This window comes from Arthrobacter sp. TJ-240 (assembly GCF_058269195.1).
Genome location: NZ_JBZCNG010000006.1, coordinates 1 through 57,671 on the forward strand (window position 1 = coordinate 1; position 57,671 = coordinate 57,671).

Here is a 57,671-nt window from a genome sequence, read left to right on the forward strand (position 1 = left end):
GGAACCATCACCTGGACCCCCGCCACCGGCACCCGAATCCGGTACCTCTGACAGCCGAGCATGACCCCGACTGATGCAGCGCCGAGCAGCGTCAGTCGGCATCACGGAATTGAACATACACAGTCGAGCAGGAGGCCGAGGGGCTAGCGCAGCCCTTCGGCCTCCTGCGTCTCCACCTCCGGCTTCACACACACGCCTCAGCTGCTCCACCCACACCGCGCCTCGCTGTGCAGTGATAGAGGAGCGGCACAGGCGGGTCCCTCGGAACCGGGCTCTCATAGGTCACGGAAGTTTGTCGCGGCAGAGCTGTCGATACAGTGCGCGGAGCAGCGCGGACGGAAACCCCATCGCCCCGAATCGACCGAAGTGACCGGTTGCATGATGCAGGGGACGTCTCTTCAATCCGACAGAACGGACGAGCGGACCGTGCTTGGTGTGACCCTGCTTGCCGGCATGCAAGGAATATGTCCTTGCGATTCCTGCTCACGCGTCCGGAGACAGTCCCGGTCCGCTGTCGGGATCCTACTGATCTCCACCGATCACGACGAGAGAGCGCTGATTCCGCGGATCAGCTGCTACTTCCGGCTAGGCTCCTTCGACGGACTGGTCTCGGGAATCATCGGCAAGTGCGGTCCGCGAGAGTTGCCCTGCAGCTCTACCTTCCCAAGGACGCTCTGCCTCGTCCAACGCGATCCGCCTCGAGAGCTTCGTCAGGACGCCTTCCATCTGACGGAAGCGTTGGTGGGTGGTGGAGATGTAGACCAGGAACGAGACGATGAAGGCGTAGAGCATGAGATCCGTTCCGCGACCGACGCCGACGAAACCGGCCAATCGCGTCAGGATTGCAGGGAAGAATATGGAGAGGACCGCGACCACCGCGAACAATAGGACCATGATCCGACGAACGGCCATATGCTTCGCATTCAACCCTCCGCGTATGAGCACCACCGAGAAGGAGATGACGGCGAGGACGAGCACTATTTGCAGAAGAATTATCATCAAGTTACCTAAAAAGCAGATCCGCGAGAATATTCACAGAGTTGAGGAGGGACTGCCCTTTTGCTTTCGAGTAGTCCGTGTAAATTATCTCGACCGGGTGCTCGGTCCATCGTGGCTTGAGAGCGACGATCACCTGGATCAGTTCAGAAGCGTGGGCCATGCGATTCTGCGTGAGATGCAGATGCCCTACGACGTTCCGGTTGAAGGCGCGCAGCCCGTTGTGGGCGTCCGTCAGAGCGAGACCCGTACTCATCCGGGTCTGTAGAGCCGCTGTTCGGAGTACCAGGCGCTTGACCGATCCGATCTTCGTGCGGCCATCGAGGAACCGCGAACCCAGCACGACGTCGGCTTCCCCGGACTCGAGCCTCCGAACCATGGCTATGGCATCCGCCACCCGATGTTGACCGTCCGCGTCGAACGTCACGACGGAGGACATCTCGGGGTCTTCCAGGGCGTATTCGAAGCCCGTCTGGAGCGCCGCTCCTTGCCCGAGGTTCACTGGATGCTGGACGACCACCGCCCCTGCGGCTCGTGCCGCCGCAGCCGAGCTGTCGGTACTGCCGTCGTCCACGCAGACGATATACGGGAAGGCCTTGCGGAGGTCACTGATTACCGAGCCGATGACGGGAGCCTCGTTGAACAGGGGAATTACAATCCAAGTGCGACTCACCTCTCCAGTATCGCACGGTGCGCCGTCCACCCCCGTCCGGACCCGTGCGACGGCACCGCTCCCACGGCCGACCGGGAGAAGCTCCGAGTCAGACCAATCCCCTGCGGATTCGCATCGTCCGAGTTCGATCGTCGACCTCTACCGGTTCCTCAAGACGTGGACCAGAGCCACCGCACCCCCGACGAGGTCCGCCCGGGTGCGGGATTTCAGTTGCCAGACGGCTCGCGTCGCACCGAAATCTCCTGCCATCACGACATCGGCCGCGAGCACCTCCGACATGAACACGTCGTCCCCTAGGACGGACCGGGCGAACCTTCGTGAACGCAGGTTGTCGTAGAGTAGCCGCCCCACCACCCCCGGGATGCTCGGCGCGGCGGCAAGCCGCCGGCTCAACCGCTCGGCTAATCCCGCCTGCGCGGCGGAGAGAGTCCGGATTTCAGTGCCGATTTGGCCCTCGTTCGCGACGAAGGCGACCAGGGACACGGTGATCCCATCGATCGACCCGATCCGGGAGCGGAGATCCTGAAGTACTTCCGTGCCCCCCTCCTGCATCACCACGAGGACTCTCGCCTGTGTCCCGCCGGCCAGGCTGTCGGCGCCGATGGTGGCGGAACCAATGCCGCGACCTCCTGATGTTGCAGGGGTGGACGCTGCGGTGAGTTCGAAGCGCACCCGGTGGTCCGCTCTGCTTTCCACCGTTCTGTGTCGGGAGCCCCCGATGGATCGAGTCAGCTCCTCGATCACCGGAGCCATCATCGTCGAGCGGAGGAAAGTCTGGCCGTAGTCCCAGGCGGCGGCCCACCGTGCCTCGTCCGGCTTGCTGAGCTCCTGAGCGCATTCGCGCAGAGCTACGCTGATCGCGGACGCCGTCATCTCGTGTGCAGGGAACCACAAAGGGTAGTTCCGCAGCATGTCGGTGGTCGCATTGCTCAACTCGTGCACGGAGACGATCGGAAGACCTGTCGCGAGGTACTCGGCCGTTTTCCCTCCGGTGACGTAACGACCCGAGGGAAGCAACAGGATCAGGGCATCCAGGGTTCCGTAGAACCGGGAGACCTGGCGTTTGGGCACAGGCCCGCCGTACTCGAATCCGTGCTGCCGGACCCCGTCCAGTCTGCGGAGCAGCTGCGGAGACACGCTGCCCGAAGAACTGAGCTTTCCGCGGATCTGTGCTGTGGCCGCGGGCACGTCTCTGGTGGGGGTCAGACCGAACGCGTCGACCCACCCGTCGAGGAGCTCCTCGAACGGATTGTTCTCATGCTGGAGCGTTCCCAGGTACCCGAACGAGGGCTTCTGGACTGACGTGACCTCAGGCCTCGAGTGGCCGGGCTGGGGGTCGAATCCGTTGGGAACCACGCGCATCTTCGAGCCAGCAACGGGGTAGCGGCGGGCGTACTCGTCGCGAATCTGATCATTGACGAACCAGATCTGCGTGGCGTCCTGAAGGAACGCCGACTCCAGCCTCCCCTTACGGGAATCCGGCGAGAAGTTCTGTCGCCCGGTGAAGGTATGGAAAGCCCATGCATCCCTGTAGTCCATGACATAGGGAACCCCTGGCAGGGAACGCGCGACCGCGAACGACACGTAGGGGCTCGCCGTACCGATGACCAGATCGACGGTGTGTTCCCGGTGGATCTCACGAGCAGCTGCTGATGCCGGCTTGAGCCACAGCCCGTGGAACGCTTCCGGGAAGGAGCGCGTGCTGCGCAGGGACAGGAGTCGCTCCCACACGTATGGCGCTTCGACCCGCAGCCTCGGGAACGCACGCAGATTCCCCTTCGCACGCTCCTCGGAACCTCCGTCGGAGATCCGGACAACCCTGACCGCCGGGTCGACCGAGTCCAGGAGCTCGGTGTCGAGGCCGGATATCTCCGACCAGGTCTCGCCGTCGATCGTGAGAACGGTGACGTCCCATCCGGCCTGCGCGAACGCATTCGGTACAGCCAGGGACCGATACACGGACGATGCCGTGCTGGGAGGGTAGGCGAAGGCAACATACAGAAGGTGCGGCTTGACCCGATCGTCAGACGTCATGCCGTCCTCTTCCCCGCCGGGTTCCCCGCAGCCAGGGCATACACAGCCCTCAATCGTTCGGTCATGCCGGCGGGATCGTGGTGTCGGCGAATGTAGACCCGACCGCCCACCTTTTCCGACGTCGCCCGTGGATCAGCGAGGGCTTCGAGAACTGCCGTGCCGGCGTCCCGCCGTTCCACGACGATCGCTCCCATTTCGCCGCCGCGCGGATACCCGTCCACGGGATCCGGAAAGACCAGCGGAACGCCGATCGCCATCGCCTGCAGTTCACTCACCCCCAATGCGCCTCCCGTCTGCGCGACGGCGACGTGTCCCTGGGCCAGCGTCGCGAGGAACTCCTTTTGGCTCATCTTCGGCAGCAACCGGATGCCGAGACCCGCCGCTTCCGCGGCCCGGTCACCCCAGTCGATACCGACCAGCTCGGCTCGATCGCCGACTGCGTGCGCGACGCTGGCAGCCATCGCCAGCAGGTCGTCTCCGCCCTTCGATCTGTCCCAGCGCGACGGAAAGACCACCTGCGGACGCGAAGCAGGGGCCCAGTCGGGAATCACTCCCAGATCGAGGGCGACGGGCAGGTATTCTGCGTCCGGGCGCGCTTTCTCGGCCTTCTCCTTCAGATCCGGCGTGGTGTAGAAGACGTGCTGCGCGAGGTCGATGTCCTCGGCGATCTGCTCGTGGTGCTCTGCCTGCCAGTAGTTCTCCCTGATATCCGTACCGTGCAGGGTCAGGACATACGGCCGCGCGAAGCGCCCGCGGGCCCACCGCGCGCGCCCGCCCATATGGACGTGCCACAACTCCGTGCGTGGGTACCTCGCCGCGAGCTCCGCGAGGAAGCGATAGTACGCTCCCCTCGTCCCTCCCCGCGCCCAGGGGCCCTGGATCTGATGCCACGGCTGGTTCTGCCGGCGCCCCTCGGAGACGAGCGCCGAACCGACGTCTGCGCAGTCGAAAAGGTGCGTCACGCGAGTGGTATCCGGCATGCTGGTCATCCTCTCACGCACCCGCGGCCGGCATAGACAGACCCGGGAGTCGTACGGAGGCGACACACGTAGAATGTGGCGTGTGCCCGATGCGGGCACGACCTCCTCCCCCGCCGCTTCGGAGAACCGATGAAAGAACTTTTTCGCGTCCTGCGCGAACTCATGCCCCTTCTTCCTGCCAACGCGCGCCGGTTCATCATCGTGTTCGGTGTCGCGCTCTCCGTCCTGTCCCTGGTCGAGGCAGCGGCGCTGGGTGTTTTCGCGGTGGTCATGACTCAAATTCTTGGCGGTGGCGCTGTGAGCCTCCCCGTTTTCGGGACCGTCTCGCAGGAGTTCAGCCTGGGGCTACTGGTCTCGTCCGCGGCCCTCATGATTGTGAAGTCTTTCGTCAGTATCTGGATGCAGTGGGTCTCGACCCGCAAGTTCGCACAGTTCGAACTGGAAATCGGGACGCACCTGTTCAACAGCTATATCCGCTCGCCCTGGACCGAACGCATGAAGCGATCGACGGCGGAACTTGTACGTCTCATCGACGTGGGCATCGCCAACACGATCTCCGGGGTCCTAATTCCCGCCGTCACCATCCCGTCGCAGATCCTGTCCTTCCTGGCCGTTCTGGGGATTCTCGTAGCGACGCAGCCGCTGACCGCCCTGGTCACCCTGATCTACCTGAGCTTGATTGCTGCAGTGCTCTACCTGTGGTTGACCAAGAAATCATTCGAGGCAGGCCGCGTCAACAGGGACGCGGCCATGCGCATGTCCACCCTCGTGTCCGAGATGATCTCCGCGCTCAAGGAGATCACCCTTCGCGACAAGGCTGAAGAGGTGGGTGATGTCGTCTACGCGAGCCGCTCGCGCGCCGCCCACTCCCGCTCGAATATCCGCTTCCTGGCAGCCGTTCCGAAGTTCGTCGTCGACATGGCGCTGATCGGCGGCTTCCTCCTCATTGGCACAGTGTCGTTCTTCTTCGGTGGGCTCGAGAATGCACTTGCAGCAGTCGCCATCTTCGGTATCGCCGGCTTCAAGATGGTGCCGTCCCTCACCGCGGTGCAATCACAGTTGACCCTGACCCAGTCGACTCTTCCCTACACCACCGTCGTGATGGAGGACATCAAGCGCACCGGTTCCTACAGTGACCGGGATGAGAACATCGGTCACCGATCGATTGGCGCCGCGCCGCGAAACCTGACTCTCGAAGGCGTCGGATTCACCTACCCTGGCGCATCATCTGCAGCCGTGCGTGGCATAGACCTCGAGATCCCCCTTGGATCGTCCCTCGGTATCGTCGGCCAGTCCGGTGCCGGGAAGTCGACCCTCATCGACATTCTGCTGGGACTACTGACACCCTCAGCCGGAACGATGCAGCTTGATGGCGTTCCGCTGAAAGCAGTTCTGGCGGATTGGAGGTCGCGGGTGGGCTACGTCCCCCAGGACGTCGCGATCTTCGACGGCTCGATCGCGCAGAACGTAGCTTTGACGTGGAGCGGGGAATTCGATGAGCAGAAGGTACGCGAAGCGCTTCGCAAAGCCCAGCTTCTCGAGACAGTCGAAGCCAGGGCCGGCGGTATAAATGGAAGGGTCGGGGAACGGGGCCTTGCGCTGTCCGGAGGTCAGCGCCAGCGCCTGGGTATCGCGCGCGCTCTCTACGTCGATCCGCTCATCCTGGTGCTCGACGAGGCGACCAGTGCCCTCGACACGGCCACGGAGGCGGCCGTTGCAGCCGCAATTCGAGAACTGCACGGCGAGATCACGGTCATTTCGGTTGCCCACCGTCTCTCCACCATCCGGCACAGCGACCAGGTGTGTTTCATGAAGGATGGCTCAATCGTGAGCCGAGGTACATTCGACGAGGTCGTAGCGAGCAACACCGACTTCGCCGAGCAGGCCTCGCTAGCCGGACTCAGCTCGAGCGAGCAACCGATTTCGAAGGGATAACCGGAGTCTCCGGGAAGTCTCGATTCAGTTCGCCGAAGCAGCCGACTGCGCGACCTCACGGTAGCGCGACTCGAGTATCGAAACGTACGAGCCCGCGTCGTACCGCGGTAGCGCCCAGGCTGAACTGCCCAGTCGACTCGAAGTTCGCTGCGGGTCGTCCAAGGCCTCCAGCACCTGGGCGACGACATCGTTCACCGAACCCTCCATGACTGGAGGCACAGTGCCGTCGTCCGGCCTGCCGATGCGCGCGCCAAGAGCAGCCATCGGCAGTCCCATGGAGAGGGCTTCGAACTCGCTCGTCGCGAAGTTGTCCGTAGCCTGACCGATGGCGACATGGGTGCGTGCCATCAACCCGTGAAACTCCGCCTGCCGCATGCGCGACAGCAGTTCGACCCCGGCCCGTCGCGCCTGTTCAGCTCCGGGCCCCCAATCGAGCCCGACTAGACGTGCCCGGGTACCGACTGCACGCGACAGTGCGGCAGCCAGCTCCAGTTGACGATGGACTCCCTTGTCCGCATCCCATCGCGATACGAAGAGAATGGTTGGCTCCGTCTCAGTAGGAGACCATGGGGGCAGCTTGGATGCATCAATGAGAGCAGGAAGGAACTCAGCATCAGCCCGAGCGGCCCGCGCATTTTCCTGGGTGTCGTTATTCGCATAGAAGACGTGGGCAGCATTATCTATGGCGCGTTGTATCTCGTCGTGATACCTCGGGTCTTTCCACTGCCGGCGGATGTCGGATCCGTGAAGAGTGAGCACGTAGGGTCGCTGCGGCACGCCCGGGTCGGTCAGCAATCGAGCCGACGTGCCATAGTGCACGTGCACCACCTCCGCCCGGAACACGGATACGATGCGACGTGCCCAGTACGGGCCATAGGTTGCTTTCTGACGAAGCGGTCCCCCTACTACGGGCTTCATTGGTCGTACTTGCGCTGGCGACAGGTAGTCCCAGCGCAATCCCACCCTTGCTGCAGCCGACACCATTGATCGCGCGACGAACGCGCAATCGTTGAATTGAAGAACCTTCGTCCCGGTCATTCGGCACCTCGAGTTCCCGCGAGCACGTCAACAGCGTGAGTCCATCCCTGGACCTGTTCCTCGGCCGACAGCTCCCTGGCGGCACGAGCAGCAGCATTCTTGTAGCCCGCGACGGCCTCGGCCGTCAGGCCGTCGATCGCTGACGCAAGGGCGCCTGCCGTGAAGTCTTCCGTCACGACTCCCAGATCCTTCGCCCTGAGCACGGCTGCCATCTCGGGCGAAGGCCCGATCAGCACGCCCAGCCGAGCCTGAACAAAATCGAAGAACTTATTGGGAAGCGTCCAGGCGTAATTGAAGTTGACGGGCGGAAGCAGGAAAACTCCTACGTCATATCCGTTCAGTGTCTCTGTCAGATCCGAATACGGCACAGGACGGTGAAGGACGACGTTCCGCATCCCGGCTATACGGGTCCGCAGTGATTCGAAGTAGGGACCGGTGTTCTGCGTCAGGTAGAGGTCCAGGGTCGCGTTGCCCTTGATCGCGTCCATGGCATCCAAAGTCACTTCGAGGAAACGGTTCGGCTGGGCTGCGCCAGAGTGGACAAGTCGAATAGCGGCCCCGACGGGGCTCGGCACACAATCGGAATAGGGAGCAGCATTTGTCACCACCGAGGCCGACAGCCCGAACTCTTTCCGGTACTCGTCAGCGATGTGTCCCGCAACAGTCGACGCGGAATCAGCCTCAAGCGCGAAATTCCGCACCATCCAGCGCATGAACGGAGCCACGAAGACCCTCCACTGCAGGAGATCGTCCTTCATCCGCGGGCAGTATTCGTGCAGGTCGACGTGGACGCCACGTCGGGGCTTAAGTGATAGCGCCAGACCGACAGTATCGATGTCGTTGGCGAGAATAACGTCGAATTCGCCGACTTGCAGGCGAGCTTTCAGGAGCGAGACCACTGGATTGCTCCAGTACGCGCGCTGGTACGCCCGGACGACGACGGCGGCTCGGTTGTACCGCCATGCCTCGAGGTCGGAGGGGATCTCGATATGGCTCTGCACGCCCTCCGGTGCCTCGCCGTACCCGCAGGTCACGACCTCATAGCGCCCGCCAAAAAGTGCGATCTGCTTCAGTATCCTTGCATCTGAACGAAGAGGGGAAAAGGACATGATGAGCAGACGCGGGGCGGGCATATTCCCATTATGTCAGCCGTCACGGGTGGCAGGGGTCACCCACAGCACCGGCGCCTGCCCGGCGATGGGGGTCGTACCGAACCGATACTGTTGTGACTCTGCCCATTTTTTCAAGGAGCGCGTCGCCTGATGAGTGTTGCCTCTCACCAGACAGGATCCAGCAACGGGTCAATCGAAGCGATCGTGCCCGTCCACGATCCGGCTCGTCCTATCGGGCGGACGGTCGGGTCACTGTTGATCCAACGCCAGAAGTTGCAGGAGTTGAACATTTCGCTGCGCGTCACTGTCGCGTGCCACAACATCCCGGCTGCGGCAGTTCGAGGGGTGCTTGGGTCGACCCGGACGACGGCCGACGTGTCGCTCCGCGAGTACCACGACGGGCTGCGTTCGCCCGCTGGTCCAAAGAATTTCGCCCTCGCTGGGACTCAAGCGGAATTCGTGACCTTCGTCGACTCTGACGACTTCCTCGAGGATGGTGCGCTCGCGGACTGGGTCACTCGCGCCCGGGACACGGGAGCTGCCGCAGTCCTGGCCCCGATACGCAGCCCGGGCGGGAACATTCTCGCAACTCCCTCGCTCCGACCGAGCAGACCGGACATCCTCGATCCGGTGAAGGACGGCCTGGCCACCCGAAGTCTTCCGCATGGGTTGTTGCGTACAACATCATTGGAACAGATCGGGTTCCGCTTCACGGAGGGCCTGCGGGTCGGGGAAGACCTCGAACCGACCCTGAAGCTTTTCTTCAGCGGACACATAATCACCTATCCGTACGGCAGTGCTGCCTACCGTCAGACCGATGATGCCGCTGAAGGGCGGGTGACCTCGGCTCTCCTACCCCTCGATGAAGAGTTCCGCTGGCTGAATCTGCTGTGCGCGCAGGCCTGGTTGACTGCTCTTCCCTTGACCCACCGGCGTTCAATAGCGCTGAAACTGATGCGCATCCACGGTATCGGTGCGCTGCTCCGGCGCGGTGAGGTTGATCTGCGCGGAACTCAACATATCTCTCCCGCTTCCGCTGAGCCGGGGAGCCTGTGGAACGCCACGGAGTCGCACGCGTGGCGGAGGTTGCAGCAGCAGATCGAAACGCTCGCAGAGGGTCCGCTCGGAGCGCTCAGCCGGCGCGATGCCCAGCTTGCCGAGGCTGCCAGCGCTACCGATGATCTCGCTGATCTTGCCGATGCCTGTACGCGCTACAGAGAATCGGGGCGCCGCGCTGAACTTCTGACCAATCGGTTGGGCAGCATTGTGGCGCGCGATTCGATCATTCGGCACTACATCCGAGAGAACCGGCGACGCGCCGCCGGAGTGTTCGAGTCATTGGTTGAAGCTGACAGCTGAAGCACACGTCACCATCAGCGCAGCAGCGCGGCTGCGGGCATGAACCGGAGCGGAGATTCAGCGTTCAGCCCTGCCTTCAGCGAATGAGGGAGCAACGTGTCCAGGCGACCGAACCGGCGCCGCGCTATCGCACGCCGCTGAAGTTCCTCGGAGTGAATCGAAGGATCCCGGATGGCGCGTACGAGTCGGTGATCGGCGACGCTCAGTGGTTCGAGGGCGTCGGGGGCGTGCGTGAGGAGTATCGAGAGGATGCGTGCCAGGTCCGCCCTGTCGCCCGCGGACCAGCCTCCCGAATCGAACCGGGTTTGCACCAGGCCGAAGACGTGCACCCGCACCAATTTCACGAGGATCGCCCGTTTCTCGGCGTCACTCCGGCCCTTGAACCAGTCGCCCTGAACCAACGCTGTGGCGAACTCCAGCTCCGTTGCGACGGGGCGGCGGGCGAAGGTGACCCGATCGGCTGCCGCAGCTCCCACCACGTAGTGTCCAGACCCTCGCGCGTAGTCGATACGGCCTCCGCCGAACCACAGCCTGGACGTGAACTCCTGGTCATCGCCCGTTGGAAAGCCCGGTGTGAAGCGCAGGGCGAGTCTCGTGATCTCGCTCCGGCGGATCAACCCCAGCGGAGCCGTGCGGTACGACAACCGGTCCTTGATCGGGTGCAGGTCGCGGCGACGGGCCGGCCGGAGCACCGGTGTGCGAATGATACGGCCGTCGGCATGCCGTTCCGGGGCAATGACCGCATCCGACCGATATTTCTCAGCGACGGACAGCCACTCTGAAATCGATCCAGGTTCGACCGTGTCGTCGCTTCCCATGACGCCGACGTACCGGCCGGTCGCGTGGGCGATTCCGTAGTTGAGCGGCCCGGCGGGGCTCGCGATCCCGTCGCTGAGTTCAAGGAACCGTACGAGGGCTCGGTTGCGCACTGGAACCTGGGAAGCGATCGTCGCCGTCGGGATGTTGTGGCAAACCACCGTGATCCTCAGTCCACCGGCCCGCCCTGCCGCGAGCCCGCCGTCGACGAGCGATTGAACTGCTTTCCCGATAGGGCGCGATGCGCTGTGTACCGCGATCACCATGTCGACCAACGGCCCCTGCGCCTGCTTATCGACGGACCCGGGATCCATGTCCATCAGAGGCCTCCCGAACGATCATCGCGACCCGAGCTTGCGGTGGCGGCTGCGTAGGCCTCCGCGAACAAGTTGCCGACCACGCGGGCATTGAAGCGCTCCCGAATGGGAACCGCGATGTCTGCCGGTGTGCGCCCATCCAGCAGGGCAGCTGCTTCCTTGATCGCCACACCGAGGTTCTCCGCCGACGGTTGCTCCACGAGAACGCTGTTCGTCATGTCGCAGTAGTCGTCATACCCACCAGCGACGGCAGCCACCACTGGGCGTCCCGACGAGAGCGCCTCCGCGGCCGACGTGAAGAAGTTCTCCTGTTCCGACGGTAGGAAGAAAAGGTCTGCTTCTTCGATGCAGGCGAAGACTTCGTCCGGCAGCACTGCACCCCGCAGCTGAACGCGGTCCGACAATCCTGCCTCTGCAGCGCAATTCCGTACTTCGGATTCAAGCGGTCCTGAGCCGATCCAGTCCAGCCTCACATTCACTCCTCGATCAGTAAGCCACTTGACCGTTTCCACAGCGAGCAAAGGTCGTTTTCGCGGCAAAAGCCCGCCCACTGCCACCAGCCGCAGGGCCTCCCCCCGTGGCCACGCTTGTAGGGCGCGGTTGTTCTCGACGACGCACGGCACAACCATCGACGAACGCGGCCGGGAGAACTCCTGCAGCCGTTCTGCCAGTTCTGTGGTGACTCCTGTCACGATGTGCGGGAACCGCAGGAGGTACCTCAGCCATGCGAGCCGCTGCCACAGTGGACCGACGCTTGCCGGATTGGTGACCCCGTTCCAGTGTTCGGTGTGGACCCAAGGTACCCGTGCGGTCAGCCACACTGGGAGCACCATCAGGATCGTCGAGAAGGCCATGGAATGGAGGACGTCGGCCTCCTTCATCTCACGTCGGATGCACCTGAACACCCCGAAGACACTTAGGGGACGCCTCAGGTCGAGCGACACTCTGGATACACTCACGCCGTCGTATATCTCAGTAACGGCATCGGCCGAGGATCGAAGGCGAACGTGAACGACCCGAACGGAGTGCCCAGCCTGAATCGCTCTGACATGCTCATGGTTGAACGGGGCCTCAGTAGGTGCCTGAGGTGAGGGGTACCAGGTGGACACGGCGATCACTTTCACCGGGAACCCACTCTTTTGGCGTCGTACATGTCCATCAACCTGCGCGTCGTTCGGGGCGAGACTTGCCCGCATATTCGCCGACCGCGCCAGCCGCTGATCGACCGACCGCTGCCAGTGGGTAGTTGGCGGATGTCCAGGCGGAGATTTCTGCCCGGCGGGCATCGTCGAAGCCGACTTCAAGGATCAGCCTCATGACGGCGGCTACGGCGTCCGGATCCCAGTCGACGGCCCAGCCGAGGTTGTTCTCGCTCACCACGTCGCGCAAAGGTCCGACCCCAGCATAGAGCACCGGCGCTCCGCAGCTCAGGCTCACCAAGGCCTTTGTAGCGAAAGCAAAGTCGTAGCCCCGGGAGGGGCGAACGGAGGCAAGCCCTGCGAGAGCCGAGCGCAGAGAAGCCGCCACAGTCTCGCCAGTCACATTCCCGCGGAACTGAACCTGGTCCCCGGCTTCCGCAGCTATCGTTCTCAGGTGCTCTTCTTCCACGCCGTGACCGTACATCAGCAGCGCGGCCTCGGGGTGTTCGTGATGGATCTTCATAAACGCCTCCACGAAGACGCCGGCTCCCTGGATCTCCGACATCGTTCCCGCATAGACGAACGTCTTCGGACCTATCTCCGCGCGTGGTCCGTCCAGCGTGAAAAGTTCCGTGTCGATTCCGGTTCCGACCTCGTGGATGGGAGTGTCCCGACCTGCCAGCTCCCGAATCTGCGACGAAACGCCACTGGAGACCGATAGGACTCCGCGCGCGCCGCGCAGCACCCACCGCTCGGCTACTCGGAGAAGACGAACTACCGCAGCGTTGACTCCGATGCCCTCCGCCGCCACGGAGCTAACGTCAGCGGCAAAGTAGACGTATGGGGATCGCTTCAGCCAGCTGACGACGCGCACGACCGCGCCCGTCGTGGGCGGCGGCTCGACGATCAATATGTCGTAACGGGGTGCAAGAAGGAGGCGGAAAAACAACGGCAGGTCGAAGCTCGCGTATTGCAGGTAGCCCCTGACTGCGCCGCTCTTGTCGCGCAGGACGGGCCACCGCCGGACCTGCTTGCCGGATGATCGGTCGCCCGGGGCATGGGTTGTGAAAACGGTGACAGCATGCCCGCAGGCCCTCAGCTCTCGAACCATTGCACTCAGCCGGTAAGCAGCTGCTCCGGACTCGGGCTCGAAGATCCGGCTCGCAAGGGCAATCTTCAGATGGGTCATGAAACGTCGACTGTGGTTCGGGAACGCGCGGAATCGAGCATCGCCTCTGCGACACGGAGCGTATCCAGGCCCTCCCTCATCGTCACGGTATTGTCGGCGACACCGAGTGCAGCATCACGGAAGGCCTCCAGCTCGGAGCGCAACGGCTCCCGCTTCGTGAGTGCCAGGCGCGTGATATTACCCTCCGAGACGCCCCTGAAGTTGGAGACCGCCTCCCACTCCGTGGTGAAGGTCCCGTTCTCGTAGAACGTCAGGTCAGCAGTGAGGGTGTCGGCCACGAAGGCACCCTTCTCTCCTGTCACCACCGTGAGCCGTTCCTTCATGGGCGATAGCCAGTTCACGAGATGGCTGGTGATCACGCCGTTCTCCAGCACGCAGGAGGCACTGACCATGTCCTCGTGTGGTCGGCCGGAGCGGGTGCTGGTTCGCGCAGAAACAGAAGCGAAACGCGATTGTGCGAGCCATGCGGTCAGGTCGATGTCGTGGGTGCCAAGGTCCTTGACCACTCCGACGTCGGCGATGCGGGCAGGGAATGGTCCCTGTCTGCGAGTGGCGATCTGGTACACCTCACCGAGGTCACCGGCCTCGAGACGTGCCCGGAGCGACTGCAGAGCAGGATTGAAGCGTTCGATGTGTCCCACCGCGCCGATCAGGCCGGCACCCTCGAACGCGTCGACGAGTCGCTGACCGGCCTCCACCGTGTCTGCGATCGGCTTCTCCACCAATGTGTGGACGCCGGCCGCGGCGAGTGCGAGCCCGACCGACTCGTGAAAACCGGTGGGAACAGCGCACACCGCTAAATCGAGGTCGTGAGCGATCAGTTCATCGACCGACGCACAGAGCGGGAGATCGCCCGCCGCGCCGTGGGGGTCACCATAGGCGTCGGCCAAGGCGACCAGTTCAAGACCCTCGACCTCGCGGATCGCCCGGGCGTGGTGCCGACCCATCATCCCCAGACCAATGAGCCCGACCCTGAGGTTCGCCATGCTCTATGCACCTGCTTTCGCCAGTGCATTAACCGCTGTGACGATTCTGTCCAGGTCCTCCGCGTCCAGGGAGGGGTGGACCGGCAGGGAAAGGACCTCTCTGGCTGCGGTCTCCGTGTTGGGAAGGTCCTCCGTGCGGGCGAAGGAGGGCAACCGGTGGTTCGGGATCGGGTAGTACACGCCTGATCCGATGTTGTACTCGTTCTTCAGCGCAGCGGCGAAGGCGTCACGGTCGCCATCCACCCGCACGGTGTACTGGTGATACACGTGGACCGCGTCGTCCGCGACCTTCGGCGTCTCGACGCCCTCGATGTTCGCCGTGAGGAAAGCCGCGTTGGACTGTCGCTGTGCCGTCCAGCCGTCGATCTTGGTCAGTTGGACCCTTCCGATGGCCGCGTGCAGGTTGGTCATACGGGCGTTGAAACCCACGATCTCGTTCTCGTACTGGCGCTCCATGCCCTGGTTGCGCAGCAGCCGAAGTCGCCGTTCGATCTCTGGCTTGCCGGTGGACACCATTCCACCCTCCCCCGAGGTCATGTTCTTGGTGGGGTAGAGGGAGAACATGGCGAAATCGCCGAACGTGCCGACTCGGCGCCCGGCGAGCGACGCCCCATGAGCCTGGGCGGCGTCTTCGAAGAGCGCAATACCGTTTTGGTCGGCGAGGGCGCCGAGCGCCACGACATCTGCGGGATGACCGTACAGGTGGACCGGCATGATGCCCTTGGTCTTCTCGGTGATCAGGCCGGCCACGTGCTCGACGTCGAGCGCGTAGTGATCGAGTTCGATGTCGGCGAAGACCGGCGTGGCTCCCGTGAGAGCCACCGAGTTGGCTGTCGCAGCGAAGGTGAAGGAGGGGACGATGACCTCGTCGCCGGGACCGATGCCCGCGGCCAGGAGCCCCAGGTGGAGGCCTGCCGTGCCCGAATTCACCGCGACGGCGCTACGGCCGTCTAGGAGAACCTGGGAGAACTCCTCCTCGAACGCGGCGACTTCGGCGCCCTGGGCGAGCATGCCCGACAGGAGGACCGCGTCGACGGCCTTCCGCTCGTCATCGCCGACGATCGGCTTTGCTGCTGGAATGAATCCCTTGCTCATGCTTCTACCTCTACTGGTGTCAGTGATCCGTTTGATTCCTCGTACCGGTCTCCGGTCTGCGGGCAGACCCACACGCCATCTTCTGCGCGCAATGGCTGGCCGGAACGGCCGACCCAGCCGATCCGCTTCGCCGGTACACCCGCAACGAGGGCGTACGGCGGGACGTCCTTGGTGACGACGGCCCCCGCAGCGACCGTGGCCCAGGCGCCGATGGTCACGGGAGCCACACATACCGCTCGTGCGCCGATCGCCGCGCCTCGCTCGACGGTGACTCCCACCGGCACCCAGTCGTGAGCACTCTTGAGGTCTCCCTCGGGTGTGATGGAGCGGGGATAGGTGTCATTCGTCAGGACCACGGCCGGGCCGATGAAGACGCCCTCCCCCAGCACGGCGGGCTCGTACACCAGGGCGTAGTTCTGGATCTTCGAGTTCGCCCCGACCTCAACGCCGGTACCCACATAGGCACCACGGCCCACGATGCAGTTCTCGCCGAGTCGTACGTTCTCGCGCACCTGGGCAAGGTGCCAGACCTTCGACCCCTCCCCCACGGTTGCATCGGGCGAGACATCGGCAGTGTCAGCTATATAGCTCACGATGTTTCCCTTCCTGGTAGTTGATGCTCGGAAGCACCGGTCCGCAGCTCCTCGGGCCTGCTACGGGCGCTCCTGCTCTAGGCCTTGCCGATCACGCGGTAGGTGACACTGTCCCACCTGTCGGCGCTGCTCACGCGGCGTCCATCGATGAACGCCTTGATGCCGGGTAGGTCTGCCGGCGACAGCTCCGCGTACTCGGCATGGTTCGCCTGCACGACGGCGGCATCAGCAGGTTCTCCGAGGTGGTAGGGCGTGAATCCCAGCTTTGCGAGTTCCTCGTCCGAGTACAGCGGGTCATGCACCAGCGGAAGCGCGCCGCGGGACTCGAGGGATTCGACGGCCGCGAAGACACCGGAGAAAGCCGTCTCCTTGACACCTCCTCGATAGGCGGCCCCGAGCACGACCACCCGAGCCTGGTCGAGTGGTCCGTAGGCGCCCTCGAGGAGGCCGATGGTGTAGTCCGGCATACCCGCGTTGGCTTCCCTAGCTGCCCGGACGACGGTGGCCGACGGGTCGTTCCAGAGGTACAGGCGAGGATAAACCGGGATGCAGTGCCCCCCGACGGCGATGCCCGGCTGATGGATATGGCTGTAGGGCTGTGAATTGGACGCCTCGATCACCTGGTAGATGTCGATCCCGACGGTGGAGGCGTAGCGCGCGAACTGGTTCGCCAATCCGATGTTGACATCGCGATAGGTGGTTTCGGCCAGCTTGGCCAGTTCCGATGCCTCGGCGGACCCCAGGTCCCAGACTCCGTTGCCACGCGTGAGGTCAGGACGATCGTCGAAGTCGAGGACGGCCTCGTAGAATTCGACGGCGGCTCGCGCCCCGGCCGCAGAAAGCCCTCCTACGAGCTTCGGGTATTTGCGCAGGTCCTCGAAGACACGGCCGGTCAGGACTCGTTCGGGCGAGAAGACGAGATGGAAGTCCTTCCCCTCGACCAGGCCGCTGCCGGACTCCAGTGCAGGCTTCCATCGGTCGCGGGTCGTACCGACCGGAAGCGTCGTCTCGTAGGACACGAGAGTGTTGGGTGTGAGGTGCCGGGCGAGTTCCGCCGTCGCCGCGTCCATCCAACCGAAATCAGGTCTTGCCTCGGCGTCCACGAACAGTGGTACGACCAGGACGACCGCGTCCGCGTCGGGGACGGCCTCGGCGTAGTCCGTGGTCGCTCGCAGCTTTCCCGCCGGTACGAGTTCGGACAGCTTCTCCTGAAGGTGCGCCTCACCTGGGAAGGGCTCGATGCCCTCAGTCACGGCAGCCACCGTGGCCCTGTTGACATCCACCCCGATCACGTCGTGACCCTTGGAGGCGAATTGCACCGCCAGCGGGAGTCCGATCTTACCCAGGGCAATGACAGCAATCTTCACGTAAGGCCTTTCATGTTTGCGTCCAGCGGTTCCCCGTTGGTCCCGGACAAGCTTATAGGTAGTTGCTCCGGCGTCAGCCGCCTGAGCGGAATCGAGCAAGCCCTGATCCCATCGGATGCTCACAGCTGCCCCCTTCGCACAGGGTGACCGACCGGTTTGTTGGTTACGGCCCGCAAGCCTCTATCTCGTAGATCCTCGCCCCATCGCCACTGGTGTCGACCAATCGGAGATCTTCGGGATCGACTCCGATGATCGTCAAGCCCTCCATATCCTGGCGATGAACGATGTCGGGCAGGTACCGGCGGTCGTCGTCGTAGAAGTGGGTCACGCCATATTCATCGAGGAGTTCACAGATCCGCGGGTCCGTGTCGATACGGTTGAAATTCTTACCGAGGTATCTGGCATCCGCGTCCCACGACCCGGACATTGTCCTGAAGAGCGTGTCGACCTCCGCTAGTGAGTACACGAGGGCCGCACCGGATGTCGGATCCCCCAGTACCACTGCATCGTCGGGCAACCTGGCGCCCATCCGCTCGATTAGTTCCAGTTCCGGAAGGCTTGCAAGCCCGTCATCCCACTCGAGGTGTTCCGAGTAATCGGCTGCGAGGCGGGCGGTCCGCTCCTCGGTCCTGAGCTCGGCCGTCTGCGGGTACAACAGCGCCGCAGTCCCGACGAGCACGACGAGTGATGCCCCGGTCGCTGTTGCGGGTCGACGTAACTTCACGTTCCGACGCGCCGCGAGCGACACCATGGCGTCGATGGTGCGCAGGACGGCGTAGGAAACCAGCAGGCTCGTGAAGATCGGTACCAAGCCTCCCAACCTGACCGGGTCTGAATACCAGAACCCGACCAGCGGCCGAAGCGCGGTCTGCTCTCCTGCCGCGACGACGTAAAGCACGATGCTTATTGTCCAGCTGACGGAGACCCAACGATTCTCCCGCAGGACCAGCGTCATGGTCACTCCGGTGAGAGCCAGCAGACCGGCCAGCCAGAACGGCTCGGTGTTCCCGTGATACAGGGGCGCGAGCATGGTGTCGAAGATCGCCGCACCGATGGCGTCCGTTGCCGGACCGACTGGTGTCGTCTCGAAGAAGAACACGGATCGCAGGCGGGGAAGAGTCATCACGGCTATCCACGCGAGAGCGATTCCGACCACGGGCACCGCCACCAAAAACGCTGCCCGCACCTTCGTCCCCCGCCCTGCCGACCTGGCCACCACTGCTCCGTAACGCTGCAAGAGGAAGGGGGCGGAGAGGAAAACAGCCGCGATGGGCGCGGTGGGATGGCACAGCGCCGCGCCGGCGAGAGCGATCGACAACACCGCGGACAGTCGCATTCTGGTTGCAGGGTGCGTGCTGCGCGACGTGACCACGAAAATCAGCGCAATAAGGGCAGGCACCAGCGCCGTCCCCATCGCCGCCGGCCAGACCGTGCCATACGAGATCATGCGGGCCGGGAAGGCGACGAATCCGGACGCGACGACAGGAGCGAGCAGAGGCATCCAGGTGAGCTTCGGAAAGGCGACCCGCGCGAGATAGGCGATGGACAGTGGCCAGATGACACATCCCAGTACGAGGGCTGCGACGTTCAGGCTGACCGTCACGGGCAGATGGCCGACGGTCAGGCTCACGAGATCGTGCCATGCCCCCGGATAGTAGCCCGGTTCTCCGTTGGTCGTCGCTACCGCTCCGAGATTGAGACTCGAACCGTTCCCGGTGTCGATGATGTACCGGATGGCACTGTGATGGAAGACGGAATCCCACGTCAGCGCAGGGTAGTCGGGTTTTCCCATTCCGTCTCGAAGGGGAGCGAAACTGACGATGCCGGCGACGAGGACGCCCGCCAACGGAGCGAAACGGCGCATTCGACGCGAGGGCCGTGATTCCCGGGGCTGGGCGACGATCGCTGTCTCCGCCGCTTCGCCGGCCAGTGGACGATTCCTCGCAACGGGAACGCGCGCCAGTAGTGCAAGTGCCAGGACCGCCACCGCAGAGAACCCGAGGTAGGTCCACAAACTCCAACGGATTCCTGCGAAACCGAAAAGGACTGCACCGACACCGCCGAGGCCGAGCGACAGAGCGGGCGCGACAGCGAATGCTGCCAGTCCCCGCATTCGTCCGACCAGAGCCAGGACGAAGCCGGGTACGAAGAACGTCGCCAGCGTCGCGACCATGACAGGAATGGTCTCTACCCAGCTCATCGGGGTCGACGCCCGGTCATCATGCCGATCGTCGACCTAATGACGACCCCTCAGAGCGGCTACCGCTTCCTCCACCGACGCATCGAGCACCACGCGTCCGTGATCCAGGAGCACGCCTCGACGGCAGACCTTCGACACGAGGTCCAGGTCATGGCTCACGACGACGAGTGTCTTACCCGCTTGTCCCAGTTCCTTGATCTTCTCCAGGCACTTCTTCTGGAAGGGCTCGTCGCCCACGGCCAGGATCTCGTCGATGAGGAAGATCTCGGGGTCGGTGTGGATGGCGACGGAGAAGGCCAGGCGCAGGTACATACCCGACGAATAGAACTTGACCTCGGTATCGATGAACTGGCCGATCTCCGAGAAGTCGAGGATGCTCTCGAAGCGTTCGTTGATCTGCTCCTCCGTCATGCCGAGGATGGCGCCGTTCAGGTACACGTTGTCGCGCCCACTGAGGTCGGGGTGGAAACCGGCGCCGACCTCGATCAATCCGGCGACTCGTCCCCGGGTCCGCACAGTGCCGCTGTCCGGCAGCATGACGCCCGAGATGTGCTTGAGCAGTGTCGATTTACCTGAGCCGTTGAGACCGAGAAGCGCGACCGACTCACCCTGCTCGACCTGGAGCGAGACACCATCGAGCGCATGGAACTTCTGCGAGAGATCACCCTTCCGCCCCTTCACGATCCAGACGAAAGCCTCCTTGATGGAGCGCGTGTGCCGGAGAACGAACTGCTTCGAGATCGACTGCACGTCGACTGCAATGGCCACTGTTACAACTCCTGAGCGAATCGGCCCTCGAGGCGCCGGAAAGTGAATTGACCCGCCAGGATCACGACGAGTGCGATGCCCAGTCCGATCGGCGTCCAGACGTCGAGCAGGTTCGGAGGAACCGCCAGCAGCGGATCCGTGCGGGGGAAACTGGTGGTCGGCATCCAGAAGGCGAAATGGAACAGCTCGACGGCGATGGTCAGCGGATTGATCTGGTAGATCGTGTGGAGCAGCTCACCAGCATCTGCTCCGAAGGCGTCGAACAATCCGTCGCGGACCATCGTCCAGGAGTAGAGGACCGGTGAAGCCCAGGTGGCGATCATCAGGAGCATATCCACGAAGTTCTCCGAATCGCGGAAGTAGACGTTCGCAGCACCGAAGAAGAGTCCGAGACCCACTGCGAGCATCGTCACGATCGCGAACCCGGCGAACGCTGCGGCGATTTGCACCGGGCCCGGCGACCAGCCACCGATGAAGCAGGCGATCAGCAGCACGAGCAGTTGCGGCACGAAGTGGACAGCCGAAACCCACACGGACGCGACGGGGAAGAGCTCGCGCGGGAGGTAGATCTTCTTGATCAGTCCGCCGTTTCCCACGATCGACCGCGCGGCGTTGCCGAGCGCCTCGTTGAAGTAGTTGATGAGGACGATGCCGGAGAAGAGGTAGATGGGATAGTTCTCGGTGTTCCGGTTCATGCCGAGGAAGATCCCGAGCGCGAACCAGAAGACAACGAACTGCACTCCGGGTTTGACGTAGGACCAGAGGAGGCCCAGGACGGAGCCCCGGTAGCGGACCTTCAGCTCTTTGGCGACGAGCAGACGCAGCAGGTAGCGCGAGCGCAGGACGTCACGAAGACCGCCACCGAATCCCGGCGTCGTCAGTTCTGCTCCTGCCACGCTATTTGCCCTTTGACGAGTGGGACTCAAAGGTCTTCTTCCATGACTCGAAGGACGTGATCTCTTCCAGTGCCTCGCGATACTGCTCACGCAGCGCGGGCCAACGGCGGAGGATCTCGGCGTTCAGGCGGGCGGCTTCAACCAGAAGGGATCGCATCTCCCGAGGGTCACGCCGGTACCAGGAGGCACCGGTACCTTCGGCATTCGAGACGACCGCACTGTCGTACTGCGACATGCGCCACCACTTGTTGTCCTGGTGGGCGATGAACGCCTGGGGCCTTTCCTGGCTGGAGGAGGACACCGGCGAGCTGAGCTGCCGGACAACCGTCTTCAACGCCCATGGGACGAGTGTGGTGTAGGACGGCGCCCTGAAGCCCTGACCGTTGCGCGGAGGTTTGTCCATCTTCGGCGTCGGGAACGAATCGGGGTCGGACTCGACCTGTGCATCCGAATAGCCCTTGGCCATTGCGCGGATCTCGGGCAGCTTCGTGTTGAGGATCCCGTGCAACTGATCCGGCCCCTTGAGGACATCGCGCATGGCCATGACGCGGCCGCGCGCCGTGTGGTACTGCATGGAGACGAGGTGCTTGATATCCGAGTAGCCCGACTCGCGGACGACTCGCCCTCCGTGCTCGTACGGGCTGTGCAGGAGCGCAGCGACGATCCGGTTGCGGGTGTGGAAGTACGCTTGCCAACCCACCATGTCGTCCTTGTCGATCCACGAGACGTGCCATACAGCTGCTCCGGGCATCGAGACCGTGGGATAGCCCGCCTTCTTCGCGCGGAGTCCGTACTCGGCGTCGTCCCACTTGATGAAGATCGGCAGCGACAGCCCGATCTCCCGGATCACCGTCGTGGGGATGAGGCACATCCACCAACCGTTGTAGTCGACGTCCACCCGGCGGTGCAGCCACGGGGTGTGTCTCAGGTTGGCACGGGCGAAGTCGTGTCCGAGGACCTGCTCGGGCAGTGGCTGATCCGGCTGGAACCGGTACGGGTTCACGATCTCGCCGAAGGTGTGCAGGACGGTCCGGTTGTACAGGTCGAACATATGGCCGCCGACGATCGTCGGCGATTTGCAGTGCGTTGCGAAGGACAGGAGACGCGGGATGCTTTCCGGCTCCACGACGACGTCGTCATCGAGAAGGAGCGCGAAATCACTACCATTCTCCACGGCTTCGTACATGCCACGCGCAAATCCCCCGGATCCGCCGAGGTTGTCCTGATCGATGATCCGCAGCTTTCCGCCCAACTGAGCACGGACGGCGTCGAACCCTGGTTGTTCCGCTACTTTCTGCGTCCCTTGGTCGACGATGAGGATCTCGTGCACGTCCTCGATCGCGCTGGGGTTCTCGGCGAGGATCTGGAGGTTGTTGAGGCAGAAATCAGGCTTGTTCAGCGTCGTGATCTCGAGCGTGATACTTCCGCGCTCAGGTGCCTCGCCCTCCGCGAGCCAGTCGGCGTCCTTGAGCACGAGGCTGTCATTTCCTGCCACCACATCGAACCAGTACCAACCGCCGTCCCCGAAGGGCTGAAGCGACAGATCGAAGGTGGTTGTGGTCTTCCCCTCGACCCTTGCGGTCTCCACGTGCTGCAGGGCTCCCCGCGCATTCGATTTGTAGACCGACACGACTCCGGAGCCGTCCGTGCGTACCCGAAGACGGACCTCCCGCAGATGCGTCCAGCGCCGCCAGTAACTTGCAGGAAATGCGTTGAAGTACGAGCCGAACGAGACTCGTTCACCCGGTCGCACGGACGTCGATCGACGGGACCGCACGTCCTCGACATGCAGCTCCGTCGTCGAGTCCGAGGCCGGTCCAGCGGTCGTCCGACCATCGCCGACGGCAGTGCCGTCATTGGTGTTCAGCTGGATCCCGAAGGCACTGCCTGTGTCCATGTACAGCGCAGCAGTGTCCATCTGGCTCTGCTGTGGCAGGACGATCCGCTGCAGGGTGTGCCATTCGAGATCGCCGTCGATCACGGCATCCGTCGTCGTATCCATTGCCTTCTGTGTCACGCGTCTACTCCGCCGCTCTCGAGCTTCTGCCCGCTGGTGAAGTGCGGGGCAATCTTGTTGTCGAACATGCTGAGGGCCGATCCGATCGCCATGTGCATGTCGAGGTACTTGTAGGTCCCGAGGCGCCCGCCGAACAGCACCGACTTCTCGCCCTTCGCCAGGTCGCGGTATGCGAGCAGCTTCGCCCTGTCATCGGCGGTGTTGATCGGGTAGTACGGCTCGTCGTCCTTCTCCGCGAAGCGCGAGTACTCCCGCATGATGACGGTCGCGTCCTTGGTGTAGTCGCGCTCCGGGTGGAAGTGCCGGAACTCGTGGATGCGGGTGTGTGCCGCGTCCTCGTCGGGGTAGTTCATGACCGAACAGCCCTGGAAGTCCTCGATCGGGAGGACCTCCTCCTCGAGGTCGATGGTGCGCCACGAGAGGTCACCCTCGGCGAAGTCGAAGTACCGGTCAACGGGGCCGGTGTAGATGACCGGGACCTGGCCGAGGGTGCTGGAGCGCGAGTAGTCGTGGCCCTCGTCGAAGAAGTCCGTGTTGAGGTGGACGTCGATGTTGGGATGGTCCGCCATCCGCTCGATCCACGCCGTGTAGCCGTTGACGGGCAGACCCTCGTACTTGTCGTTGAAGTACCGGTTGTCGTAGGTGTAGCGGACGGGGAGCCGGGAGATGATCTCTGCCGGCAGGTCCTTCGGGTCGGTCTGCCACTGCTTGCCCGTGTAGTACTTGATGAACGCCTCGTACAGGGGCCGGCCGATGAGCTGGATCCCCTTGTCGTTCAGGTTCTGCGGATCCGTCCCGGCGAGTTCCCCGGCCTGCTCCTGAATGAGGGCGCGGGCCTCGGCGGGTCCGAGAGCGGTGCGGAAGAACTGGTTGATGGTGCCGAGATTGATCGGCATCGGGAACACCTCGCCCTTGTGGCGGGTGTAGACCTTGTGCACGTAGTTCGTGAACTCCGTGAAGTTGTGGACGTAGTCCCAGACGCGCTCGTTCGAGGTGTGGAACAGGTGGGCGCCGTAGCGATGGACCTCGATCCCGGTGCGAGCCTCGTTCTCGCTGTAGGCGTTCCCACCGATGTGGTGCCGCCGGTCGAGCACGGCCACCTTGAGGCCGAGCTGGGTGGCCGCCCGTTCAGCAATGGTCAGGCCGAAAAAGCCCGATCCAACGACAACGAGGTCAACGTTCACAAATGCTCCTGGATTGATTCGAACCACGGACATGCCCGCTTAAGGCTACCCGACCTGACATGCCGCGCTACGCATCACCGCGCTCACAGGCCCTGCAGCCACCACCGCTGCACCGTGCGGCCGGCCGTAGTCCACAACCCATCGATCGCCGCCCGCACAGGACCGATTCCGCCCTAGCCTCGGACAGAGTCACCAACCCAGGAGGCCTCCATGGATCTGCACGTCACGCTCACCAGCGCTCCCCCGGTCGCCTTCCCCGCCCGCGAGATCGTCGTCGACACGCTCGCGCTGCCCACGGGCGCCACGCTCGCCGACCGGCTCGGAGCAGCAGGGTACGAGGGGCCGCTCACCATCGACGGCGCGTCGCTGACGGCGATGACCGCAGGCGAGGGCCGCCTGACGGACGGCGCGGTGATCGTCTGCGGTGCGCCTGCAGCACGGGACGTGCGGGCGCGGGTCCCTCCGCTCGCCTTCGTCGTCCACGCCGGCCCGGACGCCGGCCAGGTGATCCCACTCTCACGCGGCAGCTACACGATCGGGCGTGCGGGCTGTGACATCGTGATCTCCGATCCCGCACTCTCCCGGCGGCATGCACTGCTCACCGTGGCCGGGGACACCATCGTGCTCGAGGATCTGTCATCCGTGAACGGCACCTTCGTCGACGGGGAACGGATCAGTACTGCGCACATCACGGTGTCGGCGACCCTGCTTCTCGGCGGGAGCCGGTGCCGCATAGAACTGGTCGACGACGACAGCTGGCGCTACGTCTCTCCCGCGGACGTGCTCGAACCCGTGCCCGTCGCGTCGGAGCCTCCAAAACGACCGTCCCGCCTCCTCGTCCTCACCGCGGTGCTGCCGCTGGTCCTCGGCGTCGTCCTCGCCGTCACCACCGGGCTGTGGTTCTTCCTCGCCTTCAGCGCCCTGTCGGCCGTGACCGGGTTGGTCCCCCTGCTCACCCACCGGCGGGATGCGCGCATCTTCGCGGACACGGTGCGGGACGCAGCGGGGCGGGACCGGCAGCGGCGGGTCGCTGCGGTCCCCGACCCGGGGCAGACCGCCCTCGATGCCCTGCGTGCCCGCCTCCACGCCCCCGTACGGCCCGCGGCAGGCGCGCCGCCGCTCTCCCCGGCGATCCTGCTGAGGCTCGGCACCGCCGATCAGCCGGCGAACCTCGCGGTCGGCCACGCGGCAGCGACGTTCACCCCGCCGCTCCTGGCCGATCTCCCGCTGGTGGTGCCCGTCCATCCGCGCGGTGGCGCCGGCGTGCCCCCACTCGGATGGACGGGTATCGACGAAGCACGACAACGATCCTTCACGGTAGCGGGTGAGCAGGCGGCCGTCATGGGCCTCCTGCGTGCCCTGCTGCTGCAGGTCGCACACCCCCTCCTGGGAGCGCCACCCGTGGTGTGCTGGGGTCCGGTCCGGCACCTCCCGCTCCCTGCACGGTTCCTCCCGAACGTCCTGCTCACGCAGGACCCGCGGGTGCTGGCAGGAATCATAGAGCAGACGGACGTCCTGCTCGTCTTCCAGATCGGGGAGGATCCACCGAGGTTCGCTCGCCGCTCCGGCGTCACCGTCGTCCGTTTCCTACCGGACGACAGCGCCGCCGACACACCGACGAACAGCACCGCTCTGCCGTCCGCCGGCATGGTGATCACGGCCGACGGCGCCCGGGCACGCATCGACGGGAGTGAGTACCGCCTCCTTCCCGACGGGGTGTCGGAGCGGACCTTCGCGCGGACCGCCCGAGCGCTCGCCGGGGCCCCACGTGCCCGTGGCGCCGTGACCGTCCGCCGCCCGGGTGTGGGATGTGCCGCCGGAGCCCTGCCGCCCGCCGTCTCCCTCTGGTCCGAGTCGCTCCGGCCGGACACCCTGGCGTCGTCGATCCCCGCCCGATGGTCGACGGCCGACGCGGGGCGTCCGGCGGCCTTCATCGGGCGGTCCGGCACCGGCCCCGTATCGATCGATCTCGTGAGGGACGGGCCGCATCTCCTGATCGTCGGCACCACGGGCTCCGGCAAGTCCGAGTTCCTGCGGACCCTGGTGCTCGGGTTCGCACTCGGTCAACCCCCAGAACAGCTGTCCCTCCTCCTCATCGACTACAAGGGCGGTTCGGGCCTCGGCGCGCTCGCGGCACTCCCCCACTGCGCTGGAAGCCTGACGGATCTGTCGTCGGAGTCGACGGCTCGGGCCCTGACGTCGCTGAGGGCGGAACTGCGACGCCGCGAACGTCTCTGCGCCGACCACGGCGCCCAGGACCTGGAGGAGCTGCGCAGGATCATCCCGCCTGGCTGCCCGCCCCGGCTCGTGGTGGTGATCGACGAGTTCCGGATGCTGGGCGACGACGTCCCGACCGCGGTACCGGACCTTATGAGGATCGCCGCGCTCGGACGGTCGCTCGGCGTGCACCTCGTGCTCGCGACGCAGAGGGCGCAGGGAGCCGTGACGCCGGACATGCGGGCGAACATCACGACGTCGATCCTCTTCCGGGTCCAGACCGCGATGGAGTCGCAGGACCTCCTCGGCTCCGGAGTGGCGGCGGACATCCCCGTCGACATCCCGGGCCGGGCGTTCCTGCGCCGTGGGAGCGAACCGCCCGTCGCCGTGCAGGTCGCGTCCTCGTCCGACCTCCCGAGGACGAGCGCCACGCCCGGGTGGCAGGACGTCGTGACCTATCTCGAAGAGCCGCAGACCGGCGGACCATCCCGGGAGACCCGCACTGCAGACAGCACGGACACCGCCGACGGCGCCACCGCCGATGCCCGCGGGGCGGCAGCGCCTGCGCCGACCGTGCTCGGACGGGCGGTCGCCGGGGTCATGGCCGCTGCGGGCGGGGTGGCTGCCCCTCGTCCGTCCCGCCCCGTCCTGCCGTCGCTTCCCACCCGTCTCACCCCCGCAGCCTGTGCCGCGTTCCCACCGGCCGATCAGCCGGACAGCACTGCCGACAGCTCCGCCGAGGCTCCCGGGGTGCCCCTGGGAGTCATCGACCTGCCCGACCGACAGGTGCAGCGCCGGCTTCAGTGGGATCCGCACAGCCACTCCCACCTCGCCCTCGTCGGACTTCCCGGCAGCGGTGCCCCGGAGGCCCTCGCCGCCGTGGTGGCAGCCCTGCCCGCGGCTGAGCCGGACCTGCACCTGTACGTGCTCGACGGGAGCGGAACCCTCGGCGCCTGCTCCGCGGACCCGCACGTCGGGGCATACGTGCCGCCCGACGAGGCGAGGCGGGCGGGCCGCGTCCTCGAACGGCTGGCCGGAGCGCCGCCCCGGAGCCGGGAGGACCCCGTCCCGGTCGTCCTCGTGGTCACGGGCTGGGGGCGATGGAGCAGCCAGTTCCGCACCGGCCGCCTCGCACGGGCCGAGGACGACCTGCACGGCCTCGTCCGGGACGGAGCCCGGAGCGGAGTCACCGTGCTGATCGACGGTGACCGCGAAGTGACCACGTCACGGCTCTTCGCCCTGTTGCCGAATCGCATCTATCTGCCCCTCGGCGCGCATCAGGAGACGACGATGACGTGGCCGAGGATGCCGCCGATCGACCCCGTCCCGGGACGGGGGTTCGCCCAGGGACGGATCACGGGCAGCTGGGGCGACGGCACCTGCCAGCTGCTGACGGAACCCGGTGCCGCCGCTGGGCCGGTGCGCCCGCCCGCACGGCCACCGTTCCCGGTGCATCCGCTCCCTTGCGTGGTGCTCCTATCGGATCTCGTCGCGGCAGGGCGGATGGCAGGGGCCCGGCCGGGCGAGGAGGACCTCCTGGTGGGCGTGCACGGCGACGACCTGCGGATGTTCTCCGTCGCCCTGCGCCCCGGGGAGGTGTACCCGGTGCTGGGCCACGCGGGATCCGGCCGCTCGAACACCCTCAGGGTACTGGCGCACGCGGCCGCACGCCTGGCACCGCCGTACTCCGTCCTGGCGCCGCCGAGAGACGCCTCACACACCGCTGCGCTCGCCTACTGGCGGGACCTCGACGGAAGCAGCGCGGATCCGGACACGGCCGGCCGGTACCTCCTCGTCGTCGACGACGCCGACCGGCTGCCCGCCGACGTGCAGCAGACGCTGTCGGGATTCGTCGCGCGGGGCGCAGCGGCCGTGCTGGCCGCCGCTCCCGGTCCTGCGCTCATGACGCGCATGCCGCTCGCGCTGAACGCCCGGGCCGCGGGCCGGGGACTCGTCCTCGCGCCGAGGACGGCGGCCGACGGCGACCTCCTCGGGGTGCGGCTGGAGCCCGACGGGCCCGTGATCCCCGGCCGCGGGTACGCCTGCGATCCCGCAGGCGTCGTCGAGGTGCAGGTCGCCCGCACGTCGGACGACCAGGAGGAAGCCGGCGTCCCTTCCGGGTGCGTCGGGCCTTACAGCGCCTTGTCGGCCCCGGTCGTCCGGACGGTGTACTCGACGACCGGCCTGGAGAAGAGCGTCACGATGACGACGGCGGCCGGGACGAGAAGGCCCAGCCCGACGAGGGGTGCGCCGGTGGAGAAGTAGGGGAAGGCCAGGATCACCAGGAACAGCTGGACGACGAGCGAGGGCGACCGCGGCCAGCGGAAGCGCGCGAGGAGCTGCCGCGCCAGGGCGATCAGACCCGCACCGACGAGGAGCAGGAGGACCGCCATGAACACGGATCCTCCGACCGAGAGGGCATCGGCTCGGAAGGCCGTCATGACGAACCCGGCAGCGGCCACCAGCAACGCGATCGCTTCGAGCACCAGGATCACCGCGATCAGGACGACGCCGGGAGGACGACCGGAGGGGGGCAGGGCGGGATCAGGAACCACCCTCGAACCCTACCCGACGCCCTCGACGGCATTCAGGAGCCGATGGGATCGACGAAGGTGCTGTGACAAACCCCTCACCCGCACGGCCAATCGAACCTGTAAACCCCTTGTTTACCCGCTGGTAACGTGACAGCCTTAAAAGCAGTGGATACCCGGGGGCCCAGAGTCGGCCCCCTTTACTATGAGCCCGCTCGTGAATGTTTTCACAAATACGCAGCGCGGTCGAAGGAGAATGTGATCACCATGGATTGGCGTAGTCGCGCAGCCTGCCTGGACAAGGACCCGGAACTGTTCTTCCCGGTCGGCAACACCGGGCCGGCGCTTCTTCAGATCGAGGAGGCCAAGAGTGTCTGCCGTCGCTGCCAGGTGCAGGACACCTGCCTGCAGTGGGCCATCGAATCCGGGCAGGACGCCGGAGTATGGGGCGGACTGAGCGAGGACGAGCGCCGGGCGCTGAAGCGCCGGGCCGCACGGGCACGCCGCGCATCCTGATCGATCCCGGGTGGCGACACCCGGTCGAGCGGACAGCGGGAACGAAGACCGACGAAGGGCCGCCCATCGGGCGGCCCTTCGTCGTCGGTGCAGTCGTCGGTGCAGTCGTCGGTGCAGACATCGGCGCAGGCACCGGTGGAAAGTGTCCGGGTGTCAGGTCCCCTGGTTCAGGCGCAGCGGCAGCTCGATCGTGACGGAGGTCCCGCCGCCGCCGCGCGTGCGCCACTCGATGGTCCCGCCGAGTTCGCTCGTGACGAGCGTCCGCACGATCTGCAGTCCCAGTCCCTCCGCATGCCCGCCGGCCGGGAGGCCGACGCCGTCGTCGGCGATGGTGACGCGCAGGATCTCCTCCCCGTCGACCACGGTCCGGCGGTTCGCCATGAGCCACACGGTGCCCGCCCTGCCGGAGAGCCCGTGCTCGACGGCGTTCGTCACCAGTTCGTTGATCACGAGGGCCAGCGGTGTCGCGAGGTCGCTCGGGAGCTCCCCGAAGTCGCCGCTCCGCTCGGTGCGGACCGCCTGCGACGGCGAGGCGACCTCCGCGGAGAGCCGGAACTGACGTGAGATGAGCTCATCGAAGTCGACGCTCTGCGCGAGGCCCTGGGACAGCGTCTCGTGGACGAGGGCGATGGTGGACACGCGGCGCATGGCCTGCTCGAGCCCGAGCTTCCCCTCCTCGCTGACCATCCTGCGGGACTGCATCCGCAGGAGCGCCGCGACGGTCTGGAGGTTGTTCTTCACCCGGTGGTGGATTTCCCGGATGGTGGCGTCCTTGGAGACCAGTTCCATCTCGCGGCGGCGGAGTTCGGAGACGTCCCGGCAGAGCACGAGGGCGCCGAAACGCTCCTTCTCGTCACGCAGGGGAATGGCGCGCAGCGACAGACTGACGCCGCGCGAACCGATCTCGGTGCGCCAGGGCATGCGCCCGGTCACCACCAGGGGAAGCGTCTCGTCGACCATCCGTCGGTCCTTCAGCAGCGCCGTCGTGATCTCCGCGAGCGGACGGCCCTCGAGGGTCTCGACGTCGCCGAGCCGGCGGAAGGCGGAGACTCCGTTCGGGCTCGCGTACTGCACGATGCCGTCGACGTCGAGCCTGATCAGGCCGTCACCGACGCGGGGGGCGCCGCGGCGGGAGCCTGTGGGCGTCGCGAAGTCGGGCCACAGGCCCAGCGTCCCCATCCGCAGGAGGTCGTAGGCGCACTGCCGGTAGGTCAGCTCGAGCCGCGACGGCATCCTCGAACTCGACAGGTCCATGTGGGTTGTCACGACGGCGAGCGTGCGGCCGTTGCGCACCATCGGCACGGCCTCGACGCGCATCGCCATCTCCGTGGTCCAGTTCGTCTCGCCGGACCGCTCGATCTTCTGTGACTCCCAGGCGACGTCGACGAGCGGCTGCAGGTCGGCACGGATCCGCTCACCCACGAAGTCGCTGTGGAAGACGGTGTGCGACGTCGACGGCCGGGCGTGGGCCAGCGCGACGTAGCCGCCGCCGTCGAGGGGGAACCACAGGGCCAGGTCGGCGAAGGCGAGGTCGGCCACCATCTGCCAGTCGCCGACGAGGAGGTGGAGCCACTCGGCGTCGCCGGGTTCGAACCCTGTGTACTCGCGGATGGGGTCGGTGAAGATTGCCATGGGATCTCTCTTTTGCTCGGGCCTGACACGGCGGCACGATCCGTGCCCGGCGCGAGGACCGGCCGGACCTGCGGATCGAGGTGCCGCAGGTCCAGTCTGTCACTCGCGGCCGTCCGCGACAGGACGGCCGCGCACTACCGGACGATCGACCGCAGGAGGCGCAGCGCCACCGAGAGGGAGGAGATGTCGTCCTTCTCGAGCATGTTGACCTCGGCGAACATGTTGCTGGCGCGCTGCAGCTGATCGGCGTTGAGCTCCTGCCAGGCCAGCAGCCGCTCCCCCGCGTCGCGGGTCCGCAGGTCGCTGGTGGCCCGCATGACGGCCACGGTGATGTCCGCGATCGTGGAGTAGAGGTCGTCGCGCAGTGCCGCCCGTGCCAGGGCCTGCCAGCGGTCCGTCCGCGGCAGCTTGGTGATGCGCTCGAGCAGGTTGTCGACCTCGAAGCGGTCGTACACCGCGTAGTACACCGTCGCGATGTTCTCGACCGGCTCGTCCACCCGGCGGGTGCTGTGGGCGATGTCGAGCAGTGCGAAGGACTCGAACTGCTCCGCCCAGTGCCGTCCGAGTTCCTCGGGCAGGTCCCACGCGGCCGCCGTCGCCGTCGCCTCCCGGGCGCGTTCGAGGTCGCAGCCCCGGAGGTACTCGGCGAGGTGCGAACGGAACGGTGCGACGAGCGGCTTGAACGCGTCGATGTCCTCGCCCACCGCGGTGCCCTGCTCCACATGGTTGACGAACCAGCGCACTGCCCGGTCGAGGAGCCGGCGCAGGTCCAGGTGCACCGTGGTCCACCGGTCCGTGGGGAAGTCGGCGGGCAGTGCCGCGAGCGCGTCGACGGTCTCGTCCAGCGAGTAGATCTCCCGCAGGGCCACGAAGGCGCGGGCGACCACGGGTTCGGGTACCGAGGTCTCCTCCATCACCCGGAACGCGAATGTGATCCCGCCGAGGTTGATGATGTCGTTGGCGATGACGGTCGAGATGATCTCCCGGCGCAGCGGGTGCGTGTCGAGCAGGTCGTCGAAGCGCTCCACAAGCCGTTGCGGGAAGTACCGCCGGAGGGTGCCCTTGAAGTAGGGGTCGTCAGCGAGGTTGCTCGCGGACAGGACCTTCGTCAGCTCGATCTTCGCGTACGCGGCGAGGACCGACAGCTCCGGCGAGGTGAGCCCCTGCCCCGCGTCGATCCTGCGGCGTAGCTCAGCCGTGGTCGGCAGGGCCTCGAGGGCGCGGTCGAGGTCGGCCTTCTTCTCCAGCCAGTCCATCATCCGCTCGTAGCTCGGGCTCCACTCGACGACCCGCTGGCGGTCGTTCAGCAGGAGGACGTTCTGGTCGATGTTGTCCTGCAGCACGAGCCGGCCGACCTCGTCGGTCATCGACTGCAGGAACTCGGTCCGTTCCTCGGGCTGCAGGCGCCCTGCCCGCACCATCCGGTCCACGAAGATCTTGATGTTGACCTCGTGGTCCGAGCAGTCGACACCGGCGCTGTTGTCGATGGCGTCGGTGTTGAGGATGACGCCCGCGAGCGCGGCCTCGATCCGGCCCCGCTGCGTCATGCCGAGATTGCCGCCCTCGCCCACCACCCGGGCGCGCAGTTCGCTGCCGTTGACGCGGATGGCGTCGTTCGCACGGTCGCCGACGTCGCCGTTCGTCTCGTCCGTGGCCTTGACGTACGTGCCGATCCCGCCGTTGTAGAGCAGGTCGGCGGGGGCGCGGAGGATCGCCTTCAGCACCTCCGGCGGGCTCAGCCTGGTCACCTGCTCGTCCAGGCCCAGCGCCTCGCGCACCTCCGCGGAGATCGGGACGGACTTCGCCTGCCGCGGGTACACGCCGCCGCCCCTGCTGATGAGGGCGCTGTCGTAGTCCTCCCAGCTCGACCTCGGGAGGTTGAACAGCCGCCGGCGCTCCGCGAAGGACGCTGCGGCGTCGGGGTTCGGATCGAGGAAGATGTGGCGGTGGTCGAAGGCCGCGACGAGGCGGATGTGCTCGGAGAGGAGCATGCCGTTGCCGAAGACATCGCCGCTCATGTCGCCCACTCCGACCACGGTGAAGTCGTCGGTCTGCGTGTCGACGTCGAACTCGCTGAAGTGCCGCTTGACAGACTCCCAGGCGCCGCGCGCCGTGATGCCCATGGCCTTGTGGTCATAGCCCACGGACCCGCCGGAGGCGAAGGCGTCGCCGAGCCAGAAGTCGTACTCGGCCGAGAGCTCGTTGGCGATGTCGGAGAACGACGCCGTCCCCTTGTCGGCGGCGACCACCAGGTAGGTGTCGTCGTCGTCGTGCCGCACCACCCGGACGGGCGGCAGCACCGATTCGGTGGTCCCGTCCGCGGTGACCTCGGTGATGACGTTGTCGGTGATGTCGAGCAGTCCCCGGATGAATGTGCGGTAGCTCGCCTGGCCCTCGGCGAGCCATGCCTGCCGGTCGACCGACGGATCCGGCAGCTGCTTGGCGAAGAAGCCGCCCTTCGCGCCTGTCGGCACGATCACGGCGTTCTTGACGGTCTGCGCCTTCACGAGCCCGAGCACCTCGGTGCGGAAGTCCTCGCGCCGGTCGGACCAGCGCAGGCCGCCGCGGGCCACCTTGCCGAACCGGAGATGGACGCCCTCCACCTGGGGAGAATAGACCCAGATCTCGAACTTCGGCCGCGGGAACGGCGCCCCGTCGATCCGCGAGGTGTCGAACTTGATGCTGACGTGCCGCTTGTCCTGGAAGTAGTTGGTCCGGAGGCTCGCCTCGATCAAGTTCGCGAAGGTCCGCAGGACCCGGTCCGCGTCGAGGGTCGGCACGCCCTCCAGCCCTTCGTCGAGCGCCGTCCGCGCCGCCTCCATGGCCACCTGACGGTCGCCGTCGAGGTCGGGGTCGAAGCGCGCGCTGAACAGGGCCACGAGCGCGCGGCTGACCACGCCGTTGCGCCGCAGTGTGTCGGCGACGAACCCGTAGGAGTTGGTGTTGCCCATCTGCCGCATGTACTTCGCGTAGGCGCGGAGGATCAGCACCTGGCGCCAACCGAGCTCCTCGCTCAGGACGAGGCGGTCGAAGGCATCGGACTCGCTGTTGCCCGTGACGGCGGCACTGAAGGCGTCCTGCAGCAGCGCGGCCGTGCCGAGCGGCGAGATGCCGGGGGGGTACTTCAGGCCGAGGTCGTAGAGGAAGAAGGAGCGACCGTCCGACCGCGTGATCTCGAACGGCCGCTCGTCGAGCACCTCGAGGCCCAGGTTGTGGAAGTACGGGAGGATCTGGGTCAGGCTTTTGGCCTCGGTCAGGTAGAGCTTCAGGCGTGCGTCCGCGGGATCGCCGGACTCCGGCACCCGGGGTACGTACACGTGCAGCTGAGGTGCCCCGGATCCCGGCTCCGCGAGCTGCTCGAACCGCGCGATGTCCTCCAGGGCGTCCTCGACCTCGTAGTCCACCCGGTAGCCGGCCGGGAACGATTCCGCCCACAGTGCGGCGAGGCGCTGGGCGGTCTCCTGCTCGAACCGCTGCTGCGCCACCTCCACGATGCCCTCGGGCCAGGACCGGGCTGCGCGGACGAGGCGCTCCTCGAGGTCCGCGGCATCGACGGCGGGGATCTCCGCGCCGCGCTGCAGCCGGATGCGGAAGAACAGGCGGGCGAGTGCGGACTCGCTCATCCGGGCCTCGAAGTCGATCGAATCGGCGTCGAGCGCGGTCCGCAACTCCTGCTCGATGCGCAGGCGGACGCTCGTCGTGTAGCGGTCGCGCGGCAGGTAGACGAGGGCCGACATGAAGCGGCCGTAGACATCCGGGCGCAGGAAGAGCCGGGTGCGGCGGCGCTCCTGCAGGCGCAGGATACCGAGGGCGGTGGACACGAGGTCCGTGACCTCGATCTGGAACAGCTCGTCGCGCGGGTAGGTCTCCAGGATGGAGAGCAGGTCCTTGCCGGAGTGGGAGTCCGACGGGAAACCGCACCGGCGCAGCACCTCGGACACCTTGTCGCGGACCAGGGGCACATCGCGCACCGACCCGGTGTAGGCGCTGGTCGCGAACAACCCGATGAAGCGCCGCTCGCCGTTCACGTTGCCCTGGGCGTCGAAGCTCTTGATGCCGATGTAGTCGAGGTAGGCGGCGCGGTGCACCGTCGACCGTGAGTTGGCCTTGGTGATCACGAGGGCGCGGCGCTCACGCGCCTTCGCGCGGCCCGCCGCCGTGAGCTGCTGCAGCTGCCCGCCACTGCCGTGCCGCAGCAGACCCAGCCCGCTCCCGTCACGCACCCGGAGGGCGTCGGCGCCCTCCTCGTCGGTCACGAGCTCGTATTCCTTGTAGCCGAGGAAGGTGAAGTTGCCGCCGTCGAGCCACCGCAGCAGCTCCTGCGCCTGCCGCAGGTCGGGGATCTCCTCCGCACCCGCGATCGTGTCGAGCGACGCCTCGATGGAGCGGACCGTCCGGCGCATGGCGGGCCAGTCCTCGACGGCGGAGCGGACGTCGCCCAGCACCCGGTGGAGGCCGTCGATGACCGACGACTTCACCGCGGCGTCGGGGAGGCGCGCGACCTCGACCGCGATCCAGGACTCGATGTGCGTGGTGCGGCCGCTCAGGCCGGCGAACTCGCCGATGTCGGGCAGCGCGGCGGTGTCCCCGCTCGACGCGCCGGCCGTCGAAGGCACGCGCTTGAGTGCCGTCAGGGCGTACGACTCGTCCTCACGCACAGCGAGGAACGTCGGGTGGACCACGAGCTGGATCGCCGCGCCCTGCCGGACGAGCTCCGCAGTGACGGAATCGACGAGGAAGGGCATGTCGTCGGTGACGATCATGACGATGCTGGAGGTCCCCTGATCCGTGACCGCGACGGCGGCTGTCCCGGGTTCGCGGGTCTCCGCGAGGTCACGATGCGCGAAGGCCCGCTGGCGGAGGTCGGTGGGCTGGTACCCGACGGCGTCCTCGCGCGCGAGATGCTCGAAGTAGTGCTCTACGAAATCCTCCCGCGACGTGTCCGAGTTTGACTGATCCGTTGTCCTGGATCCAGACGACATGGGGAGGGCCTCCGTAGCGAAATGAAAGGCCGCTTCATTGCGACCTCTTACCGGGGAAGCCTATCCGGGTTGCCTGGAAATCTCACCTCGCGCAGGCGCCGCCCGGGCATGCGGCCCCGCCTCCCGTCGACCGGCACCTCGACGAGGTCCGCGATGGCGATCCTCAGCGCGGAGGCGGGCGCCGTCTCCAGCAGGGCCGTCCCCGCGAGCAGGGCCTGATCGGCGGCGGCGTGGTCCACCGGCAGGAAGGCGGCGATCCCGGTCGCGGGACCGAAACGCTCCCATGCCTCCCGTAGCTGCGTCTCGGGGGCACGTCCCACCGCCGCTGCCCGTACCTTGTTGAACACCACGCGGGGTGCGGCGGTCGGTACCGCGTCCGCGAGTTCGGCGAGCGCCTTCACCATGCGCGGGACGCCGACCGTGTCCGCGCCCCCGACGGCGATGACCGAATCGGCCACCTCGAGGCACCGCAGCGCCGCGCCGTTCCGACGGGGCGCGAGGGTATCGAAACTGAGCTCCTCGTCGGCCTCGAGACAGAAGCCGCAGTCCACGACCGTGACGTCCACGAGGGAACGGGCGGCGTCGAGCACCTGCCCGAGGGCGGCGGGACGCAGCTCCGGCCAGCGGTCGGGACGTGTGATGCCGGTCAGGACCCGGAGGCGGGCACCCTTGATGGCGACGCTCACGGCGATCCGTTCGAGCACCGATCCGGTGAAGCCGCCCTGGTCGGCGATCCGGCAGGCCTGGGCGAGGCCGGCCGATTCGTCCAGCAGCCCGAGCGACGCACCGATGCTCGCGCCGTAGGTATCGGCATCGACGAGCAGGACGGAGGTGCCGGACGCCGCCAGTTCCGCCGCGATGTTGAGCGCCACGGTGGTGCGACCGGGGCTGCCGGACGGACCCCAGACCGCCACGACCCGCCCGTCCCCCGGCCCTTCATCGGCGTGCGACTCGGCATGCGACGACGGCGCCGTTGCGTCCGGCTGGTACAGCGGGTCTGCGTAGGCGAGCGAGCCCCGCGGCCGGGCGGAGCCGTCGCCGAATCTCTCGACCGCCCGCGCGACGGCGTCGGCGAGCACCGCCGCCTCGACCGTGGCGCTCACGTACTCCACTGCCTCCATGGGATCCGGAACCGGTGCGCCGTCGGTCAGCGCGACGACGGCGACCCCTGCGAACCGCAGCCGGTCGACGAGCGACGCGGTGAGTTCCGCAGCTCCGGGTGCGATGATCGCGGCCCGCGCCAGGCCGGACTGGCAGGCGGCGACGAGGTCCGCCAGCTCCTCGCAGCGCCGCACCACCGTCACCGGCCCGCGAAGCTGCTCGAGGCCCGGGACGTAGGCGCTTGCCGCCGGCCCGAGCGTGACGACCGGGATGCTCACGCAGCACCGGGGTTGAGGACCACGGCGATACGCGCGTCGTTGGCGAGGGCGTCCAGCAGTTCGGGCATGGCCCGGTCGTCGACGAGCACCTGCACGAGGGTCGAGGCGCTCGCGCCGAGGGCCGACTCCCCCACCGTCAGCTCGGCCACCTCCGCGGCCTCGAGCAGGAGCCGCGGTTCCTCGTACGTGTTGGTGTCCGTGCGGAGCGATACCCAGACATCGACGCGGTCGCCTGCGGCGGTGCCCGTGGGAAGCGGGTCCTCGACCGAGAGTCCCACCGGCTTCCGGTCCAGGTCGTCGGCGCTCCCGAGCGCGGACGACGGGACGAGCTCCCCCTGCGGAACGAGCCTCGTCGCGACCGCGCCCTCGGGGATCCCTTCGTCGACGGGGAGGTACGCTCCGGCGGAGTCGCCCAGCCGAACCGGGGTGGCCACCAGGTCCTCGGCGGTCAGGACGGCGCCGACCGGGATGTCCTGGCGCGCGGAGTACACATCGGTGGTGGTGTTCTGGCTGTCGAGGAGTGCGACGACGCCGGCTGTAGAGGCGAGCACGAGCAGCACTCCGATCAGGAGCCGCGGGTCCTTCCAGGACGGTTTCCTGAGCCGCGGGGCATCTGCCGGCAGCTGCGTGGCGCGCGTGCCTGTGCTCACTGTCGTCCCCCATCAGGCCGGTGCCGCCCGATCGGTCGGCGCGGTTCTGTCATTCTGGCCCAGGAGGGGACCGAAAGGAACCGATCGGCGGCAAATCGAGTCAAAGCGTGTGGAAATGCTCTTCGATCGGCACTGCCGGTGGCACACTGGAGACACCTCCGACGTACCAGGAAAGGCGGACCCGTGGCCGAGCGGCGTTTCCTCACCCTCGCCGATGTGGCCGAGGTACTCAACATCAGTTCGTCCCAGACATACGCCCTCGTCAGGTCCGGGGAGCTGCCCGCCATCCAGGTGGGCGGCCGCGGCCAGTGGCGCGTGGAGACCCGGGTCCTCGAGGAGTACATCGCGAAGGCGTACGAGAAGACGGCCTCCGCCCTGAGGAACGACGCCGAGAGCACGCCCATCCTCTGAAGTGCCGGCCCGGCGTACGCAGCCGCGACGTTCCGGCCTCGTGCGCAGGTTCCTTCCCCCGCCTCGCCCATCAGTCCGGCGCTCGCGTCGCCCATCAGTCCGGCGCTCGGTCCGGTGCAGCCGATTCGAGCGAATCGATGGCCCTGAAAGGCACCGTGAGCGCGTCGCGAACGTTCGCCGCGCGCCGCTCCTCGCCGGTCGCCACCAGCCCGAGCTCCAGGAAGTCGGCGCCGACGCGGTCGATCACCCCGGTGTGACGCGAGTCCGCTCCCAGCCATAGCGCGACATGGACCCGGTCCCGGGACAGGCCCCGCACGGCCGACCCCAGCCCGAGCCTCGCCCGGACGCCCGACGGCGCCTGCCCCACCCCGCGGCCCAGACCTATGAGTGACTGCAGGGACGACAGCGGCACCAGCACCGATCGCCCCTCCACCACCAGTGAGACCCAGTCGGACCCGACATGCGTCAGGACACCCGAGAGGAAGCGGCCGCCGGAGGTGGAGGCCCCGATCGGCAGGCCGACCTGACCGAGAAGCCGCTGCACCAGTGTGAGGCGCGACTGCTCCATCCGGGTACGCTCCCTGATCTCGCTCTCCTGACCCACCTCCAGCGCGGCGTGGAGCTGTGACTCCAGATCGGCGAAGAGGGCTTCCCAGCGCATCCCCCCAACGTAGGGGGCAGGCCTCGGAGCGTCAATCAGCCTCAGAAGAAACAAGTATAAGCAAGTGTAGACAAACCTCGCCAAACTACATCAAACTAATGCCGGAGAGGGGAACGATGATGAAGACTGCGGATGCGGTACACGCCGGCTTGATCCTGGCCTGCGGGGTGGTGATGGCGGCGGCCGGACGGGTCCTGCTGGGATCATCTGGCGGAGCGCTGGACATCGATGGCGCCGTCGGTGCCTCACTGTCGGTGCTCGGCATCGGGGTCGTCGGCCTCTGGATGCTGACGCTCGTCCTGGCCTTCGTGGCAGAGCTGCTCCTGCGTCGCGGTCCTTCGGCCGCCGCGACGCTGGCCCTGCGGTGCACGCCGGCGCTCATGCGCCGACTCGCCGCCGCCCTGCTCGGGATGAACCTCCTCGCGATACCCACGCTGGCACAGGCCGCACCTGGCGGACCGGACGGCAGCGTGGCAGTCCCTGCCGCTGCCGGCTCGCCCGGAGCGGAGATCGGCAGCCCGGCGGACGCCGGCAAAGCCGAGGACACCGCTTCCGACGGCGGGGTCCCGGCATCCTCGGGATCGCCCTACTGGTCGCCCATGACCGTCTCCGGCGGCCCCGGGCACGGGGACCCCGCCCCCGCCGGGCCCGGACGTGATGAGCCTGCGCCCCCGGTACCCCCGGTACCCCCGGCCTGGGAACCGGCGCCGGTGCCCGCCGGCGGAAGTCTTCTGGCCCGACCCGGGACCAGGACGACGGTCGGGTCCGCGGAGGTCGTCGTGGCCCCCGGTGACTCGCTGTGGTCCATCGTCGCCTCCCACCTCGGTCCGCTCGCGACCGCAGCGGATGTGGCGGACACCTGGCCTGCCTGGTACGACGCGAACCGCGCCATCATCGGGGAGGACCCGTCCCTCGTGATGCCGGGCCAGGTCCTGACGGCGCCGCCCTAGTCCGCTGCACCACCACCTCCTCGCCGCCCGTTACACCCGGACGGGACAGTCACCGGACCGGGCCGGCGGCGGACAGGACGTCACGCCGCACGGGAACACCCCCGACGGCTCTGCTGCCGTCGTACCCGTCCACCCGTCGGCGCCGTGCCTCCAGGCACCGGCACCGGCACCCCGAAGGACCGAACCCCGGAGAGGACCAGCATGCCTGCCATCACCCGGCTCGACCACACCAGGGCCGAGCCCCTGGCCGCCGCCAGCGGCGCTCCCCACCCGCTCGTGCCTACCGCCCTTCGGCCGGGCGGCACTGCGGCGGGCACCGTCACCGATCTACGGCCTCCCGAGGATCCTCTGCGGGAGGACACAGGAGGCGCGGCTTCCTCGAACCCTCTGCAGCGCGACGTGCACGGCGCGGGCGGGCTCACGGGCCCACTCCCGTCCACACAGACAGCCGAGGACCCCGAGGGCATCCGTCGCATCTCCGACATCGCCCGCTCGGTGGCCCAGGGCGCCCTGGAGGTGCTGGACGGAACCCGTCCCCTGCAGCAGCTGGCCCGCTGGCTCGATGCGGGGAACTACGAGCGGCTGCAGCTGCGCGCCAATCTGGTGCGCTGCATCCACGACGCCCCGACCGGCCGCAACCGCGGCGCGGTGTCGAGTGCGAACCGCCACGTCGCCGTCCGCTCGGCACGCGTCTGCCCGGTCAGCCCCGGCGTCTACGAAGCGTCCGTGGTCGCCTACGACCGGAAACGCGTCCGCGCCGTTGCTCTGCGGATAGAGCAACAGCGCGGGGCGTGGCGGGTGACCGCCCTGGAGATCGGCTGACCTACTTGCGCCTGGCCTTCTTGCCACCCGCCGGCGCGGCCTGCGGCTTGTTGCGCTCCACGTGCACCTCCGCGTCACCCTGTGCGTTGGGCGCGGTGAAGTTGAGGGTGGCCGGCTTCGCGGGAGCGTCCAGTCCCGCGGCCTTGATGGTCGGCGGCTGGACGATGTTCCGGCCGTCCGTCACACCGGGCAGTCCCGTCTGTGCAGGTGCGGAACTCTCGACCTCGAGGTTGAAGAGGTAGCCGATGCTCTCCTCGCGAATCGATTCCATCATGGCCTGGAACAGGATGAAGCCCTCCCGCTGGTACTCCACGAGCGGGTCCCTCTGGGCCATGGCCCGCAGACCGATGCCCTCCTTGAGGTAATCCATCTCGTAGAGGTGCTCCTGCCACTTCCGGCCGATCACCGACAGGACGACGCGGCGCTCCAGCTCCCGCATGGTCTGCTCCCCGAGCGCTTCCTCGCGGGCCTGGTAGGCCAGCTTCGCGTCGGAGAGGATCTCTCCGTGCAGGAAGTCGCGGGTCAGGCGTGACTTCCCGCCGGCCTCCTCGATGACCTCGTCCGCGGTGAGCGTTATCGGGTACAGCGTCCTGAGATTGGTCCACAGCAACTCGTAGTCCCAGTCGTCGCCGTGGCCCTGCTCGGTGGCCTCGTCGACCATTGCCGTGATGACGTCCTCGAGGAAGAACTGCACCTTCTCCTTGAGGTCACCGCCCTCGAGGATCCGGCGACGGTCGCCGTAGATGGCCTCGCGCTGGCGGTTCAGGACGTCGTCGTACTTCAGGACGTTCTTGCGCTGCTCGGCATTGCGGCCCTCCACCTGGCCCTGTGCGTTCTCGATCGCCTTGGATACGAGCTTCGACTCGAGGGCCACGTCGTCGGGCATGGTGGCGCTGTTCATGATCCGCTCCGCACCCCCGGAGTTGAACAGCCGCATCAGGTCGTCGGTCAGCGACAGGTAGAAGCGGGAGCGTCCGGGGTCACCCTGGCGCCCCGACCGGCCGCGCAGCTGGTTGTCGATGCGTCGGGACTCGTGGCGCTCCGTGCCGAGCACGTACAGGCCGCCGAGATCGCGGACCTCGTCCTGCTCGGCCTTCACTGCATCCTTGGCGGCTTCGAGGGCGGCCGGCCACTTGGCCTCGTACTCCTCGGGGTTGTCCGCCGGGTCGAGCCCCAGCTTCTCGAGGGCGGCGACGGCGTTGAACTCGGCGTTGCCGCCGAGCATGATGTCGGTGCCGCGTCCGGCCATGTTGGTGGCCACGGTGACCGCGCCCTTCCGGCCGGCCTGAGCGATGATCGCGGCCTCGCGTGCGTGGTTCTTCGCGTTCAGCACCTCATGGCGCACCCCGGCCTTCGCGAGCTGCTTGGAGAGGTACTCGCTCTTCTCCACGCTCGTGGTGCCGACGAGGACCGGCTGGCCGGTCTCGTGGCGCTCGATGATGTCCTTGACGACGGCATCGAACTTCGCGACCTCGTTCTTGTAGATGAGGTCGGAGAGGTCCTGGCGGGCCATGTCCTTGTTCGTCGGGATGGGCACCACACCGAGCTTGTAGGTCGACATGAACTCGGCGGCCTCGGTCTCGGCCGTGCCCGTCATGCCCGAGAGCTTGTCGTACAGGCGGAAGTAGTTCTGCAGGGTGACGGTGGCGAGCGTCTGGTTCTCCGCCTTGATCTCCACGCCCTCCTTGGCCTCGATGGCCTGGTGCATGCCCTCGTTGTAGCGGCGGCCGGCGAGGATGCGACCGGTGTGCTCGTCGACGATCATGACCTCGCCGTTGATGACCACGTAGTCCTTGTCGCGCTTGAACAGCTCCTTGGCCTTGATGGCGTTGTTCAGGAACCCGATCAGCGGTGTATTCGCGGACTCGTACAGGTTGTGGATGCCGAGGTAGTCCTCGACCTTCTCGATCCCGTCCTCGAGGACGCCGACGGTGCGCTTCTTCTCGTCGACCTCGTAGTCGGTGTCGACCGACAGCTTCTGGACCACCTTGGCGAACTCGTTGTACCACCGGTTGACGTCGCCCGACGCCTGGCCGCTGATGATGAGCGGGGTGCGCGCCTCGTCGATGAGGATCGAGTCGACCTCGTCCACGATGGCGAAGTTGTGGCCGCGCTGCACGAGTTCGGCGGCGCTCCATGCCATGTTGTCGCGCAGGTAGTCGAAGCCGAACTCGTTGTTGGTGCCGTAGGTGATGTCCGCCGCGTACTGCTCGCGGCGCGCCGCGGGATCCTGCTTCGAGAGGATGCAGCCGCTGGTCAGGCCGAGGAACCGGTACACGCGGCCCATCAGGTCCGACTGGTACTCGGCCAGGTAGTCGTTGACCGTGACGACGTGCACGCCCTTGCCGGTCAGCGCGTTCAGGTAGGCGGGAGCAGTGGCGACGAGGGTCTTGCCCTCACCGGTCTTCATCTCGGCGATGTTGCCCAGGTGGAGGGCGGCGCCGCCCATCAGCTGGACGTCGAAGTGGCGGAGGCCGAGGGTACGGCTCGAGGCCTCGCGCACGGCGGCGAACGCTTCCGGCAGCAGCTCGTCCAGGGTGGCGCCGTCCGCGTAGCGCTTCTTCAGCCGGTCGGTCTCCCCGCGCAGCTCTGCGTCGGACATCGCGCGGAACTCGTCCTCGAGGACATTGATGGCGTCAGCGTAGTTGCGGAGTCGCTTCAGTGTCTTCTTATCGCCGGTGCGTAGAACTCGTTCAAGAAGTGATGGCACTGGTATCTGCTCCCAATCTGATGCTGCCCAAAGATGGCCTGCCTAGTCTACGTGAGTGACGTCCGGAGCCCCGCTTTGGTTCCCGGGTGGGGACCGGCGTCGCCGCTCCACGTGTCCGCTCAGAGTAGCCTGCCGACCTGCACGGCGAGTGCGGGCGCGAGGTTCCCCCGGTCGGAGACGACGACGTCGGCCAGGCCCAGCCACTGCGCGAGGAGGCGCAGCTCGTCGGCGAGCTCGGGCGCGGTGTCCGCAGGGGCATCCGGCTCGGCGTGGCAGGCCTGCACCAGCAGGCGGCCGGCGGCGCGGTCGGCCTTCAGGTCCACGCGGGCCACGATGGAGTCCCGCAGGAGGAAGGGCAGCACGTAGTAGCCGTGGACCCGCCGCTCCACCGGGGTGTAGATCTCGATGCGGTAGTGCATGCCGAAGAGCCGCTGCAGACGGCTGCGATCGAAGACGAGGGAGTCGAACGGGCTCAGCAGGGCCCTGCCCCTGGCCTGCCGGGGCAGGGTGACGGCCGGGTCGAGGTACCACGGCTCCGTGCCGCCGTCGACGGTCACCGCCTGCAGGGCGCCGGCGCCCACGAGCCCGTCGAGGGCCGCGCGCGTCTCGCGGACGGGCGTGCGGAAGTAGTCGGCGACGGAGCGGGCGGGTGCGACACCGAGCGCCCCCGCGGCGCGGCCGACCAGGACCGTGAGGGCGTCCGTCCGGTCCGGCTCCTCGGCCGCGAGTGCGGCGTCGGGCAGCACTGCCACGATCGGGGCGTACAGACGTTCGAACTGGGGCGTGCGACCTGCCGATCCGATCTCGCCACGTGCGAAGAGGTCTTCCAGGACGCGCTTGGCCGCGGTCCACCGCCAGCCCCAGCCTTCATCCGGTCTCGTTGCGTCCCCGCCGAGGCGTCGCTGGATGTCGGCGGCGGTCAGCGGGCCGCCGGAGCCGAGGATCTCGCCGATGCCCGCCTCGAGGGGGCCACGGACCTCCGCGGGGACGCTGGTGGCGTCCATCCAGGTCCGCCGTTGCCAGACCCGCAGGTGCGGGAACAGCTCGGGCGGGACGAGGCTCGCCTCGTGGGCCCAGTACTCGACGAGTCTGCGCGGAGCCCGGGAGTACAGGGCGTCGAGATCGGCCGGCGCGTAGGAGCCGAGGCGCGAGAACAGGGGAAGGTAGTGGGACCGGGCGAGCACGTTGACCGAATCCAGCTGGAGCACCTGCAGTCGCTGGGCGGCCGCATTGACGGCACGGCGCGACGACGGAGCGGCGATGCGCGGCCGGTGGAGGCCCTGTGCGGCGAGGAGGATGCGCCTGGCCTGCGCGGTGGTGAGGTTCGGCATGGTCTCCTGCACGGCACTGCCTCCGCGCGGGGCGCGGAGGCAGTGGATCGGACGTAGGGACGCGCCGGGCGCGCCCTGTCGGCGGTGGCGCCTAGGCGGAGGCGGCTTCCTGGGCGCGGTAGGCGAGGAGTTCCTCGTGGGGCTCCTCGGTTCCTTCGGCGCACTTCGAATCGAGGGTGATGACGCCGTAGGTCCAGCCCTGACGCCGGTACACCACCGAGGGCGCTCCGGTCGCGGAGTCGACGAAGAGGTAGAAGTCGTGGCCGACGAGCTCCATGTTGTCGACGGCGTCGTCCAGGGTCATCGGGATACCGGAGAAGACCTTGCGGCGGATCAGCACGGGCGAATCGCCCGCGGGCACGTCATCCGGCGACGAGTACGCGTCGGTGTCCTCCGGCTGCGGGACGGGCTCGGTGGCCGTCGGCTCGACGCTCGGCGTCTCGAGGTAGAGGGGCTGCGTAGGATCGGCCGGTTCGAGGTCCGCCGTGGCGACCCTCACGGCCACCGGGGTGTGCCGACCGTGGTGGACCTTCCGCCGGTCCCGGGCGCGGCGCAGGCGCTCGAGGAGTTTCGCGTAGGCGAGGTCGAACGCGGCGAACTTGTCGGCCGCAGAGGCCTCCGCCCGGACGACCGGACCCCTGCAGAGGACCGTGAGCTCCACTGTGAGGGAGGTGTCCGCCATGCGCGCGCTGGGCTCCTTGGTGATCTTCGCGTCCACGCGCTGCACCTTGTCGCCGAGCTGCTCTATCTTGTCGATCCTCTCCGTCGCGTACTCACGGAAACGGTCGGATACCGCCAGGTTTCGACCATTGATGACAAATTCCATGGTGCCCTCCACATCGCTAGGTGACACGACGACGGCCGAGGCATTGAGCAGAGCCGCCGCCGACGGGTACGGACCATCACTGGGTACCCGTCTCATCACGGTAGTTCACGCCCCTCCTTTATTCATCCACCGACGCTCAGGAAGTTCCGGTGGCCTGCCGGGAATCCGAAGGGCACTGCTCCCGGGCTCGGGGCCGCGCGCCGCGGGTGACGATGTCGCCGCCACGACGACTGCTCCGAGCACCCGCGCACCGGCGGCAGTCAGGACGCGGTGCGCCTCGCCGATCGTCGCACCCGTGGTGAGGACGTCGTCCACGATGAGGCAGTTCCTGCCGGCCAGGACGTGGCGGGAACGTCCGGTCACGCCCATGGAGTCCAGGACGCCGGCTCGCCGTCGCCGGCGGCCGAGGCCTTTCTGGCCCCCGCGCAGACCGGGCAACGACGCCGATGCGGAGCGGACGAGCGCGGGCGCTCCGCCCCGCCGCAGGGCGGTCAGCAACCGCCGTACCGGCGGGATCTGCCGGATGGCCGCCGCAAGGAGCGTTCCCGCGGGCAGCGCGCCCGCGCGGTCGAGGCGGGACAGGAGCAGCATCAGGGGATCGTAGCCGCGTCGACGGCGCGACGAGCCCCGCGTGGGCACGGGTACCAGCAGCACGGGACGGGCCGGGGGCACCGAGGACGCCGGGGACACCGGTGACGCCGGGGACACCCATGTGCCGGCGGCGGCATGCAGCACCCCGCCCAGGGCTGCTGCGACGGGCATCGCCAGGTCGACGTGCCCGTGGTTCTTGAACGCCAGGAGGACCACCGAGACGGCGCTGCCGTACCGGCCGGCGGCGAGGACGGGCAACGGACCGAAGGCGGATGCGGCAGAGTCCGGCGGGTGCCGGCTGCGCACCGCCCCCTCATGCGGCAGCGGCCTGACGGGCGGCTCGTCGGGCAGTTCGACGGGCAGTTCGACGGGCAGTTCGACGTCGGGCAATGACTCGGCGCCCTCCTCGGCCCGGAAGGGCCGCGCGGTCGCCCGCCGGAACGCCCCCAGACACCGGGCACACAGGGACGTGTCCCAGGTGCCGCACACCACGCACGACGACGGCAGGACGAGCGCGGCGAAGGCGCAGAGGGCGCGGGCCACGCGCTGGTAGGCGCGGCCGACGACGATCCCGTCGAGCTTGCGGGCGAGGGACGTGCTGAACGCAGGGGCTGGGAAAGGAGCGCGCATGCCTCCAGCGCATCACGCCGGAAGCGGGCGGACTCGGCCGGGCCCGGCTATGTGGATACCCCTAGCCGGGGAAGGCCGGGTCGCGGACATCAAGCTGCTCGTCCACCCAGCTGTTGCCGATCCGCGCGTACAGCGTGTCACCGGCCTGCGCGTACAGGGTGTCCTCCGCGTCGGATCCTGCGCTGATGGCGCGGACGCCGACGAGGGCCGCCATGGTCTCCTGTTCGCCGTCGAGCTGCAGGATGACGGGCACGGCTTCCACGTCGGCTCCGAGGGACGACGCCACGATGGTGCTCTGGCCGGCCCAGGCGGCCGTATCGATATCCCCGGGCAGGGGCAGCATCAGCGGCGTGGTGAGCGCCTGCGGCGTGCCGTCGGGAGTGCGGGTGATGCCGGCGACCAGCAGTTCGCTCGTCCCGCCGCGGTCCGCGACGATCAGCGCCCGTGCCCCGTCGCGGGAGACCCGCAGCTCGTCGACCCTCCGGTCGCCGAGCCAGCCCGCCGCGAGGACGGTCGCGTTCGCCTCCGTCCCGCCCGGCGGGACGGCGAGGATGGAGCTCCGCCCTCCTGCGGCCCTGCTGGTCCAGACCCAGTTCTCCGGGTCGAAGGAGGGCCGGGTCAAGGCGGTGCCCTTCACCACCGCACGGGCCTCGCTGCCCGGGGCGGTGACGAAAAGCGTGGTCCCGTCCCCGTTCAGGAAGGCGTAGGCGCTCCCCGACACCGAGGCTGCCGGGGTGCGTGGCTGCAGCGCGGCCACGCTCGGCATGCCGTCGATCGGGACGATGGCGCCATCGCGCACCCGCACCAGCTCGCCGTCCGCGATGGCCACCTGCTCTCCACCGACGTCGGGCGTCAGCTCGGGCACCACGAGCTCGGGTGCGGCCTCACCGAGTTCGATGGGCTGGCCGCTGACCATCTCCACGGTCGTGACGTCGTTCAGCCCGAGCAGGTTCTCCTGGAGCTGCTGGTTCATCTGCTGCAGGCCGAGGCTCGTGGCATCCTGGAGGACCCCGGAGGAGAACTCGACGGACGCCGTACCGGAGGTGATGGGCACCGAGTCACGGGCCAGCGTCACCCCCTCCGGGAAGGCACTGGTGACGGAACCCTGCAGGTAGGGCGCCGGACCCGCGAGCATGGCGCTGACGATCCTGGCCGTCACCCCGGTCCTACGGACGAACCATCGGGCATCAGGTACCCAGTAGCGGAAATTGCTGCTGTAGAAGTAGAGGTTGTGCGAGATGAGGAGGTCCCGGGCACTGCTCTGGGCGAGCATGATGCCGTCGGGGATCTCGTCGATCCGCCATTCCCCCAACACCTGCACCATGCGGACGCCGAGCGTCTCGGAAGCGGGAACGGCGCTGTTGGTCCTCAGCCCTCGGGAGTCGACAGTCCCGGTCGTCTCCAGCTGGATCTGGTAGACACCCTCGGTCTCTCGCTTCTCCACGCGTGGATCAGACCGGAACAGGACGATCCGTTCTTCCGGTTTCCAGGTCTTCGCAAGTTCGGGGGTCAGGAACTGGCGGGCCACGCTGTACCCGTCGCCGGCGCCCGTCCCCGCGGTGATGAAGTCCCTCAGGATCCGCTCGGGGGTCGCGCCCGGCGCCGGGCCCTCGGGGTCGAAGGCGGGCGCCACCGCGTCGACCTCTGCCTCCGCGGCAGGGATCACCCCGACCGGTCCCCGCGTGGGGATCTCCGAACAGCCGGTGAGGACCACGAGGCACGCCACCAGCAGGGCGGCGAGGAGCGCCCGTAACGTCCTGCCGGCGGCCCGGTCGGCGGTCCAGGCGCCGCGTGTCGTCCTACTGCTTCGCACTGCTCTCCCTCGTGGTGATCCCTTGCACGCCCTGGCTGCCCTGGCCGCCGTGGTCCTCGTGCCCTGCCTCGTGCCCTGCCTCGTGTCCTGCCTCGTCCGCGGACGCTCCGCGGGCGCGAGCGGCCACGGGCGGCAGGGCCAGGGGAGACGACGTCAGCACGGCGCCCTGGTGCCGCGGCACGGTCAGACGGAAGCATGCTCCCTCGCCCGGTCGGCCCCATGCCTCCAGCCACGCCCCGTGCAGCCGCGCGTCCTCGGTGGCGATGGACAGACCGAGGCCGCTGCCGCCCGTGGTCCGGGCACGCGCCGGGTCGGCCCGCCAGAACCGGTCGAACACTCGGGACGCCTCGAGCGGCGTCATACCGATCCCATGGTCGCGGACCGCGACCGCGACGGCTTCCGGGTTGCACGCTATGTGGACGTCGACCGGGCGCCCCTCCCCGTGCTCGAGCGCGTTCACGATCAGGTTGCGCAGGATCCTGTCGATACGGCGCGAGTCGGCGTCCACGATGCATCGTGTCTCGCCCGAGACGACGGACAGCTCGATGCCCAGCCTCTCTGCGAGCGGCTGCGCGCCGTCGAGGGCGTGGTGGACGAGCTGCACCATGTCCACGGATTCGGCTTCCAGGACCGCGGCGCCGGCGTCGAAGCGGGAGATCTCGAGCAGGTCCGCGAGCAGGGCCTGGAAACGCTCCACCTGGTCGAACAGGATCTCCGCCGACCGCTTGTTCACGGGATTGAACTCGTCCCGCGCGTCGTACAGGACCTCCGCCGCCATCCGCACCGTGGTCAGGGGCGTCCTGAGTTCGTGCGACACGTCGGAGACGAAGCGCTGCTGCATCTGGGACAGCTGGGCCAGCTGGGTGATCTGGTCCTGCAGGCTGGCCGCCATACGGTTGAAGGAGGCTCCGAGCCGGGCCACCTCGTCCTCGCCGGTGACCTCCATGCGTTCCTGCAGCTGACCGGAGGCGAGCTTCTCCGACACGGACGCGGCATGGCCGACCGGCAGGACCACGCTGCGTGTCACGTACCAGGTGATGCCGCCGATGACGATCAGCAGGATGACCCCCACCAGCCACAGGACGCGGTGGATGGAGTCGAGCGTGGCCTGCATCGACGAGAGGTCGTAGTACACGTAGAGGGCGTAGGGGCTGCGCTCGGGCGGCAGCTGGACCTGTGTGCCGAAGGCGAGCCCCGGCGCGTCCGGCTCGCCGTTCTCCGTCACGGGGATGGTGATCGGCGTCCAGTACACGTCCTGGCCGCTGGTCACCGCCTGCTGGAGGTCCTCGGGAATCATGCCCGCCGTGGCGCCGTCCTGGCTCACGGTCACCGGGATGAAAAGCCCCTCCCCGTTGGTGATCGGGACCAGCATGGCCTGGCGGGGTGCGTTCGTCCTGCTGCCGACGAGCGCATTGACCGAGTCGAGCACCAGCCGATTCGTCGTGTCGCGGTCCGTCGCGGAGGAGTCCCGGAAGACGGCCTTGGTGGAGGTCAGGGCGGAGCGGGCCTCGGCACTGAACTGGTCGAAACGCTCCTCGTAGAGCGCGCTCGCGATCTGGTTGGACAGGAAGCCGCCGACGGCCACGAAGGACACCGAGGTGAGAAGCATCGTCGCGACGACGGTCCGGAACTGCAGCGACCGGCGCCAGCTGCGCGCGATGGAACTCAGCAGGACACGAAGGCGCCGTACGCCGCTTCGCAGCCGGGTCGCGGAACGGGTCGCGACAGAGGAGCCGACCGGGTGGGGCAGGACAGCGGAACCGGCCGCGGCGGCGTCGGGCGCCGGCGATGGCCCCGACCCATGAGGGACGCCGGGGTCGCCGGCGCTGCCCCCCGCGCCCTGCGCGTCAGCCCTGTCCGGCCTTGTATCCGACACCACGCACCGTCAGGACGATCTCGGGTGCCTCCGGATCACGCTCGATCTTCGAGCGCAGCCGCTGCACATGGACATTGACGAGCCGGGTGTCGGCGGCGTGCCGGTAGCCCCAGACCTGTTCGAGGAGCAGCTCGCGGGTGAACACCTGCCACGGCTTCCGGGCCAGGGCCACGAGCAGGTCGAACTCGAGCGGCGTGAGCGAGACGCGCTGGCCCGCCCGCGTGACCTCGTGGCCTGCGACGTCGATGCTCACATCGCCGATCCGGAGGGTCTCCGGCGCCTTCGACTCGGCCGGGCGGAGCCGGGCGCGCACGCGGGCCACGAGCTCGGCCGGCTTGAAGGGCTTGGGGACGTAGTCGTCGGCGCCGGACTCGAGGCCACGGACGACGTCGGACGTGTCCGACTTCGCCGTCAGCATCACGATGGGGAGGTCCGATTCACTGCGGATCTGCCGGCACACCTCGATTCCGTCCATACCGGGCAGCATGAGGTCCAGCAGCACGAGATCCGGCTGGGTCGAGCGGAACACGCCCAGCGCCGCTGCGCCGTCGGCGCAGAAGACGGGGTCGAACCCGTCGTTGCGGAGGACGATGCCGATCATCTCGGACAGGGCCTCGTCGTCGTCGATGACCAGAATGCGAGCCTTCATACCCCCATACTGTCCCATCGGACGTGCAAAGTCCCATCAGCCCCACCGTGTGCTGTGTTCCGGAGGTCCAGGAGCGTTGCCGGCGGGCGCGCGGCTGGCCGGCCGGCGTGGCCGCCCAGCCTATGATGCAGGGGGGAGCTGCGGACAGACCTCCCTGGAGCATCCGAGCGAGGGGACGCCATGAGTGATCAGGTGAAGGGTCAGCCGGACGACGGGCTGCCCCCCGGCACATCGGACGGCCGGCGCGACGGCGATGGTCCGGCCTTCCAGCCCGCACCCCCCGCACCCCCCGCACCCCCCGCACCCCCGGCACCCCCGGCACCGTGGCAGTCGCCCGGGACGCCCACCCCCGACGAACAGGGCTGGGGCGCCCCCTACCCGCCGCAGGGCCCCGGACCGCAGCAGCCCGGCCAGGGCTGGGGACCCGGCTTCCCGCCACAGGGCCCCGGACNCTTCCCGCCACAGGGCCCCGGACCGCAGCAGCCCGGCCAGGGCTGGGGACCCCCCTACCCGCCGCAGGGTCCCGGACCGCAGCAGCCCGGCCAGGGCTGGGGACCCGGCTTCCCGCCGCAGGGCCCCGGACAGGGCGGGAGCCCGTACGGCGCGCGCCCCTTCCCGCAGGGGCCCATGTACCAGGCGCCGCCCAAACCGGGCGTCATCCCGCTCCGGCCGCTGGGCCTCGGGGAGATCCTCGACGGTGCCTTCCAGGCCTGCCGCAGGAACCCGGTGGCCACGTTCGGCAGCGCGATCCTGCTGCAGGCCGTCGTCGCGCTGGTGACGGTGCTCCTGCTCGGCAACGTCGTCTCGTCCTTCGAGGTGCTCGAGGCCGAGAATGCGACGACCGACAGCATCATCGCGGCCGTCGCCGGCTTCGGCGTGGTCGCCACGATCACCGGGGTGGTGTCAGCGGTGGCCCTGCTCGTGCTGCAGGGCATCCTCGTGATCCCGATCGCACGGGCGGTCATCAACCAGCGGACCTCCTTCGGCCAGGCATGGCGGATCGCCCGCGGCCGTATCCTCCCCCTGCTGGGCTTCGGACTCCTGTCCTTCGCTGCAGGGCTCGTGGGTCTCTCCCTCGTGGTCGGGATCTCCGCGCTGGCCGTCCTGGGACTCGAGGAGTACTCGGCCCTGGTCATCGTGCCGCTCGTGCTCGGCGCCGTGGCCCTGCTCATCTGGGTGAGCACCAAGATCGTGGTCGCACCGGCGACCCTGATGCTCGAGGGGACCGGCCCCTGGACGTCCGTCAAGCGATCCTGGTCCCTGACCCGGGGCAACTGGTGGCGGACGTTCGGGATCGTCCTGCTGACGAGCCTCATCGTGTCGATCATCGCGTCGGTCATCTCCACACCCCTCACGTTCGCCGTCTCGCTCGTCTTCGGCTTCAGTGCCAGCGCCTCCGCAACGCCCGATGCCCTCGACTCGATCCCCCTGCTCCTCGCGACGCAGGCCATCACGGCGCTCTTCTCGGCCATCGGCTACGCCTTCCAGGCCGGCGTGACCTCCCTGCTGTACGTCGACCTCCGTATCCGCCGCGAGGGCTTCGACGTCGTGCTCATGCGTGAGCACGAGCGGGCAGGCACGGGACCGAGCGACATCCTCCCCGGCGGCACCCCTCCCGGCACCTCCTTCGGGCACCGGCCTGGAGGGCCCGCGTGAGAGGCACCCCGACCATCTTCCGCCGGGACCGCCCGTGACCATCGGTCCGGAGGCCCTCACACCGGACGCGGACGAGGCCCGCAGGCTGCTGCAGGACGAGCTGGCGAAGGCCGCCTACGTGGAGGCGCAGCCCAACATCTTCGAACGCATCCTCGCCGACGTCCTGCGCTCCCTCGGACGGCTTCTCGACGGCATGCAGGGGCTCGGGTCGGGACCCGGCACACTGCTGGTCGCGATCGGCGCAGCGGCCCTCATCGTCGTGGCCGTCGTGCTCGTCCGGCCGCGCCTGAACGCGCGCGGGCGGAAACAGGAGGCCGTGGTGTTCGAGGACGGCGCACGGCGCTCCGCCGACCACCACCGCCGCCGGTCCTCGGAGCTGGCCGCCCTGGGGAACTGGAACGGCGCCGTGGCGGAGCTGCTGCGCGCGATCATCCGCTCGGCGGAGGAACGCGTCGTCATGGAGGAGCAGGCCGGCAGGACGGCGACGGAGGCGGCCGTGCAGCTCGGCGGCATCTTCCCGTCCCTGGCGCCCGAGGTCGCCTGGCTCGCCGACCGCTTCAACGAGACCCACTACGGCAGCGGCACGGCGACAGCGGACGACCACCGGCGTGCCGCCGCTCTCGACGCGCAGCTGACCGCCGAGCGCCCCTCCGCGCGCCAGCGCACGACGACGCCGGCGGCACCGCGATGACGCGCGGGACGCAGGAGACCGGCGTCCGGGGAACCACCGTGCAACCGAGCGCGGCGCCGCGTTCCGAGGTCATGGGCGACGGCGGGAGTGCCGCGGCCACCGCACGCCGGCGTCTCCGTCGCTCCCTGCCCCTGCTGGTCGGCGCCGTGGTCCTCGCGGTGATCGTGCTGCTCAACCTCCTGCCCGGCGCGGAGGAGGACGACCGCCCGCTGTCCCCGGGCAACCCGGCACCCCAGGGCGCGCGGGCCGTGGCGGAGGTCCTCGCGAGCGAGGGCGTCGACGTCGTGCGCGTCGACTCGTACAACGACGCACTCGAGGAACTGGACGCCGGGCCGGCGACGCTCTTCCTCAACGATGCCCGGCAGTACCTCAGCGCCACCCAGGTGGCGGAGCTGACAGGAGCATCGGTGCGTGCCGTGCTCGCGGCGCCGGGGGCCCGGCAGCTCACCGCCCTCGAGCAGGAGTTCACCCAGCTCGGTTCCGCTCCCCTGGACTTCGGCGACGTGCCCGCAACGTCCGCCGAATGCTCAGACGACGCGGCGACGGCGGCGGGCACCCTCTCCGGGACCGGGACGGTCTACGCCGGTGACGTCGAGTGCTTCCCGACCGTCATCGACGGTGCGACGGACGGTGCGACGGACGGTGCGACGGACGGTGCGACGGACGGTGCCGACGGCGACTCCGGCGCCACGACCGGCGGCCTGTACACCACGAGCTCCGACGGCGCGGTCGCCGTGCTCGGGGCCCCGTCGATCCTCTCCAACGAGTCGATCACAGCGGAGGGCAACGCGGCCCTCGCCCTGCGCGCCCTCGGATCCGCCCCGACACTCGTCTGGTACGAGCCGACCGGCGCGGACGTCGTCTCGAGCGGTGAGGGCATCGATCCCCGGACGCTCCTGCCGCCGTGGGTGGACCCGCTGCTCGTGTGGCTGCTCGTCTGCGCCGCGCTCGCCCTGGCCTGGAAGGGACGACGCCTGGGGCCGCTGGCGGTCGAGCCGCTGCCCGTCGTCGTCCGGGCCGCCGAGACGGCGGAGGGCCGCGCACGGCTCTACCAGGACTCCCGGTCGGTGGCGCATGCCGCGGCCAACCTGCGGGCGGCCGCGCTCACGCGCATGGCCCGCCGGCTCCGCGTGGACCGCGCGGCCCCGGCGGGCGAGGTCATCGACGCCGCTGCCCGGCACAGCGGGCGGTCCCGCCTCGACCTGGAGCAGCGGCTGCTCCACACACCGACCACGGATCGCGAACTCGTGCTGTGGGCACAGGAGATCCTCGACCTCGAGAAGGAGATTCGATCATGAACGATTCCGCCGGCCGGCAGGACGGGCCCCCGCAGGCGCCTCCCGCCACACCCCCCGCCGGGGCGCACCAGGCGACACGCGTCGCGGAACGGGACGAGGCGCCGGACCACGGGCCGGACGCCTCCCGGCAGGCGCCCGGCCGGGAGGACCACGACGGCGAGGCCGCCCGGGCCGCGCTGCTGCGGGTCCGCACGGAGGTGGGCAAGTCGATCGTGGGTCAGGACGCGGCGGTGACCGGTCTCCTCATCGGCCTGCTCGCCGACGGGCACGTCCTGCTGGAGGGCGTCCCCGGTGTGGCGAAGACCCTGCTCGTCCGCACCCTCGCCACGGCCCTGGACCTCGACACCAAACGCGTGCAGTTCACGCCGGACCTCATGCCCGGCGACATCACCGGCTCGCTGATCTACGAGTCGAAGACCGGCGAGTTCACCTTCCGGGAAGGGCCTGTCTTCACCAATATCCTCCTCGCGGACGAGATCAACCGCACGCCGCCGAAGACGCAGGCCTCGCTGCTCGAGGCCATGGAGGAACGCCAGGTCTCCGTCGATGGCGTCTCACGCCGCCTTCCGGGTCCGTTCATCGTCGCCGCAACGCAGAACCCGGTCGAGTACGAGGGCACCTACCCCCTGCCCGAGGCGCAGCTCGACCGCTTCCTGCTCAAACTCACCCTCCCGCTCCCGGGCCGCGACGACGAGATCGAGGTGATCCGCCGCCACAGCGTCGGCTTCGACCCGCGCAACCTCGGCGCCGCCGGCGTCCGCGCGGTCGCCGGCGCGGAGGACATCGACCGCGCCCGTGCCGCCGTGGCCCGCGTCGCGGTCGCACCGGAGGTCCTCGCCTACATCGTGGACGTCGTGCGGGCCACGCGGTCCTCGCCGTCGTTCCAGCTCGGCGTGTCCCCCCGCGGCGCCACCGCACTGCTGAACACCTCGCGCGCCTGGGCCTGGCTCTCGGGCCGCTCCTTCGTGACCCCCGACGACGTCAAGGCCCTCACCCTCCCCGCGCTCCGACACCGTGTGGCGCTGCGGCCCGAGGCGCAGATGGACGGCGTGGGCGTCGACGACGTGCTCGGCGGCATCCTCGGCACAGTCCCCGTCCCCCGGTAGGACCCCACCCCCACCCGCTCCGGTCGCCACTGCGCCCGGACCCGAGAGGAGCTTCCGTGGTTCTCACCGGCCGCCTCGTCCTGCTGGCGCTGCTCGGCGTCGTCCCCGTCGTCCTGTTCCCGGGCGCGACGTCGATCCTGCTGTGGGCGGCGCTCCTCACCGCAGTGACCGCACTCGACCTGGCCCTCGCGGCGTCGCCCCGGCGTGTCGGGATCGTGCGCGAGCTGCCCGAGGGCGTCAGGCTCGGCGAGGAGTGCCGTAGCGCCCTGGTGCTGCGCAACGACACCCACCGTCCGCTGCGCGCCACGGTGCGGGAGGCCTGGCAGCCGTCGGCCGGTGCCGCCGATCCGGAGCAGGCCGTTCACGTGCCCGCCGGCGAGGCGCGCCGGATGACGGTGCGCCTGCGTCCCACGCGCCGCGGCATCCTCCGGGTGGAGACCGTGGCCATCCGGAGCGCGGGGCCGCTCGGCATCGCCGCCCGGCAGGTCACGGTGCCGGCGCCGGGGGCGCTACGGGTACTTCCGTCCTTCGCCTCGAAGCGGCACCTGCCCTCCAAGCTGCGCCGCCTGCGCGAGCTGGACGGCGCGTCGGCCGTGCAGATCCGGGGCGCGGGCACGGAGTTCGACTCCCTGCGGGACTACGTGCGCGGTGACGACGTCCGTTCCATCGACTGGCGGGCGACGGCCCGACGACGCGACACCGTGGTGCGGACCTGGCGGCCGGAGCGCGACCGCCGCGTCGTCGTCGTGCTCGATACCTCCCGCACGTCCGCCGCGCGGGTCCTCGACGAGCCGCGCCTCGACACCGGGATCGAAGCGGCACTGCTGCTGTCCGTGCTCGCGGAGCGCGGCGGCGACAAGGTCCACTTCCTGGCGTTCGACCGCCGCCTGCGCGCCCGCGTCGACTCGACCGCGAAGGGCAACCTGCTCGCTTCGCTCGTGACCGCGATGGCGCCGCTCGAGGCCGAACTGATCGAGGCCGACTGGTCACGCGTACCGGCCCAGGTACGGGCCGTATCGCCGCACCGCAGCCTCGTGGTCCTGCTGACG

At 67.9% G+C, this 57,671-nt stretch carries 42 protein-coding genes (1 of these 42 running past the window's edge); 12 read left to right on the forward strand and 30 right to left on the reverse strand.

What is annotated here, in order from left to right; all coding sequences use genetic code 11:
* Positions 1-585: 585 nt before the first annotated feature.
* The 4 genes from AC4D2C_RS14430 to AC4D2C_RS14445 all read right to left on the reverse strand — a co-directional run bounded on the left by AC4D2C_RS14430 (position 586) and on the right by AC4D2C_RS14445 (position 4,683).
* Positions 586-999, reverse strand: coding sequence for a DUF2304 domain-containing protein (locus AC4D2C_RS14430; RefSeq protein WP_490915555.1), 414 nt, complete (start codon positions 997-999; stop codon positions 586-588).
* A 4-nt stretch (positions 1,000-1,003) separates the two neighbouring features.
* Positions 1,004-1,699: a glycosyltransferase family 2 protein gene (locus AC4D2C_RS14435; RefSeq protein WP_490915556.1), complete on the reverse strand. Its 696-nt coding sequence runs from the start codon at positions 1,697-1,699 to the stop codon at positions 1,004-1,006.
* Between the two features lie 108 nt (positions 1,700-1,807).
* Positions 1,808-3,703, reverse strand: a complete 1,896-nt coding sequence (locus tag AC4D2C_RS14440; protein WP_490915557.1) for a glycosyltransferase — start codon at positions 3,701-3,703, stop codon at positions 1,808-1,810.
* Positions 3,700-4,683, reverse strand: a complete 984-nt coding sequence (locus AC4D2C_RS14445; RefSeq protein WP_490915558.1) for a glycosyltransferase family protein — start codon at positions 4,681-4,683, stop codon at positions 3,700-3,702. Before AC4D2C_RS14445 ends, AC4D2C_RS14440 begins: the two co-directional genes overlap by 4 nt.
* 129 nt (positions 4,684-4,812) lie before the next feature.
* Between AC4D2C_RS14445 and AC4D2C_RS14450 the strand changes: the two genes are divergently transcribed.
* Complete coding sequence (locus AC4D2C_RS14450) at positions 4,813-6,618, forward strand: ABC transporter ATP-binding protein (RefSeq protein WP_490915559.1); 1,806 nt, start codon at positions 4,813-4,815, stop codon at positions 6,616-6,618.
* A 24-nt stretch (positions 6,619-6,642) separates the two neighbouring features.
* On the opposite strand, the gene AC4D2C_RS14455 is transcribed toward AC4D2C_RS14450, so the two are convergent.
* Positions 6,643-7,656 carry a glycosyltransferase family protein gene (locus AC4D2C_RS14455; RefSeq protein ID WP_490915560.1) on the reverse strand — a complete coding sequence of 338 codons (1,014 nt, stop codon included), beginning with the start codon at positions 7,654-7,656 and terminating at the stop codon, positions 6,643-6,645.
* A complete protein-coding gene (locus AC4D2C_RS14460) occupies positions 7,653-8,789 on the reverse strand; it encodes a glycosyltransferase family protein (RefSeq protein ID WP_490915561.1) in 1,137 nt (378 codons plus the stop codon). Before AC4D2C_RS14460 ends, AC4D2C_RS14455 begins: the two co-directional genes overlap by 4 nt.
* Positions 8,790-8,918: 129 nt before the next feature.
* On the opposite strand from AC4D2C_RS14460, the gene AC4D2C_RS14465 reads away from it, so the two are divergent.
* On the forward strand, positions 8,919-10,127 hold the full coding sequence (locus tag AC4D2C_RS14465) for a glycosyltransferase family A protein (RefSeq protein WP_490915562.1): 1,209 nt from the start codon (positions 8,919-8,921) through the stop codon (positions 10,125-10,127).
* 14 nt (positions 10,128-10,141) lie between these two features.
* Here AC4D2C_RS14465 and AC4D2C_RS14470 read toward each other — a convergent pair whose 3' ends face one another.
* The 12 genes from AC4D2C_RS14470 to glf all read right to left on the reverse strand — a co-directional run bounded on the left by AC4D2C_RS14470 (position 10,142) and on the right by glf (position 24,694).
* Complete coding sequence (locus AC4D2C_RS14470; RefSeq protein ID WP_490915563.1) at positions 10,142-11,263, reverse strand: glycosyltransferase; 1,122 nt, start codon at positions 11,261-11,263, stop codon at positions 10,142-10,144.
* The gene (locus tag AC4D2C_RS14475) at positions 11,263-12,456 is read right to left on the reverse strand and encodes a glycosyltransferase family 4 protein (protein ID WP_490915564.1); all 1,194 of its coding nucleotides are present in this window, start codon (positions 12,454-12,456) and stop codon (positions 11,263-11,265) included. The genes AC4D2C_RS14470 and AC4D2C_RS14475 overlap by 1 nt, the downstream gene beginning before the upstream one ends.
* Positions 12,419-13,588 carry a glycosyltransferase family 4 protein gene (locus tag AC4D2C_RS14480; protein ID WP_490915565.1) on the reverse strand — a complete coding sequence of 390 codons (1,170 nt, stop codon included), beginning with the start codon at positions 13,586-13,588 and terminating at the stop codon, positions 12,419-12,421. The genes AC4D2C_RS14475 and AC4D2C_RS14480 overlap by 38 nt, the downstream gene beginning before the upstream one ends.
* Positions 13,585-14,574: a Gfo/Idh/MocA family oxidoreductase gene (locus AC4D2C_RS14485; RefSeq protein WP_490915566.1), complete on the reverse strand. Its 990-nt coding sequence runs from the start codon at positions 14,572-14,574 to the stop codon at positions 13,585-13,587. Before AC4D2C_RS14485 ends, AC4D2C_RS14480 begins: the two co-directional genes overlap by 4 nt.
* Before the next feature lie 3 nt (positions 14,575-14,577).
* Positions 14,578-15,669, reverse strand: a complete 1,092-nt coding sequence (locus AC4D2C_RS14490; RefSeq protein ID WP_490915567.1) for a DegT/DnrJ/EryC1/StrS family aminotransferase — start codon at positions 15,667-15,669, stop codon at positions 14,578-14,580.
* Positions 15,666-16,262, reverse strand: a complete 597-nt coding sequence (locus AC4D2C_RS14495) for an acyltransferase (RefSeq protein WP_490907619.1) — start codon at positions 16,260-16,262, stop codon at positions 15,666-15,668. Before AC4D2C_RS14495 ends, AC4D2C_RS14490 begins: the two co-directional genes overlap by 4 nt.
* Before the next feature lie 77 nt (positions 16,263-16,339).
* The gene (locus tag AC4D2C_RS14500; protein ID WP_490915568.1) at positions 16,340-17,629 is read right to left on the reverse strand and encodes a nucleotide sugar dehydrogenase; all 1,290 of its coding nucleotides are present in this window, start codon (positions 17,627-17,629) and stop codon (positions 16,340-16,342) included.
* A 163-nt stretch (positions 17,630-17,792) separates the two neighbouring features.
* On the reverse strand, positions 17,793-19,802 hold the full coding sequence (locus AC4D2C_RS14505) for a DUF6541 family protein (protein ID WP_490915569.1): 2,010 nt from the start codon (positions 19,800-19,802) through the stop codon (positions 17,793-17,795).
* Positions 19,803-19,865: 63 nt separating this feature from the next.
* Positions 19,866-20,597: an ABC transporter ATP-binding protein gene (locus AC4D2C_RS14510; RefSeq protein WP_490915570.1), complete on the reverse strand. Its 732-nt coding sequence runs from the start codon at positions 20,595-20,597 to the stop codon at positions 19,866-19,868.
* Positions 20,598-20,599: 2 nt separating this feature from the next.
* Complete coding sequence (locus tag AC4D2C_RS14515) at positions 20,600-21,493, reverse strand: ABC transporter permease (RefSeq protein ID WP_490915571.1); 894 nt, start codon at positions 21,491-21,493, stop codon at positions 20,600-20,602.
* Between the two features lies 1 nt (position 21,494).
* Entirely contained in the window at positions 21,495-23,495 is a 2,001-nt protein-coding gene (locus tag AC4D2C_RS14520) for a glycosyltransferase (protein WP_490915777.1), read from the reverse strand.
* An 11-nt stretch (positions 23,496-23,506) separates the two neighbouring features.
* On the reverse strand, positions 23,507-24,694 hold the full coding sequence (gene glf, locus AC4D2C_RS14525) for a UDP-galactopyranose mutase (RefSeq protein WP_490915572.1): 1,188 nt from the start codon (positions 24,692-24,694) through the stop codon (positions 23,507-23,509).
* Positions 24,695-24,904: 210 nt separating this feature from the next.
* Here glf and AC4D2C_RS14530 point away from each other — a divergent pair, with 210 nt between their 5' ends.
* Both AC4D2C_RS14530 and AC4D2C_RS14535 read left to right on the forward strand, forming a co-directional pair.
* Entirely contained in the window at positions 24,905-29,176 is a 4,272-nt protein-coding gene (locus AC4D2C_RS14530) for an FtsK/SpoIIIE domain-containing protein (protein ID WP_490915573.1), read from the forward strand.
* Between the two features lie 533 nt (positions 29,177-29,709).
* A complete protein-coding gene (locus tag AC4D2C_RS14535) occupies positions 29,710-29,958 on the forward strand; it encodes a WhiB family transcriptional regulator (RefSeq protein ID WP_055769355.1) in 249 nt (82 codons plus the stop codon).
* 153 nt (positions 29,959-30,111) lie between these two features.
* Here AC4D2C_RS14535 and AC4D2C_RS14540 read toward each other — a convergent pair whose 3' ends face one another.
* The 4 genes from AC4D2C_RS14540 to AC4D2C_RS14555 all read right to left on the reverse strand — a co-directional run bounded on the left by AC4D2C_RS14540 (position 30,112) and on the right by AC4D2C_RS14555 (position 38,601).
* Entirely contained in the window at positions 30,112-31,590 is a 1,479-nt protein-coding gene (locus tag AC4D2C_RS14540) for a PAS domain-containing sensor histidine kinase (protein WP_104049599.1), read from the reverse strand.
* Positions 31,591-31,724: 134 nt separating this feature from the next.
* Positions 31,725-36,572: an NAD-glutamate dehydrogenase gene (locus AC4D2C_RS14545; RefSeq protein ID WP_490915574.1), complete on the reverse strand. Its 4,848-nt coding sequence runs from the start codon at positions 36,570-36,572 to the stop codon at positions 31,725-31,727.
* A 47-nt stretch (positions 36,573-36,619) separates the two neighbouring features.
* Positions 36,620-37,951 carry a CpaE/TadZ family protein gene (locus tag AC4D2C_RS14550; RefSeq protein WP_490915575.1) on the reverse strand — a complete coding sequence of 444 codons (1,332 nt, stop codon included), beginning with the start codon at positions 37,949-37,951 and terminating at the stop codon, positions 36,620-36,622.
* The gene (locus AC4D2C_RS14555) at positions 37,948-38,601 is read right to left on the reverse strand and encodes a CpaB family protein (protein WP_490915576.1); all 654 of its coding nucleotides are present in this window, start codon (positions 38,599-38,601) and stop codon (positions 37,948-37,950) included. Before AC4D2C_RS14555 ends, AC4D2C_RS14550 begins: the two co-directional genes overlap by 4 nt.
* A 183-nt stretch (positions 38,602-38,784) precedes the next feature.
* Here AC4D2C_RS14555 and AC4D2C_RS14560 point away from each other — a divergent pair, with 183 nt between their 5' ends.
* Positions 38,785-39,012: a helix-turn-helix domain-containing protein gene (locus AC4D2C_RS14560; RefSeq protein ID WP_334210467.1), complete on the forward strand. Its 228-nt coding sequence runs from the start codon at positions 38,785-38,787 to the stop codon at positions 39,010-39,012.
* Positions 39,013-39,106: 94 nt separating this feature from the next.
* Here the strand turns inward: AC4D2C_RS14560 and AC4D2C_RS14565 are convergent, their stop codons facing one another.
* Positions 39,107-39,673: a hypothetical protein gene (locus tag AC4D2C_RS14565; protein WP_490915577.1), complete on the reverse strand. Its 567-nt coding sequence runs from the start codon at positions 39,671-39,673 to the stop codon at positions 39,107-39,109.
* A gap of 119 nt (positions 39,674-39,792) precedes the next feature.
* On the opposite strand from AC4D2C_RS14565, the gene AC4D2C_RS14570 reads away from it, so the two are divergent.
* Positions 39,793-40,623 (forward strand): LysM peptidoglycan-binding domain-containing protein, encoded by an 831-nt coding sequence (locus tag AC4D2C_RS14570; RefSeq protein WP_490915578.1) that lies wholly within the window; start codon positions 39,793-39,795, stop codon positions 40,621-40,623.
* 201 nt (positions 40,624-40,824) lie between these two features.
* Positions 40,825-41,445: an Rv3235 family protein gene (locus AC4D2C_RS14575; protein WP_490915579.1), complete on the forward strand. Its 621-nt coding sequence runs from the start codon at positions 40,825-40,827 to the stop codon at positions 41,443-41,445.
* A 1-nt stretch (position 41,446) separates the two neighbouring features.
* Here AC4D2C_RS14575 and secA read toward each other — a convergent pair whose 3' ends face one another.
* From secA to mtrA, 7 genes are all read right to left on the reverse strand, one after another.
* Positions 41,447-44,155: a preprotein translocase subunit SecA gene (secA, locus tag AC4D2C_RS14580; protein WP_490915580.1), complete on the reverse strand. Its 2,709-nt coding sequence runs from the start codon at positions 44,153-44,155 to the stop codon at positions 41,447-41,449.
* A 119-nt stretch (positions 44,156-44,274) separates the two neighbouring features.
* Complete coding sequence (locus tag AC4D2C_RS14585) at positions 44,275-45,486, reverse strand: winged helix-turn-helix domain-containing protein (protein WP_490915581.1); 1,212 nt, start codon at positions 45,484-45,486, stop codon at positions 44,275-44,277.
* A 91-nt stretch (positions 45,487-45,577) separates the two neighbouring features.
* Positions 45,578-46,312 (reverse strand): ribosome hibernation-promoting factor, HPF/YfiA family, encoded by a 735-nt coding sequence (gene hpf / locus AC4D2C_RS14590; RefSeq protein WP_490907635.1) that lies wholly within the window; start codon positions 46,310-46,312, stop codon positions 45,578-45,580.
* 105 nt (positions 46,313-46,417) lie between these two features.
* Complete coding sequence (locus AC4D2C_RS14595) at positions 46,418-47,533, reverse strand: ComF family protein (protein ID WP_490915582.1); 1,116 nt, start codon at positions 47,531-47,533, stop codon at positions 46,418-46,420.
* Between the two features lie 61 nt (positions 47,534-47,594).
* Positions 47,595-49,346 (reverse strand): LpqB family beta-propeller domain-containing protein, encoded by a 1,752-nt coding sequence (locus AC4D2C_RS14600; RefSeq protein WP_490915583.1) that lies wholly within the window; start codon positions 49,344-49,346, stop codon positions 47,595-47,597.
* Positions 49,333-51,222, reverse strand: a complete 1,890-nt coding sequence (mtrB, locus tag AC4D2C_RS14605) for an MtrAB system histidine kinase MtrB (protein WP_490915584.1) — start codon at positions 51,220-51,222, stop codon at positions 49,333-49,335. Before mtrB ends, AC4D2C_RS14600 begins: the two co-directional genes overlap by 14 nt.
* Complete coding sequence (gene mtrA / locus AC4D2C_RS14610; protein ID WP_490907639.1) at positions 51,194-51,871, reverse strand: MtrAB system response regulator MtrA; 678 nt, start codon at positions 51,869-51,871, stop codon at positions 51,194-51,196. The genes mtrB and mtrA overlap by 29 nt, the downstream gene beginning before the upstream one ends.
* A 627-nt stretch (positions 51,872-52,498) precedes the next feature.
* On the opposite strand from mtrA, the gene AC4D2C_RS14615 reads away from it, so the two are divergent.
* The 5 genes in view from AC4D2C_RS14615 to AC4D2C_RS14635 are tightly spaced (at most 56 nt apart) and all read left to right on the forward strand, a layout consistent with a single transcriptional unit that may run on beyond the window.
* Complete coding sequence (locus tag AC4D2C_RS14615; RefSeq protein ID WP_490915778.1) at positions 52,499-53,527, forward strand: DUF7847 domain-containing protein; 1,029 nt, start codon at positions 52,499-52,501, stop codon at positions 53,525-53,527.
* A 34-nt stretch (positions 53,528-53,561) separates the two neighbouring features.
* The gene (locus AC4D2C_RS14620) at positions 53,562-54,218 is read left to right on the forward strand and encodes a DUF4129 domain-containing protein (protein WP_490915585.1); all 657 of its coding nucleotides are present in this window, start codon (positions 53,562-53,564) and stop codon (positions 54,216-54,218) included.
* Between the two features lie 38 nt (positions 54,219-54,256).
* Positions 54,257-55,516 carry a DUF4350 domain-containing protein gene (locus AC4D2C_RS14625; RefSeq protein WP_490915586.1) on the forward strand — a complete coding sequence of 420 codons (1,260 nt, stop codon included), beginning with the start codon at positions 54,257-54,259 and terminating at the stop codon, positions 55,514-55,516.
* The gene (locus tag AC4D2C_RS14630; RefSeq protein ID WP_490915587.1) at positions 55,513-56,622 is read left to right on the forward strand and encodes an AAA family ATPase; all 1,110 of its coding nucleotides are present in this window, start codon (positions 55,513-55,515) and stop codon (positions 56,620-56,622) included. Before AC4D2C_RS14625 ends, AC4D2C_RS14630 begins: the two co-directional genes overlap by 4 nt.
* A 56-nt stretch (positions 56,623-56,678) precedes the next feature.
* Positions 56,679-57,671: the 5' portion of a DUF58 domain-containing protein gene (locus AC4D2C_RS14635; protein ID WP_490915588.1), read on the forward strand. The gene runs 300 nt beyond the window's last position; only the first 993 of its 1,293 coding nucleotides appear in the window; its start codon is at positions 56,679-56,681; its stop codon lies off the right edge, out of view.

Bases quoted from the DNA above. Each gene is read 5' to 3' on its own strand.
- AC4D2C_RS14615 (WP_490915778.1), top strand. From the start codon at position 52,499: ATGTACCAGGCGCCGCCCAAACCGGGCGTCATCCCGCTCCGGCCGCTG.
- AC4D2C_RS14565 (WP_490915577.1), bottom strand. From the start codon at position 39,673: ATGCGCTGGGAAGCCCTCTTCGCCGATCTGGAGTCACAGCTCCACGCC.
- AC4D2C_RS14445 (WP_490915558.1), bottom strand. From the start codon at position 4,683: ATGCCGGATACCACTCGCGTGACGCACCTTTTCGACTGCGCAGACGTC.
- mtrA (WP_490907639.1), bottom strand. From the start codon at position 51,871: ATGAAGGCTCGCATTCTGGTCATCGACGACGACGAGGCCCTGTCCGAG.
- AC4D2C_RS14535 (WP_055769355.1), top strand. From the start codon at position 29,710: ATGGATTGGCGTAGTCGCGCAGCCTGCCTGGACAAGGACCCGGAACTG.
- AC4D2C_RS14570 (WP_490915578.1), top strand. From the start codon at position 39,793: ATGAAGACTGCGGATGCGGTACACGCCGGCTTGATCCTGGCCTGCGGG.
- AC4D2C_RS14475 (WP_490915564.1), bottom strand. From the start codon at position 12,456: ATGCGGGCAAGTCTCGCCCCGAACGACGCGCAGGTTGATGGACATGTA.
- AC4D2C_RS14630 (WP_490915587.1), top strand. From the start codon at position 55,513: ATGAACGATTCCGCCGGCCGGCAGGACGGGCCCCCGCAGGCGCCTCCC.
- AC4D2C_RS14455 (WP_490915560.1), bottom strand. From the start codon at position 7,656: ATGACCGGGACGAAGGTTCTTCAATTCAACGATTGCGCGTTCGTCGCG.
- AC4D2C_RS14480 (WP_490915565.1), bottom strand. From the start codon at position 13,588: ATGACCCATCTGAAGATTGCCCTTGCGAGCCGGATCTTCGAGCCCGAG.
- AC4D2C_RS14460 (WP_490915561.1), bottom strand. From the start codon at position 8,789: ATGCCCGCCCCGCGTCTGCTCATCATGTCCTTTTCCCCTCTTCGTTCA.
- AC4D2C_RS14595 (WP_490915582.1), bottom strand. From the start codon at position 47,533: ATGCGCGCTCCTTTCCCAGCCCCTGCGTTCAGCACGTCCCTCGCCCGC.
- AC4D2C_RS14545 (WP_490915574.1), bottom strand. From the start codon at position 36,572: ATGTCGTCTGGATCCAGGACAACGGATCAGTCAAACTCGGACACGTCG.
- AC4D2C_RS14530 (WP_490915573.1), top strand. From the start codon at position 24,905: ATGGATCTGCACGTCACGCTCACCAGCGCTCCCCCGGTCGCCTTCCCC.
- AC4D2C_RS14575 (WP_490915579.1), top strand. From the start codon at position 40,825: ATGCCTGCCATCACCCGGCTCGACCACACCAGGGCCGAGCCCCTGGCC.
- AC4D2C_RS14490 (WP_490915567.1), bottom strand. From the start codon at position 15,669: ATGAGCAAGGGATTCATTCCAGCAGCAAAGCCGATCGTCGGCGATGAC.
- AC4D2C_RS14585 (WP_490915581.1), bottom strand. From the start codon at position 45,486: ATGCCGAACCTCACCACCGCGCAGGCCAGGCGCATCCTCCTCGCCGCA.
- AC4D2C_RS14485 (WP_490915566.1), bottom strand. From the start codon at position 14,574: ATGGCGAACCTCAGGGTCGGGCTCATTGGTCTGGGGATGATGGGTCGG.
- AC4D2C_RS14470 (WP_490915563.1), bottom strand. From the start codon at position 11,263: ATGGACATGGATCCCGGGTCCGTCGATAAGCAGGCGCAGGGGCCGTTG.
- AC4D2C_RS14540 (WP_104049599.1), bottom strand. From the start codon at position 31,590: ATGGCAATCTTCACCGACCCCATCCGCGAGTACACAGGGTTCGAACCC.
- AC4D2C_RS14505 (WP_490915569.1), bottom strand. From the start codon at position 19,802: ATGGTCGCGACGCTGGCGACGTTCTTCGTACCCGGCTTCGTCCTGGCT.
- AC4D2C_RS14450 (WP_490915559.1), top strand. From the start codon at position 4,813: ATGAAAGAACTTTTTCGCGTCCTGCGCGAACTCATGCCCCTTCTTCCT.
- AC4D2C_RS14430 (WP_490915555.1), bottom strand. From the start codon at position 999: ATGATAATTCTTCTGCAAATAGTGCTCGTCCTCGCCGTCATCTCCTTC.
- AC4D2C_RS14520 (WP_490915777.1), bottom strand. From the start codon at position 23,495: ATGGATACGACGACGGATGCCGTGATCGACGGCGATCTCGAATGGCAC.
- AC4D2C_RS14465 (WP_490915562.1), top strand. From the start codon at position 8,919: ATGAGTGTTGCCTCTCACCAGACAGGATCCAGCAACGGGTCAATCGAA.
- AC4D2C_RS14440 (WP_490915557.1), bottom strand. From the start codon at position 3,703: ATGACGTCTGACGATCGGGTCAAGCCGCACCTTCTGTATGTTGCCTTC.
- hpf (WP_490907635.1), bottom strand. From the start codon at position 46,312: ATGGAATTTGTCATCAATGGTCGAAACCTGGCGGTATCCGACCGTTTC.